Annotated in this window: 27 protein-coding genes and 1 pseudogene; 5 read left to right on the top strand and 23 right to left on the bottom strand. The window is 52.6% G+C overall.

Going from position 1 to position 57671, the window contains the following annotated elements; genetic code table 11:
- Window positions 1-18 precede the first annotated feature (18 nt).
- From trpB to IQ241_RS13375, 4 genes are all read right to left on the bottom strand, one after another.
- A complete protein-coding gene (trpB, locus tag IQ241_RS13390; RefSeq protein ID WP_322743653.1) occupies window positions 19-1266 on the bottom strand; it encodes a tryptophan synthase subunit beta in 1248 nt (415 codons plus the stop codon).
- 61 nt (window positions 1267-1327) lie between these two features.
- Window positions 1328-2134 (bottom strand): tryptophan synthase subunit alpha, encoded by an 807-nt coding sequence (gene trpA, locus IQ241_RS13385; RefSeq protein WP_193907938.1) that lies wholly within the window; start codon window positions 2132-2134, stop codon window positions 1328-1330.
- A gap of 49 nt (window positions 2135-2183) precedes the next feature.
- Window positions 2184-3089 (bottom strand): indole-3-glycerol phosphate synthase TrpC, encoded by a 906-nt coding sequence (trpC, locus tag IQ241_RS13380; protein ID WP_193907937.1) that lies wholly within the window; start codon window positions 3087-3089, stop codon window positions 2184-2186.
- Between the two features lie 91 nt (window positions 3090-3180).
- Window positions 3181-5397, bottom strand: a complete 2217-nt coding sequence (locus IQ241_RS13375; protein ID WP_193907936.1) for an anthranilate synthase — start codon at window positions 5395-5397, stop codon at window positions 3181-3183.
- Window positions 5398-5641: 244 nt separating this feature from the next.
- Here IQ241_RS13375 and IQ241_RS26560 point away from each other — a divergent pair, with 244 nt between their 5' ends.
- Window positions 5642-5971, top strand: a complete 330-nt coding sequence (locus tag IQ241_RS26560) for a winged helix-turn-helix transcriptional regulator (RefSeq protein ID WP_193907935.1) — start codon at window positions 5642-5644, stop codon at window positions 5969-5971.
- On the opposite strand, the gene IQ241_RS13365 is transcribed toward IQ241_RS26560, so the two are convergent.
- The 4 genes from IQ241_RS13365 to tnpA form a co-directional block, all read right to left on the bottom strand.
- Window positions 5957-7267, bottom strand: a complete 1311-nt coding sequence (locus IQ241_RS13365) for a ScyD/ScyE family protein (protein ID WP_193907934.1) — start codon at window positions 7265-7267, stop codon at window positions 5957-5959. The two genes, IQ241_RS26560 and IQ241_RS13365, sit on opposite strands and share 15 nt — an antisense overlap.
- A 132-nt stretch (window positions 7268-7399) precedes the next feature.
- A complete protein-coding gene (locus IQ241_RS13360) occupies window positions 7400-8110 on the bottom strand; it encodes a hypothetical protein (RefSeq protein ID WP_193907933.1) in 711 nt (236 codons plus the stop codon).
- Between the two features lie 102 nt (window positions 8111-8212).
- The gene (locus IQ241_RS13355; protein ID WP_193907932.1) at window positions 8213-9109 is read right to left on the bottom strand and encodes an SDR family oxidoreductase; all 897 of its coding nucleotides are present in this window, start codon (window positions 9107-9109) and stop codon (window positions 8213-8215) included.
- A 662-nt stretch (window positions 9110-9771) separates the two neighbouring features.
- Entirely contained in the window at window positions 9772-10194 is a 423-nt protein-coding gene (gene tnpA / locus IQ241_RS26555; protein WP_193907931.1) for an IS200/IS605 family transposase, read from the bottom strand.
- A gap of 23 nt (window positions 10195-10217) precedes the next feature.
- Here tnpA and IQ241_RS26550 point away from each other — a divergent pair.
- Window positions 10218-11485, top strand: a pseudogene (locus IQ241_RS26550) (RNA-guided endonuclease InsQ/TnpB family protein).
- Window positions 11486-11673: 188 nt separating this feature from the next.
- Here the strand turns inward: IQ241_RS26550 and IQ241_RS13340 are convergent.
- A complete protein-coding gene (locus IQ241_RS13340) occupies window positions 11674-11910 on the bottom strand; it encodes an ABC transporter permease subunit (RefSeq protein ID WP_322743651.1) in 237 nt (78 codons plus the stop codon).
- Between the two features lie 122 nt (window positions 11911-12032).
- On the opposite strand from IQ241_RS13340, the gene IQ241_RS13335 reads away from it, so the two are divergent.
- Together IQ241_RS13335 and IQ241_RS13330 are read left to right on the top strand one after the other, a co-directional pair.
- A complete protein-coding gene (locus IQ241_RS13335) occupies window positions 12033-14672 on the top strand; it encodes a DEAD/DEAH box helicase (protein WP_193907930.1) in 2640 nt (879 codons plus the stop codon).
- 54 nt (window positions 14673-14726) lie between these two features.
- Complete coding sequence (locus IQ241_RS13330) at window positions 14727-14915, top strand: VOC family protein (protein WP_228021676.1); 189 nt, start codon at window positions 14727-14729, stop codon at window positions 14913-14915.
- Between the two features lie 196 nt (window positions 14916-15111).
- On the opposite strand, the gene IQ241_RS13325 is transcribed toward IQ241_RS13330, so the two are convergent.
- Genes IQ241_RS13325 through IQ241_RS13315 form a run of 3 tightly spaced genes read right to left on the bottom strand, consistent with a single transcriptional unit; the run spans window position 15112 to window position 20404 of the window.
- The gene (locus tag IQ241_RS13325) at window positions 15112-16659 is read right to left on the bottom strand and encodes an HlyD family efflux transporter periplasmic adaptor subunit (RefSeq protein ID WP_193907929.1); all 1548 of its coding nucleotides are present in this window, start codon (window positions 16657-16659) and stop codon (window positions 15112-15114) included.
- A 29-nt stretch (window positions 16660-16688) separates the two neighbouring features.
- Window positions 16689-19652 (bottom strand): peptidase domain-containing ABC transporter, encoded by a 2964-nt coding sequence (locus IQ241_RS13320; protein ID WP_193907928.1) that lies wholly within the window; start codon window positions 19650-19652, stop codon window positions 16689-16691.
- Complete coding sequence (locus IQ241_RS13315; RefSeq protein WP_193907927.1) at window positions 19649-20404, bottom strand: peptidylprolyl isomerase; 756 nt, start codon at window positions 20402-20404, stop codon at window positions 19649-19651. The genes IQ241_RS13320 and IQ241_RS13315 overlap by 4 nt, the downstream gene beginning before the upstream one ends.
- Before the next feature lie 182 nt (window positions 20405-20586).
- Here IQ241_RS13315 and IQ241_RS13310 point away from each other — a divergent pair, with 182 nt between their 5' ends.
- On the top strand, window positions 20587-21234 hold the full coding sequence (locus tag IQ241_RS13310; RefSeq protein WP_193907926.1) for a Uma2 family endonuclease: 648 nt from the start codon (window positions 20587-20589) through the stop codon (window positions 21232-21234).
- A 275-nt stretch (window positions 21235-21509) separates the two neighbouring features.
- On the opposite strand, the gene IQ241_RS13305 is transcribed toward IQ241_RS13310, so the two are convergent.
- From IQ241_RS13305 to hpf, 11 genes are all read right to left on the bottom strand, one after another.
- Window positions 21510-21854: a hypothetical protein gene (locus IQ241_RS13305; RefSeq protein WP_193907925.1), complete on the bottom strand. Its 345-nt coding sequence runs from the start codon at window positions 21852-21854 to the stop codon at window positions 21510-21512.
- A gap of 8 nt (window positions 21855-21862) precedes the next feature.
- Window positions 21863-33934 carry a putative Ig domain-containing protein gene (locus IQ241_RS13300; RefSeq protein ID WP_193907924.1) on the bottom strand — a complete coding sequence of 4024 codons (12072 nt, stop codon included), beginning with the start codon at window positions 33932-33934 and terminating at the stop codon, window positions 21863-21865.
- A gap of 149 nt (window positions 33935-34083) precedes the next feature.
- Entirely contained in the window at window positions 34084-43635 is a 9552-nt protein-coding gene (locus tag IQ241_RS13295; RefSeq protein WP_193907922.1) for an Ig-like domain-containing protein, read from the bottom strand.
- A 168-nt stretch (window positions 43636-43803) separates the two neighbouring features.
- The gene (locus IQ241_RS13290) at window positions 43804-44502 is read right to left on the bottom strand and encodes a hypothetical protein (RefSeq protein ID WP_228021675.1); all 699 of its coding nucleotides are present in this window, start codon (window positions 44500-44502) and stop codon (window positions 43804-43806) included.
- A 744-nt stretch (window positions 44503-45246) separates the two neighbouring features.
- Window positions 45247-46821: a phytoene desaturase family protein gene (locus IQ241_RS13285; RefSeq protein WP_193907918.1), complete on the bottom strand. Its 1575-nt coding sequence runs from the start codon at window positions 46819-46821 to the stop codon at window positions 45247-45249.
- Window positions 46822-47108: 287 nt separating this feature from the next.
- Complete coding sequence (locus IQ241_RS13280; protein ID WP_193907916.1) at window positions 47109-49541, bottom strand: acyl-CoA dehydrogenase; 2433 nt, start codon at window positions 49539-49541, stop codon at window positions 47109-47111.
- Between the two features lie 41 nt (window positions 49542-49582).
- Window positions 49583-50764, bottom strand: coding sequence for an acetyl-CoA C-acyltransferase (locus IQ241_RS13275; protein ID WP_193907939.1), 1182 nt, complete (start codon window positions 50762-50764; stop codon window positions 49583-49585).
- Between the two features lie 27 nt (window positions 50765-50791).
- The gene (locus IQ241_RS13270; protein ID WP_193907914.1) at window positions 50792-53164 is read right to left on the bottom strand and encodes a 3-hydroxyacyl-CoA dehydrogenase/enoyl-CoA hydratase family protein; all 2373 of its coding nucleotides are present in this window, start codon (window positions 53162-53164) and stop codon (window positions 50792-50794) included.
- 26 nt (window positions 53165-53190) lie between these two features.
- On the bottom strand, window positions 53191-55098 hold the full coding sequence (locus IQ241_RS13265; protein ID WP_193907912.1) for an AMP-dependent synthetase/ligase: 1908 nt from the start codon (window positions 55096-55098) through the stop codon (window positions 53191-53193).
- Between the two features lie 1221 nt (window positions 55099-56319).
- Entirely contained in the window at window positions 56320-56610 is a 291-nt protein-coding gene (locus IQ241_RS13260) for a Nif11-like leader peptide family natural product precursor (RefSeq protein ID WP_193907910.1), read from the bottom strand.
- Window positions 56603-57205, bottom strand: coding sequence for a ribosome hibernation-promoting factor, HPF/YfiA family (gene hpf, locus IQ241_RS13255; RefSeq protein ID WP_193907908.1), 603 nt, complete (start codon window positions 57203-57205; stop codon window positions 56603-56605). The genes IQ241_RS13260 and hpf overlap by 8 nt, the downstream gene beginning before the upstream one ends.
- Window positions 57206-57671 lie beyond the last annotated feature (466 nt).

Genomic DNA, 57671 nt, shown 5'->3' with positions numbered 1-57671 from the left:
GAGTAATGGCGTGGCGAGTTACGAATCACCAAGACTGAGGGCTTTGGCGGCGGTTTGGACGTCTTTGTCGCCGCGGCCGGAGCAGTTGATGACGATGCGGGGGCTGCCTTCTAGCTGGGGACATAGACTGTCTAGATAGGCGATGGCATGGGCGGTTTCGAGGGCGGGGATGATGCCTTCTAGCTGTGAGAGCAGCTGGAATCCGCTTAGGGCCTGCTGGTCGGTGACGCTGTAGTATTCGGCCCGGCCGGTTTCTTTGAGGTAGCTGTGCTCGGGACCAACGCCTGGGTAGTCGAGCCCGGCGCTGATCGAGTGAGCCTCGACGATCTGGCCTTCCGAGTCTTGCAGTAGGTAGCTCATCGCGCCGTGGAGGACGCCGACGCGCCCCTTGGTCAGCGTGGCGGCGTGCCTGTCGGTGTCTACGCCTTCTCCAGCGGCCTCAACCCCAATAATTCGCACCGCAGGGTCTTGAATAAACTCATAGAACAGCCCGATCGCGTTGGAACCGCCGCCGACGCAGGCCAGCAGAATGTCCGGCAGGCCGCCCCACTTTTCCTCACACTGGATGCGGGTTTCCTGACCGATGACGGCGTGGAAGTCTCTAACCATCATTGGGTAGGGATGCGGCCCGGCGACAGAACCCAAAATATAGTGAGTCGTTTCAACGTGGGTTACCCAGTCCCGGATGGCTTCAGAGGTAGCGTCCTTGAGAGTGCCGGTTCCCACTTCGACCGGGCGCACTTCTGCCCCCATTAGCCGCATCCGAAATACGTTCAGCGCCTGCCGAGCCATATCGTGAATGCCCATATAAATGATGCACTCTAGCCCAAAGCGAGCGCAGGCTGTAGCGGTAGCAACACCGTGCTGCCCGGCTCCGGTTTCAGCGACAATCTTGCGTTTGCCCATGCGCTTTGCTAGCAGGGCCTGCGCCAATGCATTGTTGATTTTGTGAGCGCCGGTATGGTTCAAATCTTCGCGCTTTAGATAAATTTGGGGGCCAGAGCCATTTGGCTGCTGGTATTGGGCGGTCAGACGCTCGGCAAAATATAGTGGGCAGGGCCGTCCCACATAGTCCCGCAGTAGCTGCTTTAGCTCTCGATTGAAGGTCACATCAAGACGAGAGTCCTGAAAAGCTGCTTCAATCTCGGTTAGAGCGGGCATAAGAGTTTCAGGTACATACTTACCTCCAAAGGCCCCAAATCGACCAAAGGCATCAGGCTGTTCAGAAAATTGTAAGGGTGGCGCGGCTGCTTCTGAAGTACTCACGATTTTTAACTATCTCCACGAAGGTTTTGATAGGTACGATGGCGTTATTGAAAGAAATGAATTACCTCAAAGGTGAAACGGAGATGGAATATTTTAGACTGTGACAAAATTCTTCGATTGATTGAAGCCGCCTATCAGAGGGTTCTGCCAAACGCTTTACAAAGGCACTCCCGACAATAACGGCGTCTGCTCCCAGGGCTTTAACCTGACTGGCTTGCTCACAATGAGAAATCCCAAAGCCAACACCAATAGGCTTGGCTGTGTGTGATTTCAACCTTTCTATCAGTGAGACTACGCGCTCATCAACTTGCACCCGCGTGCCTGTCACGCCGGTCGTGCTGACCAAATAAACAAAGCCCTGCGAAGCCCCCGAGATGGCGCGCATCCGCTCGGCAGGGCTCGACGGAGCTACCAACAATATCACCTCTAAACCTCGCTCTGCTGCCGCTCTGAGCAACGCTCTTGATTCCTCAAAGGGTAGGTCAGGCACAACCAACCCTTTTATACCTGCTTGCTGAATTTGGTCCAAACAAACACTAACACCACGATTCAAAATAAGGTTGTAGTAAACAAATAAAATAAGTGGCGATCTCAACTTTTCTACGACAGAGGCGACCATCACGAGAACACGATCGAAAGAAGTCCCTTTGGTTAAGGCCCGTGTTGCAGCTGCGTGAATAACAGGACCATCAGCCAGAGGATCAGAATAGGGCACCCCTAATTCAAGTAAATCAGCCCCACTAGTATCGAGAACTTGCAGTGCTTGCGCCGTTGTTTCTAAGTCAGGATCACCTGCCATCACAAAAGGGATAAGCGCACACAGTTGCTGCTGGCGTAACGCTTTCAAACGGTCCGAGACTGAGGTCATAGCGCTTCTACTTAAAAACAACATTATTAAATCGAGAATTGTTCCACTGCTATTTCTTAGGAAATTCTAGTAGTATTTTGACAGCCTGCTCAAGATCGGGCTTTTTTAAAAGAGATTCACCGACTAAAACGCCTGACGCGCCCGCCTTAGAAACCATTGATAAAGCTGTCGGAGAGTCTAGACCTGACTCGCTAATCACAGGAATTTTTTGACGATCCAATTGTTCCCGACGTGCCGCTAGCAGCCGTTGGGTATTAGAGATATCAATCCTAAAGTCCTCTAAATTACGATTGTTAATGCCCACCATGTCCAATGGCAACCAATTCATTACTCTATCAAGCTCTGCTAAAGTATGCACTTCAACGAGAGATTGCATCCCTAAGCTGTGAATAAGACTCAACAGGCGTTGCCCCTTGTCTTCAGGCAGAATGGCCGCAATCAGAAGTACCGCATCTGCCCCCGCCACACGAGCTAGGTAAACCTGATAGGCATCAATAATAAATTCCTTACACAGCAATGGCAGTGCTACACGTCTTCGAACTTCCCACAAGTTGGCAAAGCTACCTTGAAAAAATGCTGAATCCGTCAAAACCGACAGACAAGTTGCACCACCTTGTTCGTAGGCTCTTGCAATTGTCACAGGATTGAAGTTTTCTCGAATCACGCCTTTACTAGGAGATGCTTTCTTAATCTCAGCTATTAAGCTTGGCCTAGAACTCGGAAAACCAGAATTAGACTTGTCGGATTTTAAACATAGCGCACGAGCAAAATCTTGACAGATTGGCATATCCTCAGCCCATTGAACAATCTCCTCGAAAGATTGCTGCCGCCTCATATGAACAACTTCCTGCTGTTTGTGTCGCACAATCCTAGTGAGAATGGAGTGAGAGTTCGTCGTAGGATAATTGCTCAAACGAGGTAATGATAAAGGAATCGGGAAAGGGGGGATTTTCATATCTTCTCAAGAATAGGTACATTCAAAGAGCTTCAATGCGACATAATGTGCAGTACAATTAAGGTTCTTCCGGTCATTTGGCTGTTTTCCCCTAGCCGACGGGAACGGGCCTCTCTGTCGGTGCCAACTTGGTGAATTTCTGTATGACGTTGTGTATGATAGACAAGCCGATCCCGTCCGCTAACGTCATGATCGATTCGGGATGAAATTGGACTGCCGCGATGGGCAACACTTTATGCTCAATAGCCATCACAACCCCTTCTTCTGAGATAGCGGTTACAACCAGCTCAGAGGGTGTTTTTTCTGGTTGGACGCATAATGAATGATATCGTCCTACAACAAATCTTTGAGGCAACCCTTCAAAAAGAAATGACTCGGCAGAAGTCACCGAGATCTCAGAGGCCTTACCATGCTGCGGAGTCGGCAACAGACTGAGCTCTCCACCAAACCTTTCTACTATACCCTGTAACCCCAAACAAACCCCAAATAGCGGAATATCTCGTTGAACACAGGTTTGAATAGCGTTGCTTAAGTTAAAATCGCTTGGTCTGCCGGGGCCGGGGGAAAGAACTACTAAATCTGGATTTTCTATTTCAAATACCGATTCTGGAAATCCATGACGAAGAGTGATAACTCGAGCCCCTGTCTGGCGAATGTAGTTTGCTAGTGTATGAACAAACGAGTCCTCATAATCTATTAATAGGACGACCTTTTTCCTTAGCTGAGGCCACTCTAGAACCTGCGATTTTGTCTGTGGCCTTAACCGATGATTTAATGGAGAGTTATTCTGCTGAGCCAAGTGCAGAGCTTGAAGCATCGCCGTTGCCTTGAGTTGTATTTCTTCTTCTTCAGCTTCAGGCTGCGAATCATACAGTAAGGTCGCACCCACGCGAATTTCGGCAATTGAATCTTTGAGACGTATGGTTCGGAGGACAAGCCCAGTATTCACACTTCCGTTAAAAGTGAAAGACCCAACGGCTCCTCCATACCATCGACGAGAACTGCTCTCATTTTCTTCAATAAACTGAACCGCTGCACGTTTAGGTGCGCCTGTTACTGTCACTGCCCAAGTATGTGTCAAGAATGCATCTACGCCATCAAATTCAGGACACAGAAAACCTTCAACATGATCCACCGTGTGAATCAGGTGGCTGTAAAGTTCAACCTGGCGTCGGCCTATTACCCGCACTGAACCTGGGTCACAAATGCGAGACTTATCGTTACGATCTACATCGGTACACATCGTAAGTTCAGCTTCATCCTTTTTAGAATTCAGCAATTCAAGTATCCGAGAAGCATCCTCAATGGCATTTTGACCGCGCCGAATAGTGCCACTAATCGGACAGGTTTCAACACGACGGCCATCAACCCGCACAAACATTTCTGGTGAAGCGCCAATCAGATACTCGCCCCCCAAATTAAACATAAAACTATAGGGGCTTGGATTAATCTCAAGGAGGGTTTCAAACAACTTAGAAGGTGGTTCATTGCAGCTCCTGAAAAAGCTTTGGCTGGGCACTACTTCAAATAAGTCTCCTTGGCGAAAATACCTGAGCGCCTTCTTTACTAATTCAGCATACTCGCCAGGCTGATGGTCGCACTGGCGTGTTAAGAACTGCCGCTCTCCGCGAAAGTCAGTGACTTCGCCGCAGCGTGCTACACCTTTGGTACTGCCAGTTTCAGTATCAAACTCATATTCCAACTCAAACGACTGCCGGGCGCTATTATCAATGACAAATAAATGATCAGGTAAATAGAGCACTATGTCACGCTGTTCATCGCCTTGGTCACGACGCTTGGAAACGGATTCAAATTGGAAGATGAGGTTGTATCCAAACGCTCCATAGAGACCAAGGTAGCTATCTTGGTCACTGTGAAAGGTATCTAAAACGGAACGAATTATCGAAAACACCGAAGGCTGACGACTACGATTCTCTTCTTGAAACATTTGCTTGCCAGGCAAAATCTTTCCTCTGATACACTGATTTTCACGTTTTAGGTCATCTATGCCTGAAATGCAGCATAGGATAAGGTCTAAATGGGACACTAACACCTGCCCCCGATCGTTCAATGCTCTGATTACAAAAGTATTATCCTTAGTAGTTATTTCTAAAGGCGGATCGACGAAGCCGATCGCCCAACGCTTGTAACGTCCTGGATACTCATAACTGCTTTGAAGTATTGCCCCTTTTTTTGAGTCAAGTTGTGGAAGTAGACCGCTGAAAGTTTCTGCTATGGATAGAGAGGTTACACGGCGACTCACCTGAACATTGCCGCGTGTAGTATAGGTATAAGACTCTTGAAGCATTGCATTTTCCTTATTTTTAAACGTTTCTCGTTTGGTACTTTTTCCCAAGCCAATCCGTAAAAGAGAAGATGAGATAAGCAATACATGTTGCTAGCTTGCGATGGCGATACTTACTATTAATTCGGCAGCCAGATAGGCGTCATTTCTATTAAGTTGGAATTTCAGGCAGTTGGGCGGTTATAAGCTGCTAAAATTGATCATGACTCAACTACTTGTGCGTTGACACCGAAAATGCAAGGAGTGTATGATCATGAAAACTGAGACTAAACCTCAGGAGACATGCCCAGTAAAAATTACGATTGATCTTATTTCTGGAAAATGGAAGCCCAACATTTTGTACTACTTGGGAGAGGACACTCAGAGATTTGGCCAGCTCCAACGAAAGATTCCGAGCATCAGCCGACGTGTCCTGACACTTCAACTTAAAGAACTTGAACGGGATTACTTGATCCAAAGGAAAGCTTATTTGTCACCTCTTAAAGTTGAATATTCTCTTACTCAGGAAGGCCGCAGCCTTATTCCGATATTAATATCGATGAAGCAGTGGGGGGAGGTTTATCTAGCTAGCCGCTGAGTTTACATTCTGTAATTTTAATTTTTGAGCCTGTGAGGTCATTGTTTTTTTCTTTAACAAGATATATCCAGCAGCGCCCACAGCTAAAATAGGCAATCCTGAAGCCCTCTCCGGAACGGAAGGTGCCTCCTCTACACGGACAATTTCGCCGCTCCCTATAGTGGTGCCGAAGTTCGAGACATAAATAGAGTCATCAGGTCCTATGGCCAAGCCAGTCGGCCCTACTAACCCTTCGCCAGCTTCAATTAGTGTGCGTAGGCTACCGTTCGCAGAGATTTTTCGGAGTGCGCCTGTAAAGTCTTGTTCAGATTCATCTGTGGGAATAGGGGCATCTGGATTGACGGCAAATTCTAAAACATACAGATCGCCATTGCTGTCAAAATCCAACCCGATAATTTGAGTAAATCCTCCAGCGAAAACCTCAGGATCACTTCCGGAAGCGAGTCTCAAGACGCGAGCGCTACCAGGCGGCGCGAAGTTGCCGGTTAGCTCTCCTATGTAAAAAGCACCATCAGGTCCTAAGGCTGCTGTCGTAGGCACGCGCTCGAAAGACTCACCATCAACAACTTCCGGAGGAAAAACTGCATTTAGAGTAACATTTCCATCTAGGCCTGCAGAATAGAAGTTGTTTCCTCCAGGATCTGAAACGTAAAAGGTATTATTATAAATCTCTAAATCAAATGGATTATTGAGAAACGCACCATCATCCGGATTGTCTAATTCCTCAAACTCTACTAAATCGACTGTAAAGTCTCCGCGCTCCCAGTACCCATCCTTGTTGATATCGAATGAAAGCAACTTTCCTAAGTCATTGCCACCTGCTGCAACAATCGCGTCTTTCTGATCAGTTGTTGTCGCATACCCGAATAGAGCGTAAGGATTTCCATTCTGGTCAAAATCAATATCATGAACCCCTGTCGCGGGAAGTGTCGCCCCTAAATTAGTCGGGGCCGTAGCGCCTACTGGAATCAATGCTAACGACGGCAAGTCAGTTATTACACGCTGTTGCATTCCATCTTTTACTTTCGTGACAGAGCCCGAAAGTCCAAAGGTTTGAATTGAATTTAGCTCCGGCGCTGGCACCGTCAGGCCATTTCCACCGATGCCTGCTTCAGCAACGTACAGTTCGCCTTCTGGACCAAACGTCATTCCTCTTGGATTGTTCAGCCCTGTAGCAATGGTTGTTAGGCTTGCAGCTTGAGCTACACCAGCAGAACAGAGCAGAGCTGAGAATACACTAATCAACAGTTTCAAAGAGTACTGACCAATAAAACACTGATTGCGAATCATCTTCATGATGGCGAAAATCCTATCTTAGACCAACACGTTATTTCAAACTTGGTGTCTGCATTATCAGACATAAGCAGCCGTTACCATTACCGGGCCGAATGTGAATCCTCATCCTTATTTCGAATTCCTGCAGAAACATTAGCTTATCGTTAATAGTGTGTTGAAGTGATCAAACATATTTGAAAAGTTTATGTAGACATGGTCAACAATTCTATGTACTACCTGCTTTTTATCGTCAGCCATCCACATATGGGCCAACAGCTCGTCCATCTCATTATCCAAAGAATCATGACTCTCTTCTGCTGCTAGATGTTTTTTTGAGAAGTATTTTAATTTATCAGAAGCTTCTAGCCGCTCTGAAAATCCAGAAATCTTGCTAAAGAAAACCTTTGCAGCAGACTCAATTGTTAATAAGATCGCGATACGCTCGTGATCGCTACGAGCCTCGAAGACCTTAGCAAGGATTTCATAGGTTGTGTCGCGGACCGGTGTATTTTTCTCACCATACAAGGAGCGAATCCCAGGCGCTTCGACGTTCATTACATCCAAATCATGCAAAAACCATTCCTCATGACCCGCATCTTCAGACTGATGCAATCTCAGTAGTTTTTTTAAGCTTCCATCCTGAATCCTTCTCACGTTGAGTTCTAAGAGATCTTGAAAAGACAATACCCAAAAGGCCATTTTCTGAGCCACTGGAGCTAGCTGACTCAAGCTATTCAAGGATTCTAGCTGTTTAAAGAATAAGTGCTCCATAAATATGTTTTCCTTTAATTCAAGATAGTTGTAAAGCGAATGCATTGTAACACTAGATGGAGCTAAAGTCCTGTCTGTACTGGCGTGACTCATAGATATTTCCTGTATTTTAGGTTGGTTTGATGAGAACAAAGAACCGCAGATGAATATGCAGGCATCGAAATTCGCGGCAAGTTGGAAATGGTATGATTTACTTCATTTAAAACAGTCTTGCTGATTAATCCATTCACTCATTGGTGTTAGCTGCACTGGTAACTTTTCTAGTACTGCGTTTAGACTCAGAGCTACTGGCGACTGCGGCTGACTCACAAACCATCCATATAAGGCCGCAATTTCTGTCCCAATGGGCTCACCGATACCAGCATTGATTTGTTCTTCAAACGTATCAAGAGGGATGGGATAGTAATCAATTTCTCGACGTAGTGCCTGAGAAAACCGCTCAGCAATATCCTTGCCCGTCAAAACTTCAGGCCCACCGATGTTAAATTCAGAGCCTGCTAGCTCAGTTTTTTTCAAAGCTTCCACCACATATGAGGCCAGATCTTCAACCCCAATCCAAGATGCGGGGAAATCAGCTGGAATGGGATAGGCAACAGTCGACTTTTCTTGAATGCTGGGTACAGACCAGGGAGCGGCTAAGTTTTCCATATAAAATGTCGGCCGTAGGATAATATAGGGTAGACTACTTCGTTTCAGATAATGTTCGATATCGTACTTGAGATCTATAGCTTTCACGCCTGTTTTTTCGCTAGGTACTATGACACTTGTATTCAGTACAAGCAAGCTGACACCAGCTTCTTTTGCTGCATCGATTGCATTAATGGCGTAGTCAACAACAGCTGGTGTAAAGTCTAGTGGCAGCTGTAAAAAGACTCGGTCAACGCCATCGTTAGCCGAAACCAAGCTTGAAGCCTCTCCAAGATCTCCACAAAAAATCTCGGCTCCGGCTCGTTGTAAAGCTTCAGCTTTTTCCGGGTTTCGGACTAGGAGCCTGATTGAAAAGTCCTCCTTTAGTAGAAGGCGACTGGCAACGGCTTGTCCTTGAAGACCTGTTGCACAGTAAACGAGGATACGTTTTTGCGTCTTATTCATCTTATTCATCTTATTTTGTTTGTAACTTCCTTTCTGAAAGCAGCTACATGCTGATCAGCAATAACTGCCTATACTTAAAACAATCTTAGAGCCATTGTATTGTGTGAAACATTCTCAGGTTAAGTGGCGTTAAAGATATATGTACGGCTCCTTGAACACCTGTAAAAAGCTACAGCATCTATAGTTATCTATCGGCAAGCTGCTACAACACTAGTGGGGCCGAGATTCATGGCTTACAACTCTTCACATGCAGCATTAAGGTGACGCCATTGAGACCCTTGTACGGACAAGATGGTTTGCATTTTGCGCCTGACCTGAGTTAGTGGTGATTTACTACAAGCCGATACTATTAGAGTCTTTAACTTTCTGCAAGTAGTAACAAAAATGTAACTTGCAGGAGCTGCTTTTCTGTCAGGTAATGTAATGTGTTCCTGGTGACATTGCTAGTTGCTCTGTTTCATGCGTTGGAAGCCTCTGTCTCTTTCCCGATTCGTATAGCTTTGTTGAATAGATTCGTCGAGCGGGCAGGTAAGATTCGGTAAGGTTGAGATAGCAGCCTAAGCAAGGGAGAGCATGAAAAGCCACCGCATCCTTAGCATCGTGAGCGGGAAATCCCCCTGACGCGAAGTGACTGGGGGATGAAAGCGAACACGGAGTTTATGCTACTCAGCCTCAACCCCTGCCTGGTTCTTGACGTACTCCATCACAATTGCCAAGGGCGCTCCGCCGCAGGAGATTATGGCTTTCTGCCTACCCCACAGGCTGCGGCCCTTCCCGTAAGTCTGCCTGAAATCGGACGGGAATTGAGCCATCACGGCCTTGGTTGAAGCAGACTTGAAGCTTTTGACGAGCTGAGAGATGTTGTTGTCTGGGTGCAAGCTGACCAGGAAATGAATATGGTCAGGCTCAACCCCCCATTCCATTAGTTCAGACCTGTTCTTAGTACAAATTCGCCGCACAGTTTCCGCGATGCACTCAGCTATTGGTTGTGTGAGGCATTTACGGCGATACCGTGTCACCAGGTAAATATGTAGGTGAATACTGTAAGCGACATGAGCTGCCTTATGTAGCGTTGTCCTAGTCATTGCAGGTGAGGTATACTTAGGACATGGTAACTAGACGCATCACCTTCCGGCTATACCCCACCAAGCAGCAGCAGCAAAAGCTGTTTGAGTGGCGGCGGCTGCATGGCTACCTCTACAATGCCTGCGTGGAGCATCGCATTACGAGCTACCGCAAATTCGGCCAGTCTGTCGGCTACATTGACCAGCAAAACCTGCTGCCAGCCTTCAAAGCGTGCTGGCCTGAGTACAAAGCGCTAGGCAGCCAAGCGCTACAGGCCACAGTGAAGCGAGTAGATTTTGCCTTTCAGCGATTTTTCAAGGGTCTAGGCGGCTATCCAAAGTTCAAGACAATTCGCCACTATTCGGGTTTCACTTACTCAGGGAAAGCGGGTTGGAAAGCGCTCACTGACGGGAAGCATGGTCAACTGCAAATTACGAATCTAGGCAAGATTCGGATGTGCGGCAAAGCCCGGAGGTGGGGCACCCCGACCCCCTGCACCATCGTCTATCGGGCCAGCGAAGGGAAATGGTATGCCTCTATCACGGTGGAGTGTGTGCCTGTCCGGCAGACTGGCCCTGGTGCGATTGGCATTGACCTGGGCTGCAAAGATGCCGTCACCTTCTCCGATGGCCGCAAGATAACCAAACCGACCTTTATTCAGGACGGGGATGTAGCCGTGAAGGCAGCCTCTAAAAAGCTTCGCCGCAAGCGCAGACCTGACCGTAAAGCAGGCATCAAAGCCTCGTGACGGTGGCGCAAAGCAAGTCGGGACGTGGCCCGGCTCAAGCGAAAGGTCGCCAATCAACGAGCCGATTGGTTGCACAAACTCACCAGCGACACAGTCAGCCGTAATAGCCTGGTCGCGGGTGAAAAGCTCAACGTCAAGGGAATGACAGCCCGAGCAAAAAAAAGGGGAACCGGAAGCGCCAAAAAGCTGGCTTGAACCGTTCTATCCTCTCGGTTGGCTTTGGCATGGTTGGCCCGATGCTGGCCTACAAGTCAGCCGAGGCGGGCGGATTCTATTTGGAGTCGCCCACCCAAGAGCTCAAACCGACTCAGCGCTGTGCAAAGTGCTGGGAGTTGACCCCCAAGACGTTGAAAGACCGAGTTCACATCTGCTCTAACCCAGCGTGCCAGCGCGTTGAGGACAGAGACGTAAATGCTGCCCAGGTCAACCTGCTCTGGGCACGGGGGCAGGAATCTTCCCTCGCAAGTGTGGAGCCCTCAAGCTCTACTTCCTGCGGAAGCATGAAGCACCTTGGGGCACTGAAGCACAGGAAACCGCCTGATGCGATAGCGACTGGCGCGTAGTTTATTCAAGTTTGGCGTCTTTGACTTCCATCAGCCGCAGCCGATGATTCAAGAGGGCTACGACACAGCAAAGGCTGCCATACCCCAAATTAAAGAAATTTTAGACGCCTAGAGGCTGGAATGCGATCGCGGTTGTAGATGGCGGCTCCCTACTGTAAACATTGCGCCCTGATCTAACCCTCATCTAATTAGGGGACGGTCCTGGCGTTGGCGCTGTACCTGCGGGCGGTGAATTGAACATGAGCCGGGGTTAGGTAAGCGCCGCCCAGCCGCGACAGGCAGCCGCTCAAGAACACCGCCGCGTGACGTACCAGCGCGACGGAAATTTCGGCACTGCCAGCCGCCTGGGGATATTCGCCGACGGCTCGCAGCGACAGCCCGAAGCGGGTTTTGAACAGCCCATAGGTCATCAGTGCAATCAGCACATAGCAGAGGGAAGAGAGGGATGGGGTAGGGGAGTGAGGGGCTTGAATGAGTCTATGCCGCCGTTTTTCGCTATCGCTGGCACAATGGAGGGGTAAAACTTGATTTTTCTCCCAGCCTATCTGTGCTAGCGCCTGAAAACCTATTTCCGTTTAAGCTTGATGACTTTCAGCTTGACGCGATCGCGGCTCTCAACCAGGGCGAGTCCGTCGTCGTCTGCGCACCAACCGGGTCAGGGAAGACGCTGATTGGGGAATATGCCATCCACCGGGCGCTGAGCTTGGGTAAGCGGGTATTTTACACGACGCCGCTGAAGGCATTGTCGAACCAGAAGCTGCGAGACTTTCGGGAGGCTTTTGGCGATCAGCAGGTGGGGCTGCTGACTGGCGATACGTCGGTCAACCGGGATGCGCCAATCGTGGTGATGACCACGGAAATTTTTCGGAATATGCTCTACGGCACCTCGATTGGCGAGGTGGGGACGTCGCTGCGCCAGGTGCAGGCGGTGGTGCTGGACGAATGCCACTATATGAACGACCGCCAGCGGGGTACGGTTTGGGAAGAGTCGGTAATCTACTGCCCACCGGAGATTCAGCTGGTGGGGCTGTCGGCGACGGTGGCCAACGGCGACCAGCTGACCGACTGGATTCACGAAGTCCACGGCCCGACGACGCTGATCTATTCTGACTTTCGGCCGGTGCCGCTGAATTTTCACTTCGCCACGGCCAAGGGTATCTTTCCGCTGCTGAATGAGCCGAAGACCGCCATTCACCCTCGGCTGAAGCAGCGCCGCAAGCCGCCCCGACGGCAGCGGGGCCAGAAGAAGCAGGTCGGGGCTCCCAGCCTGCCGACCATCGTCAGCAACTTGCAGCAGCTCGATATGCTGCCCGCCATCTACTTTATCTTTAGCCGTAAGGGATGCGATCGCGCTGTCAAAGATGTCGCCTCGCTAAAGCTGGTCAACCCGGCGGAGGTGGAGCTGCTGAAGCGGCGGATTGACAGCTTCCTCGACCGCAATCCCGAGGCGGTGCGGACGGGGCAGCTAGAGCCGCTCTATCGGGGAATTGCGGCCCACCATGCGGGCATTCTACCGGCCTGGAAGAGCCTGGTGGAGGAGCTGTTTCAGGCCGGACTGATTAAAGTTGTCTTTGCAACTGAAACCCTGGCGGCGGGGATTAATATGCCGGCTCGGACGACGGTAATCTCCAGCCTGTCGAAGCGTACCGACAGCGGCCACCGGCTGCTGCACGCCTCGGAGTTTCTGCAAATGTCGGGCCGGGCCGGGCGGCGCGGGATGGATCCGCAGGGGCATGTGGTGACGGTAGAGTCGCCCTTTGAAGGGGCGCACGAAGCGGCTCATCTGGCGATGGCTAGCCCCGACCCGCTGGTCAGCCAGTTTACGCCCAGCTACGGCATGGTGCTCAACCTGCTGCAAACCCATACGCTCGAAGACGCCCGGGTGCTAATTGAGAAAAGCTTTGGTCAGTACCTGGCGACGCTGCACCTGACGCCGCAGCGGCAGGCGATCCGCGACCTCAAGACCCAAATCGAGGTGACCCGGGACCAGCTGGCCTGGATCGATGAGGCTGCGATCTCGGCCTATGAAAAGCTGCGGGGGCGGCTCAAGGAAGCCAAACGGCTGCTTAAGACGCTCCAGCAGCAGGCCATAGACGCGATCTCCAATACTGACAGCATGGCGGTGTCCTTTGCCGTCACCGGCACGCTGTTCTCCCTGCGGCTGAAGCAGCAAGACGAGCTGCTGCCCGCCGTGCTGGTGAGTAAGGTGCCGAGCTCTGGCCAGTTTCCCTACCTGGTTTGTCTAGGGCAGGACAACCGCTGGTACGTCAGCGCGGTGGGTGAGGCGCTGATCAAGCATAGCGACCTGCCCCGTTTAGCGGCGGTGGACGATTTAGAGCCGCCCAAGGGGCTGGAGCCGAAGCTAGGTAAATCCAAGCCGGGCGACGAGCAGACGGCTGAAATCGCCGCTCAAATCCCCCAGATGCCGCCCCTAGAAGCGCTCGCACCGGAGCTGAAGGCGCAGCAGGCCGAGGTGGAAGCGGTAGCCGAGCAGCTGGCAGCTCATCCGGTCAGCCAGGTCGAGAATCCGAGAAAGCTGCTGAAGCAGCAGCGGCAGCTGGGCCAGATGGAAGCGGAAGTGCGCGATCGCACCCGAAAATATCAGGCGCTATCCCAGCGCTACTGGCAGGAGTTTGTCAGCCTAATGCGGGTGCTGGAGCATTTTGGCTGTTTAGAGAACAACGTGCCGACCGAGCTGGGGGAACTGGCCGCCGCAATTCGCGGCGATAATGAACTATGGCTGGGACTGGTGCTGGCTTCGGGCGAATTTGACGGGCTGGAACCGCAGCAGTTTGCCGCTGCGGTAGCCGCGATCGTCAGCGAGTCGAGCCGCCCCGATACCTGGGTGCGCTACCGCTCTTCGCCGCCGGTCGAAACTGCCCTAAACGGCATTCGCGGCCTGCGCCGTCAGATCTTTCAGCAGCAGCGCCGTCAGGAAGTGATGGTGCCGGTTTGGCTGGAGGAGCAGACGATTGCTCTGGTCGAACAGTGGGCGCTGGGTACGGACTGGACCGAGCTCTGCGACAACACCAGCCTGGACGAGGGCGACATCGTCAGGGTTCTCCGCCGCACCCTGGACGTGCTCTCCCAGACGGTCCACATCCCTCACCTCTCAGACGAGATCAAAACCAACGCTCGCCAGGCCGCTTTCCTAGTCAACCGCTTCCCAGTCAATGAAGACAAGTAGTTCTAGCCCGTTCTCAGTTCTGTTGCTAGGGAACTACGGTCAATAGGAATCCTCATGATTGCTGTTGCGAGCCTTGACCATATTGTTTTAACCGTTCGCGATCTGGATGCGACCATCCGCTTTTATACCGAGGCGCTAGGGTTGCAGCTGGTTACGTTTGGAGAAGACCGCCAGGCGCTGACCTTTGGCAGTCAAAATAAGTCCCTTGGGGAACAAACGTTGATGAATGCTCAGCATCGGTGATGTCGTCCCATCCAGCCAAGGCAACGCCCTCACCAGCGCGGATGGAGATACGAGAAAACCCGCTAGTCGTTGCGGCAATCAAACGTCGGACAAGTTGGGGAAGTTTGGCCTCAGCGTCTTTACACTCGGCCCGTTGGGTGAGATCAGTAGCTGTAACGAGGTTCATACTCATTCACCGCGATTTTAAAATAAGGTGCTACCGCACCTGCTGCAGCCGATCGCCCATTTTAGTGAACTGGCTGGTGAAGATGGTAATGGCTCTACGCTCTCTGACCTTGATGTTGACACTGACGGACATGCCCGACTGGAGCTGGATCTCTCGTCCTTTGACCCTGAGCGACTGCTGGTCTATTTCAATTTTAGCCGGGAAGGTATAGAGCGGCTGGATTTGGGTTGGCGGCAGCGCATCAGAGCCAATCCATACGAGCTTACCTTCAATATCGCCAAATTCGCTGAAAGGGAACGAGTCAATCCTAACGTCAACCGCCATTCCTGCTTCAACAAAGCCGATATCCTGATTGGTGATAGAAATTTTGGCCACCAGCGCCTCGTTGGGCACGATTTCCAGGACGGGTTCAGTGGTATTGACAACAAAACCTGGCGAGGTTGCCTTAAGCTCAAACACGGTACCGGCAGTCGTGGCCCGCAGGTCACCGTAGGTCAATGTCTGCTGGGCCTGGCTAATCTGGCTGTCGATTTCGGCCATTCGCTTGTTATTCTCAACGATTGCCTTGCTGAGCTGACTATCGATCTCGGCAACGCTCTGGTCATTTTGGGCCATCCGGGTGGAGAGATCTTTGCGGTCGGTCGCCCAGACGTTTTCGACCTTGGTATTAGCTTCAGTGATAGACAGCCGCAGGCGGGCTGCTTCTTCAATCAGCTGATTGACCTCAGACTGATTCATTTCGACTTCCTGCTGCTGCTTGAGATATTGAATCCGAGAGATCGCTCCGGCCTGGGCGAGCGGATCGACCTCGCGGAGAATGCTTTGATTTAACGCCAGGGTATTTCTGGCGCTGGCTAGCTTGGCCTGAGTTTGTGCTAGCTGCCGCTCTGCCTGGTCGGCTTCCAGGCGAGCCGCCGTCGCGCGAGTTTCAGATTCTGCCTGGCTAAACTGCAATCGCTCTGCTTGGAGGGGGCTTAGGGCCATCCCGGCAGTTGAACCCTTTAGCTGAGTCCGAAAGAGCTGATTTTCTGCGACCAGCTCAGCTCGGTTCTGAGTCAGCGTTAGAAACTGGGATGGGATCTCTACGGCGACTGCGGCGATCGCGTTCCCCTGCATCTGGGCCTGGTAAAACTGATTTTCCTGCGTGAGCGCTAGCCGAATCTGCTGGAGCGAAGCCAGCTGGGCCTGCGCTGTCGTGGGATCGATCTGGAGCAGCAGGTCTCCCGGTTCGACCTGCTGGCCTTCTTTGACAAAGACCTCTTTCACGACGCCGTTAACCGGGCTTTGGATTCGCTTGACCGTGCCCTGGGGCTCAAGCTTGCCCTGGGCTGGAATCGCTTCTTCAATCTGGGCAGTGCAGGCCCAGGTCAGGGCCGCGGTGACTGCCGCCATCAGAGACCAGAGGATGGTGCGTGACCAGAAAGGAGACTGCTGCATCATCAAAGGATGCTCAAATTTTTCAGCCTTGGGAGGCCGCTTAGGCTGGGCGGCGGGAGCGGCTTCTGGTTCTAGAGCGGCCTGAGGGACGTCGGCGGGCTTATGCCCATTGGCTTCGTAATGTCCACCGGTTAATGTCATGCGAGTTCCTTCCCTGGCTTCAACACAGCTTATTCTCCGCTGGCTTCCTGCTGCTGGTAGAGGCAGTAGTACAGCCCCTGCATCGCCATCAGCTCCTCGTGGGTGCCCTGCTCGGCGATGCTGCCTTTGTCCATCATCAAGATCCGGTCGGCATTGCGGATCGTGGCGAGGCGATGGGTGATAAAGAAGACGTTTCGGCCCCTGAAAGCGGCCATGAGATTAGTACAGACCTGCCGCTCGCTGAACAGGTCTAGAGCACTGGTGGCTTCATCTAGGATCAGTAAACGAGGATTTTGCAGGACGGTGCGGGCGATCGCGATTCGCTGCCGCTGGCCGCCGGATAGCGCTGCCCCCCGCTCTCCCACCCGGCTGTTATAGCCGTTAGGCAGGTCCATGATAAAGTCGTGGGCATAGGCAATTTTGGCCGCTTCGACGATTTCTTCAGGGGTCGCATCGGGGTTGGTTAGGGCAATGTTTTCCTGGACGGTCGTATCAAACAGCAGCGTGTCTTGCAGTACCGTACCGATCTGCCGTCGCAGGGAGTAAAGTTCGACTTTGTGAATGTCGTAGCCGTCAATCAGAATGCGGCCCGATTCCAGGTCGTAGAGCCGTGGCAGCAGCTTGGTCAAGGTACTCTTACCCGCGCCGCTCTGACCAACCACGCCGACAAACAGGCCCTTAGGAATTTCTAAATCAATCCCATCCAGCTGGCGGGGGCCATTGGGACTGAAGCGAAAGCAAACATTCTCATACCTGACGCTGCCCTGGATATCGGGCATGGGAATATTCTTGCGGTCGGCTTCCTCAGTCTCCTGGGGCGTGTCGAGAATATCGCTGAGCCGCTCTAGGGAGAGCGCCGTTTCCTGAAAGTTTTGCCAGAGCTGAATCAGCCGCAGCAGCGGGCTGGTGGTGTAGCTGGCAATGATCCGAAAGGCAATCAGCTGACCCAGGGTCAGCTTGCCCTGGAGGACGAGGTAGGCCCCCACCCATAGCAGCAGCAGGCTAGAGAGTTGGTTGAGGAAGCTGCTGAGGGAGCCCGCCGTCGTTGACGTAAGGACGGTTTTGAAACCGGCGCTGACGTAGCGGGCATAGCGGTCCTGCCACTGCCAGCGCGACTTGAGCTCGATGTTCTGGGCTTTGACCGTTTGAATGCCGGAGACGACTTCGACCAGGTAGGACTGGGTTTCGGCATTGCGCTCGGCCTTAATCCGGGCCTGCTGGCGGATGACGGGGGCAACGGTCAGCGTCAGCAGGGCGAACAGCGGCACGGTGGCCAGCGCCACGACGGTGAGCAGGACGCTGTACATCAGCATGACTGCGATGTAGATGACGGAGAAGACGGCATCCAGAACAACGGTCAGGGCGGTGCCGGTGAGGAACTGGCGAATGTTCTCCAGCTCGTTGACGCGGGTAGAGAGTTCCCCTACCGGGCGCTTCTCGAAGTAGCGCAGCGGCAGCCGCAGCAGGTGATCGATCACCTCACTGCCCAGGGCCATGTCGATCCGATTGGTGGTATCGACGAACAGCATCGTCCGCAGGCCAGTGATCAGCGCCTCAAAGACGCTCATTACAATCAGCAGCGTGCCCAGGAAATTGAGGGTGCTGGCGCTGTTCTGGACAATCACCTTGTCGATAATGGTCTGGGTCAGGAGGGGATTGGCCAGGGTCAGCAGCTGCACAAAAAAGGAGGCCAGCAGCACCTCAATCAGGACTTTGCGATGGCGAACGACCGAAGGCACAAACCAGCTGAGGCCAAATTTCTGTTTGGGCGTGTCTTTGGTCGGCTGGAGCAGCAGCACTTCACCCTCTTCACCCCAGCTGTCCACAAACGCGGCAGGCTTCATGCGCCGGATGCCCTGTTCCGGGATGGCCAGCACCAGCTCTTTTTCGCTGGCCTTGTACAGCAGCGCAAAGCTGCCCTGCCATTGCAGCATAATCGGGGTTTGCAGTCGGCTGACGGCTTCGACGGGCACGGTGGCCAGCTGGGAGGTCAGGCCCATCAGCTCGGCGATCGCGCCGCAAAACTGGAGGGACAGGCTGCCGTTACGCTGGTTTTGATTAATTAAGGCCCGGCGCAGGACGTCCCGCCGGAAGGGCATCTGCCAGTAGCGGCTGAGCATTTGAAAGCAGGCCAGGGCGGTATCGACCGGACCTCTGCCGTGGATATGGGGATACTTGGCCTTGCGGGTGGGAATGTCGTCTTCGTCGAGGGCCGGGGGGCGTTCCGGGGCGTAGGGAATGGCGTCGCTCGCGGCCAGCGATGGAGTATCGGCGATCGCGGTTTCATCGGAGCGGCTCTCGGGGTCAAAGGCGGTATGGCGAATCCCGACCAGTCGCGCGGAAGAACTTTCGATTGTGAGTACTGCTTCTGGGTCTGGGTCAAGGCGGCTGCCGACCAGGAAATTGGTCTTTCCGCCGCTGAGGAACCACAACAGGTTGGGGTCGAGCTGACTCAGCGGCTGTTTGCCCTGGGGCAGGGTAAGGATGGCGGCCTCGGGCAGGAGCTTAAACGCAATCTGGTGTAAGTCGATTTCGCCAATTGCTCGGCGCTCGACTTCGGCTCCGAGCAGCTCGTAGAGCTCGGTGATGTCGCAGCGCTGGTGAAAGGCTTCGGCAAAGTCGGGTTCCTGCTGGACCAGGGTGCGAAAGTCGCGGGCGGTGAGGGTGAGGCAGACGGATTCGACCGACGCGATCGCGGTTTCACAGGCGACGCCGCGAATCAGGCCGACCCAGCCCAGTACCGCGCCGGGCCGCAGCAGCTGCAAGTTTTCGGGTAGGCAGGACTGGGCCGAGTAGCCCAGCAGCCGGGCCTGGCCTTCGTAGAGGATGGAGACCTGGGCGGGCAGGGTTTCGCGCATGACGATGGCCTGCCCCATCCGGTAGCGCAGCAGATTGACTCGGCTCGCCAGCTGCCCAAGCCTTTCGGGAGAGAGCCGGTCGAAGGGCGGGGTAGTGGCAAGAAAGTCGTAGATGGGGGTCGTCGCCGTTGTCATACCGAGGCCACCGCGAGCGGGACAGGTGAGGCGGGTAGCGGTTGGGGCTGGCTCAGGCGCTCTTGCAGCCAGGTTTCAAAGAGTTCGTCGAGCAGCTTTTGCCGGGTGGGCTCGTCGAGCTGAGCGGGAATCAGTTTTTCCAACCGGATGATGACGTACCATTCCCCCAGGCGAGTGGGTGGGAATAGATAGCCTGGCTTATTTTTGGCCAGCTGTGCGGCCAGGGTGGGATGCGGCTGGGTCAGGGGCACGGGGCCGAGCCGACCTTCGGTTTCGCTTTCTGGCCCTTGGGAATATTGCTGAGCCAGCTCGGCAAAGGTGCCTTCGCCTGCCCTAATCCGAAAGTAGAGTTCCTGGATGATGCCGGGGTCGGTATTGCGAATCAGGGAGTAGACGACCTGGTCGAACTGCGCTTTACGGGTGAGGAAGTAGGCTTCCAGTTTGTTGCCCCAGCTCTGGTGCTTGAATTTCTCAATGCACAGGGGCCGGGTGACCAGGTCGGTTAGTGTCTCTGGCGTCATGCTGTGACGCATCAGCCAGTCCTGCCGGGTGGCGGCGTCAGTAATCTGGTTGTCTACATCAAAGACTTGCAGGGCCTGCTCGGTTTCGTCGGCGCTGCATTCGACTGCTGCGATCGCCTGGTCAATCAGCACTTCCCGGCAGAACTGCGGCAGCAGCTGGTAGCGAATCAGCAGCGGCAGCAGGTCTGTGGTGGTCAAGGTGCGATCGCCAACTTGCAGGACTGGAATCATGGTCGTGCGCAGGTGAAGGGACGTTAGCCATTGGGTTGCCCGGCTTTAGAGTTCCCCGTCAGCAGTAAGATGGCTATGCAATTTCACCTAACTTTTTTGTTGGATTGGGAAATTCGTAGATGAAAGTGCGGCTATAAATTTGAGTAGCTTAAACTGGGCATAGCTCCCCTCTGGAAAACGTCATGACCGCTACGCTCATCCAAAGCCCCGACCGCGTCGTCCTCCAGAACATCAGCTGGCAAACCTATCAGTCCTTGCTCAAAGACTTTAGCGCCGAGCCTGCGATACGGCTGACCTACGATCGCGGTAGCCTCGAAATCCGTATGCCCCTTGACCCCCATGAAAGCTATCGGAAACTACTCGGTCGCCTGATCGAAGCCGCAACTGAAGGACTCGATTTAGAGATCCGCAGCTTAGGCTCACGCACCTGTGACCGAGAAGACCTACAGAAAGGGCTAGAGCCAGACCAGTGCTACTACATCCAAAACGAGGCCCGGGTGCGAGACGTTGAACAAATTGACCTGGCCCTTTTCCCGCCGCCTGACCTGGCGGTAGAGGTAGACATCACCAGCAGCTCACTCGATCGATTTTCAATCTATACCGCTTTAGGAATTCCAGAAATTTGGCGCTATGATGGCCGCTCTCTGAGCATCTATGCTTTGTCCAAAGGCCACTACAGTGTTTGTGACCACAGCCTTGCACTACCGCTGCTCAGCGCGATCGTCATTACCGACGTTCGTGAACTGCGCTTCCCTAAACAAGAGGCGCAAACAGCCCTGAGCGAGAATAGCGTAATCAGGCAGTTTCGGCAATGGCTCAGAAGTCGGTAGGCTAACTGCTCTAAAAGTTTGGATAGAAGGCTGCGATCGCCATCAGCATCAGTAGCCCGCACGTCGTAGCGATAGGTCGTCCCCAGCATGGCGGTCTCTGGGGCGGTAGAGGTGATGACCGGCGCATGGTTCTGGCGGACGGTCAGAGTAAAGCCTTGGGCCGCGCCTACCCCTTTGGAGTCTACAGCGCCAACGACAACCTGATAGGCTCCTATAGTGGGCATGGCCCATTCGAGCTTGCCGGTTGTCTGGAGAGTAAACGTTTACCCCAATAATTATGGGCGAACCAGTTCTTCTATTCGTACAATTTCTCTCACTAAGAACTCTGCTCCTTCAGAAACTTTTTCAACTTTCATGAGAATTCTATTAACTATTCGATGGAATTCTTCTTGTCGCTGAGAATTGGTCAAGAAATCATCAAGCTCAATATCCTTGAGGCCGGGAGGCATTTCGCTCCACTCCTCCTTCCATGCTCTACAGGCGTCCTTAAGCCACTTACTCTCGTTATTTTCGAATTGTTGACTGCATATCTCTTCTTCTAGAATATCTAGGAATTTGCCAAGGGCAGAATCCTTTAAATGTCTAGATCTATTATTGAAAATTACTTCACTGCTTGACATACTTTCTCCTATCTAATGAATCGAACCTTCTGAGCATTCGGTAATTGCTGTACTGCTTGGTTAAGCTGAGTATATGCTTCGTTGGATAATCCTAATGTGTCTATCACAAATGTATCTGGAGCAGTGTTACCTTGGATCTTTCGCAAAACACTCGCAATTGCCTTCTGTTGGCGCTCAGGTGAGAGCGGCTGCAAGTCGTCCGTCAAATATGGCCCTTTAAGCTGAATTTTACCTAGGTTTCCGCCGTCGATAAAATCGACTCCTTCAATATCAGAAGGCGATAGTCTTCTACCTATGATATTTTCTATTCGGGTAGCTCCTAGCGCCTCGATAGGACTAAATTTTCCTCCTTGCTCAAGGTTTGTACCTAGAATTTTATATCTTAAAGCACCTGCTATGCGAGCGGCAGCTTCCTCCTTGGAACCGATTTCGCTAATAGCTGTGCCAATCTCTTTGCTCGTGCCCTTCGGAATCTGTCCTGTCCAGGCGCTAACATTCATATTGCCCCAGTTTTTGAGGCGTTGATTAACGTCTTGGGCAGCTCCTAAGAATGCCTTCGTGCCATTGGAACTCAGAGCAAAAGGAATCAGAGGCAATAGCGTAAACGCATCACTCCATCCCAGCTGCCCGTTTCGAGTGTTTGTACCTGTCTGCCAAGCTGCACTAAACGAGGAAGCTCCTTCATAAGCGGTCGCCAGCCACGCAGCGCGGCCCATGGTGAACGAGAGCTTGTCAGGTACAGCAGCACCCATCAACAGGGCAGTGCCCGCACCAGCGAGCTGACCCATATTCCATAGGAAACCCGAGTGATGCTGTGGAGCAACACCACCGATGTAGTTATTGCGGATGTAGGTAGTTGCTCCAAAGCTCACAAAGTGAGCAAAGCCAGCCACCCACTGGTCTAGCAAGCTGACTAGATCCTCCGCACTGCGGACGCTGCCGCCCGCGATCGCTCCTCCTAAGTATCCCGCTGAAGCACCTAAACTAGCTGTGATACTGAGCATTGCAGTAACTGACAAAGCTTCCTGTAATGAAAAGTAGCCAGTAGGGTCAGTAAAATTGACCGGATTAGCATGAGCATACTGATAGTCATGCTGACTCATCGGGTCGCCAAGCATACCAGAGAACGCATCTTTGGAGATGAAGCGTCCTAAGTCAGAGTCATAGTACCTTGCCCTCAGGTAGTCCAAGCCGGTCTGCGAATCCCGCTGCTCACCAGCAAACTGATAGGCGTTGTCAGCATTGCCATCATGCGCAATCAGACGACCATAGGCATCATAGACGTAGCGATCTATAACCTGCCCCGTATTATCTGTCAGCAGACGGGTTGAGCCCAATCCATCTTGATGATAGATGCGTTCAGTGCCTGCCTCGCGAGAACGGATTAGATCGAGCCCGTAGGTATAGTCAGTGATCACCTGACCATTTTCGTCATACGTCAGCAAGACCTGAGGCAAATTCCAGATCGAAGCGCTTAGATAGTTAGTTTTTTCTCCATTGGCGATGCTGGTAACCCGGTTACCAAAAGCATCATAGAGATAGCTAATCTGTGATACGTTGTCGCCATCGTTGATGGTGATGCCTATCAGGCGATTTTCACCATCATTAAGCCAAGTATAGGCAACGGACTCAGTACCATTCGAGCGACTCAACATAGATCCGTTGGCATCGTAAGCAAACTGCGTTACCTCGGAGCCCAGAGTCATTTGAGTCAGGCGATTGTTGGCATCATAAAGATAGCTTGTCAATCCATTGACTGAGTCATTCCGCGAGAGACGATTCCCGGCTAGGTCGTAACTGTAGCTAACGGTGCGGTTCCCCGCCACGGAATCTATGATGGCTTCTTCCGTTAAGCGATTTACCTCGTCGTAGACATAGCTGACCGTACGGCCTGAATGCTCAAAGACCTGGGTTCGGTTGCCAACCGCGTCTAACGTATAGCGATAGCTAGAGAGGAGATTGTCAGCTGCATCTTTTGTTTCTAGCTCTATAAGCCGATTGCGAGCATTATACTGGCGAGTTTCCGAAGTGCCATCTGCTTGACGAGTTTGGATCAGATTGCTAACGGCGTCATAGTCATAGTCAGCCAGTAAACGCCCTGCTTCTTGAACGGTATCCAAGCGATTGAGCGCATCATAGGTGTAAGTTATCTGGCCAGCCTCCGTTTTGAGCAAGGTCAGATTATTCAGTACGTCATAGCCATAGCCAACCGACTTACCATCTGGATTTGTGATCGCAGCGAGCCGATCTCGTTCGTCATAGTGATAGCTAGTAGTTCCACGACCATCGGTGACCTCTATAAGCTGGGAAGTAACAGGGTCATAAGTGTAAGAAACAGAGGCAACATTGGTATTGCTAAACGATTTTTGCGTTATACGACCGTACTGGTCATAGGTGTACAAGAGGGTATCGCCATTGAAGTCAGTATAGCTTGAAACCAAGCCAAACTTGTCATAGACCATTTGATCTTGCTGACCCATTGGCAAAGTTGTTGAAACTGTACGATTAAAGGCATCATATGCGTACCGAGTTACATTTTGATTGGGGTCTTCAATTTGTGTCAGTCGGCCTAGAATGTCGTATGTATAGTTAGTTAGAGCGCCATTGGCCTGACTGATGGTCGTGAGCTGATTAAGATTACTGTAGTCATACCGAGTAGTGTAACCATTCTCATCAGTAATGCTGATAAGACGATTAAAGCTGTCGTAGCCCTTTCCTATCCGGTCACCAGTGTGATACCTGGTCGCGACCTGACGATTATATTGGTCGTACTCGTAGTAAGTTGTATATCCTAACGCATTAGTGACTTTTACAAGATTTTGGCGAGTATCATATTCAAATACTGTGCGTTCACCTAACGCATCGATGACTGCTATTACCTGACCAAAGGCATCATATTTATACTGCGTTGTTTGATTCAACTGATTTGTTTCAGCGACAACGCGCCCTAGTTTGTCATAGGTGAATGTTGCTTTAGTCCCATCGAAGTAATGGGTTTCGGTCAGACGAGACTTATCGTCATAGACAAACTGAGTGGCGCGATCCCGCAAATCGGTGACAGAGGCTACTTGCCCGCCTACGGTATAAGCAAAATCTGTCTTATTGCCTAAGATATCGGTTTTCCTAATCAGACGACCAATGCTATCGTACTCATAAGTTTCACGATTACCGAAGACATCGGTTCTAGCTTTGATGCGTCCTGCAACAGTATATTCAGTTGTAATCCTCGGATTGTCATCGAAAGTATCAGGCGTTTCATCTGGCAATATTGTTTCAATGAGTCTTCCTAACACGTCATAGCTATATCGAGTTACTAACCCTGTTGCAGAAGTCTCTGAGATCAACCGTCCAGCTAAATCATATTCGTTGAACACCTTTGGATTGTCGTCGGGATTGTCAGGTGTATTATCTGGTAGAGTGATTCCAATGACTCTACCCGCATCATCATAGACAAAGGATGTCACATTGCCAAGAATGTCAATCGTGGAAACGACCTGACCCAGAGAATTGTAAACATTCGATTGAGTGTTGCCCTGAGCATTAGTGCTAGACAGGGTGCGACCTTCTGAATCATAAATAAAGCTAGTGCTGTGAACGTATGTCTCACCGTTGACAACAAATTCCGTAGTGGCTTTCTGCATCCTACCGTTACGGTCATAGGTCGAGGTTACTTCATTGCCGCGACTATCAACCATGCGATTGGGATTACCCAAAGCGTCATAGCCATAAACCATTATTTGACCATCTGGCCCGACTTGCTTAAGCAATCTGCCTCTAGAGTCATACTGGTAGGTTGTTAGCAAGCCATTGCTATCGGTGCTAGACAACAGATTGCCACGTTTGTCATACTCAAATGTAATAGACAATCCGGTAGGTGATGTTACTGATTGCAGCCGACCATACTGGCCATAAGACATGTATGTAATGTTGCCTGCGCTGTCTTTGATCGTAATTGTGTTGCCACTATTGTCGTAAGTATAGGTCGTAACAATGCCATCCGGGTCTGTTTCACTCAGCAAATTGTCGTCACGGTCGTAGGTTCTCTGAGTGATTCCTCCCAAAGCATCAACCTCAGTGACGACATTGCCGCGCTGGTCATACACATAGGTAGTCGGGTTGCCAAAGACATCCTTGACCGTCTGCTGTGAGTTGGCTGGATCATAGACTAGCTCAACCGCTTCGCCGTTGACATCCAGCAGCTTACGCAAGCGACCATTCTCGTCATACTCCGACTTCACCCCACTGCGACCCAGCGGGTCAATAATTTCCTTGAGATAATGCTGCCGCTCTGCGTCATAGACCAGCCGCGTCGTGTTGCCCAGCCGGTCGGTCACCGCTACCAGGTCACCCATCGCATCATAGCTGTAGCGAATCAGCTCACCCATCAGGTCTTTTACCGCGGTGATCCGGTTTTGACTATCGCGCTCAAAGGTCACCTTCTGTCCGGTAGAGCTAGTGATGCTCTCATCGGTATAGGTCAGCCGGTTGCCGTTGGCATCCGTCACCGTCAGCAGGTCCCCGGTTTGACCGTCAATCTCATAGACCGTGCCATCTTTAGTCGTCAGCACATAGATGCCGCCGTAAATCGGGTCAGCCGGATTGTAAGGATTGCCCACCAAACCAGCATACTGGTCCGTGCCGCCACGGGTGATGCGCACATCCTTCACCGTCAGCGTACTGGTCACCCCCTTGTCGGCTTCGAACGCCGGATGATACAGTGCCGCTTCTGGAGCCGCGCCAAAGAACTGGTTCAGCCGGTCGCCCGTGGGCTTAAAGGTAAAGCCCTGCCGCTGACCGCCCGGCAGCGTGATGTAGACCCGGGTGCCATCCTTGAAGCCCGGATAGATGCCGACGAGCTCTTGCTCTTCAGTGCGTCTGAGGCTCGTTCTAAGGTCGGTATCGCGGAACTCCATCCGCCAGCCGAAGCCAAAGTCATCAGTCGTGTATGCCGTCAGCGAGTCATAGGTGCGGGTCAGGCTGATAGGGATGCCCGCGACTGGAATACTCAAGTCGGTAAACGACAGCCGGAAGTTGCCCAGCTTCAGCTCACCGGCCACGCTCACCGTGTCTTCGACGAACACCACACTGCCGTTGGCCCCATAGAGCGTCAGCCGGGCCAGGTAGGTGTCATTCTCCAGCAAAGAAGGGTCAAAAGTTGCCGTTTCATCGGTAGCAATGTCGCCCTGCTTTTCCGTCAGGGTGCGCCACTGCCCGCCCGCTATCGGCGCGACCTCTAGCTTATAGCCGACCACGCCGGTGCCAGCCACGTTGAACTGCGTCGGGGCGGTGACGACTTCGGGCAGGTCAAAGGACAGGTCTGGGTCAAACGGTGCCGTTGGGTCAATTACCTGGATGGTCGTCGTCGCCTGGCTGCGGTTGCCTGCCGCGTCGATGGCAGCGGCTACTGCGGTCAGCTCACCGGCCTGCTCGACTCGCAGCGTGGCCCGGCCATTGGCATCGAGGACGACGGCCTGGCCGCCGACTACCAGCGTCAGGTTGGCCACCCGCACATTATCCGTGGCGCGGGCGACTAGGGTGACGGTTGAGCCCACATCCACCAGCGACTGGGTGGCAAACACCGTCACCGTGGGAGCTTGGGTATCCTGAGCAACGCTCAGTGTGAAGCTTTGCTGCTGGGTAGCGCCTTGCTCGTCGGTGACGGTAATCGTCACTGGGTAGGACTGACCGATGTCAGCGACAGTCGGCGTCCAGGCAATGCGGCCTAGCGCGTCGATGCTGAGGCCCTGGGCTAGGGAAGCCGGGTCGAGGCGGTAGAAGATGCGATCGCCATCGGCATCGGTAGCCCGCACGTCGTAGCGATAGGTCGTCCCCAGCATGGCGGTCTCTGGGGCGGTAGAGGTGATCACCGGCGCATGGTTTTGCCGCACGGTCAGGGTAAAGCCTTGGGCCGCTCCTACCCCTTTGGAGTCTACAGCGCCCACGACCACCTGATGTGCTCCTATAGTGGGCATGGCCCATTCGAGCTTGCCGGTTGCCGCGTCGATAGTCATTCCGGTGGGACCGTCCAGCAGCTGATAGGTCAGCATGTCCCCCGCATCGATATCGGTCGCCTGAACCTGGTAGACATAGCCCTGGGTTGGCATCGCCAAGAAAACGGGCGTCGAGGTAATCGTTGGCGCATGATTGATTGCTGCCGTCCCAACCTCAACGGTAAAGCGCTGGGTAGTCGTCCCGCCCTGGCTGTCGGTGGCCAGCACTTCGACCAGCTGAGCGCCAAGCTGAGTGGATTTTGGCGTCCATCGGATTATGCCGTCTGAGCCAATCGTCATGCCCTCGGGTCGGCGGCCCAAACTGAAAGCGATCGGGTCGTTTTCTGGGTCGGTTGCGACTACGGTGTAGCTGTAAGCCTGCCCCTGAGCAGCCCGAGTGATCGGCGTCGAAAGAATGGCCGGGGGCGTATTCGTGCCCGTCACCTTGAGCGTGAACTCCTGAGCAGATTCTAAGCCAGCGGCATCGGTGATCTTCACCAAGACCTGATGGGTGCCAATCTGACCCGGCTGAGGCTGCCAGCGCAGCGCACCTGTTTCGGCGTCGATCACCATGCCAGAGGGAGCTTTCTCTAGACTCCAGAACACGCGATCGCCATCCGGGTCGCTACCGACCAGGTCATAGACATAGGTCTGCTCCAGATTCGTCACCAGGTTCGGGGCCGAGGTAATCGTCGGGGCATAGTTGACCGACTGATGGGCTACCGTCAGCGGGAAGGATTGGGTGGTGGCCAGTTTGCCATCGCTGACTTTGATAGTGACGGGATGGGTGCCAGACTGGGCCGCAGTCGGCGTCCAGCTGATTACACCGTCCTGGAGGGTCATTCCAGCAGGGGCGGTTTCCAGTGAATAGGAAACGCGATCGCCCTCAGCGTCAGAGGTTGAAACCTGGTAAAAGAAGGTATTGCCGAGCTGGACCGTGGTGCGCGGTGTAGAAGTAATCGTTGGGGCTTGATTCGCGGCTGCTGGATTCACCGTCAGAGCGAGTTTCTGAAGCGACTCACCACCCTTGCCGTCGATCACCTTAATTGTGGCTTCTTGGGTTCCTACTGCGGTAGGAGTCCACCGGAGCAGCCCAGTCGTCGCATCAATGGTCATTCCGTTGGGAGCACCGGTGAGCAGCGAGTAGGTCAGCGTATCACCGTCGGCATCGATTGCCTTAGCCTGATACTGGAAGAGGTTTCCGACTTGGGGTTTAACCGTAGCGGGCAGCGCTGACGTAAACAAAGGCGCAGTGTTTTTAGGTAGGACTTCCCCTGTGAAAGTCTGTAAGGCGAAGCCGCCCTGATCATCTTTTACCCGTAAGATGACGTTAAATTTTCCAACTTGGTTGGCTTTGGGAATCCAAGTTAGTTCACCGGTTTTTTGATCAATGACCATTCCCTCTGGTCCAAGGGGAAGGTCGTAAGTCAAAGGATTCGCATCTGGGTCGTGAGCTACTGCACGATAAAGAAAATGTTCACCGAGTTTCAGAGCCGGGGAGGGAGCGATACTATGAAAAGCCGGATCTTGATTAGGAGGTTCAGCAACCTTGTTCAGACCAAACCAATGAGTAAATGCTTCTCCACCAGCAACAGTTACGGTGTCTACGAAGCTATAAGAACTTGGGGAAGTCTGTGTGTAACCGCTAGGAATGACTTGCCGAATAGTATAGGTGCCAGGTAGTAGATCGTCAAAGCTAAATTGATAGCGACTATCACCAAAGTTAGTTTCCTCTGTAGATTTAGTTATCTGAAACGGTTCATCAACGTCTAAGACACCATTTTCGTTCAGATCCAAGTAAACTGTTACATTTTCCATCAATGGTTCGAGAATGTATCGAGTATCAAAACCACTGAAGATATTTTCAATACTATTTGGGCTACTAATGTATAGAGCGTTAGGTTCGACCAAACGCATTGTATCCATACCATTTTGGGCAAAACCAAATGCTTGTATATTAACGCCGTCAGCCTTAATGTCTGCTACTAATCGAGTGTCAACACTGATGAAGCCATCAGACATAAAGATGATATTGGCATCTCTATCTGTTACTTGCTGAAGTACCCATGCTGTTTCTAAACCACTAGTATCAGAGCCACCGCCCCCAGGTTGCCGATTAAGGACTTCTAGAATATCTCGAATACCATTATTGTTATTGTCGGCCAATGGAGTCGTAGACACCTGAATGCCAGGCATAGAGGGATCCATATCATACAAACTTTGCCCAGAAGTAATTACTCCTATTTGGGATGTATCACCAAAGCCGCGTGCAATCAGGAAATCGCTCAGAGCAATGATAGACCCTAATTCTTGATCTAGTGGCGATAATGCCTGATCAAAAACGGTGTTCAAATCGACAGTAGTCCAATCCACATAACGACCGCCCATACTGCCAGATACATCAATAACAAAGAAAACATCTGGATTATCACCCTTGATGAGTTTGGAATCAGGAATTCCATTGCCATTTAAATCGTTGAAAACAACCCCTTGGATTTTGCCTAAACTACTAAAGACATCTACACTGAAGGACTGAACGGCCTTTCCACCGCGCCGGTCAGATGCCTCTACTTTGAAGTTGACTGTGCTACCTGGATTAACTGTGTTTTCTGGGTACCAGAGAATTTCTCCGGACTCGTTATCAATCAAAGCACCGAGGGGAGATTCCAATAATCGGTAACTCAAGTTATCCGCATCAGGATCGATGCTCTTGAGCTGGTAGCGATAGACTTTATCCGCTAAGCTAAACCTAGGTTCCGGGATACTGGTAATAATTGGATTACCATTGTCCGGATCGGCCCAAAGTTTTACATTGAAGTTTTGAACTGAGCTCGCTCTCCTGGAGTCCTTGACCGAAAGCTGTACGGGTATTAAACCAAGCGAATCCGTATCATTGGCAGCTGTCTCACCTGTGCCGGGGATAATCACATCTCGAACGGCAGCTGTATGCTTAAGTACCCTATAGCTGTAGTCAACCTTGCCTAGAGTATTACCACCTTCAATTTTGAGATAGTATTCTCCTGTGGTTGGAATAGCGAACTCAAAGTCTGACTGAAGCGCTGTATCAAAGAGTAAATTGTTGCTAGGTCCAAAAAGCTTCCAGCGAAAGTTACTATTCGGTGCAGTCGTGGTGAGATGATCGAAAAACAGCCGCTCACCAGCCTGCGCTTGCAGTTTATAGAAATGATTTTCCTGTCCGTTCTTCAATGAGCCAGAAACAGGAAGACCATAGCGAATTTCAGGAAGGTTTGAGATGTTTAACAGCTGAAATGAGTAGTTCTGGCTAGCTGTGTCATAGTTTTCAACTACGAGATAGTATAGCCCGCTTTGAGACAGCGTTAGAGGTTTGCTATCGCCATACCAATACAAACTGTTAGAAAATAGTTGGCTACCATTCGGATCGTAAACTGTTGCCTTAACATTTTGTCCCACTAACGCGTTCAGGGCAAATTTTTCACCAATTGCTCCCTCAAAAATGTAAACTTTTGACTGGCGAGAGCTTAAGTTTTCTGTGTTGATTTCGCCGATTCTCAAGGCGTTAGGATTCGGTGAGGCAATATCCCTGGGTAATTCCAACAGATTAAACTGGTAATTTCCAATAGTATTGCTATATGTGCCATATGTTTGTAGCGTATAGGTGCCTGACTGCTCTAAAAGGATAGGTCCTCGGTTATTTCTTGCATCCTCATTATTAAATACAAATGTTCCATCTGGGTTTAAGAGGCGAGTCCGCAGGTACCAAGTTGAACTGTTAGTGTGGCTATCCAAGTATATCAATGTGCCAGCAGTCGCTGAAAAGCTGTAGTCGTTGACCTGACCAGCAGATAAGCTACCGCTCTGGATAGTATTCAACCCAGTATTGGTAATCTGCTCTGCTTGAAGGTCTGTTACTTTGAAGCTGTAACTTATCGGTGCACTACTATTGCCTAAAATGGCCAAGGTATACAGACCGTCAGCTCCGATAGTGGCAGCAAAGTCTGGGCTACTAGCTGTAGGAGCTTTCGCAATTCCGCCGCTCGGGTTGTAGAGGACCCAGTTGGCACCGTTCCAGCTAGCGGCCTCCAGGGCAAATTTGAGGCGCTGCCCAGTCTTTCCAGTAAATTGGTACAGCTTGGCCTGATTTCCTGGATTGAGGCTGCCCGCGATCGCAGTATCCAGGGTTAGGGCAGGGGACAAGGCGCGATCGCTTAGGATAAAGCTATATTCGCCAGTTGTCGCTTTCTCTCCATCAATTAAAAGGCGGTATGTTCCTGTCTCCGTTAGGTTGAAGCCTCCCCAATCACCGTTCGTATTTTTGTCAAGAACTACAGCACCACCGGGGCCAATCAGCCGCGCCTTCAGATTTGAATTGCCTTTTAGGGCATCAAAGTATAGCTGCTGACCGACGATGCCATCAAAGGTATAGATGTCCTGTTCACCAGCATTACTGATGTTGCCGGTGACGAGAGTGCCTATTGTCAGAGAGGTAGAGAGGGTTTCCGGTGTAACTAACTTGAATTTGAAATTGACATTGACTGCCCCTTTGCCCTGCATGACCAGCAAGTATTCGCCCGTTGCTGGCAAGGTAAACTCATAATCGTCAGCGTAGGAATAGTTGTAATTATCCTGCACATAGCCGTTGGAAATGTGCTGCCCGCCTGGGCCGTACAGAATCCAGCTGTTTGGGTATTGACCACTACCCGTGTCTAGGTATATAGACTGCCCAGCTACACCGGTAAAGCGGTAAAGCTCGCTTCCAATTCCGTCCTGCTCAAAGGTTCCTTTGACCTCGGTATTGAATGAGACGACCGTAGCCGCGGCTTTATCTAGCAAACGGAACTTGTAGTCGCCGGTGCGATCGCCAACTCCATCGATGACAACCCGGTAGGTTCCATTCATCGAAAGAAGCAATCCATCGCTAGGACCCCGATCATAGCGACTGTCGAGGTTGAAAACTTCGCGTCCAATGGGGTCATAAAGCTTAGCTCTGAAGTAGGTTGCGCTTAGAGCGTCAAAGAATAGCTGCTGACCGATAGCACCACTAAAGGTATAGGTATCATTCTCTCCTGGCTCAGTTAGAGTGCCGCTGATAACTTGATTGAGAGGCAGTGCCTGAGTCACAAACTCAGGCGTAACCAGCGTGAACTGATAGTCTGAAGGAGTATAACCCTTGCCCTGCATGACTAGCAGGTACTCTCCATCCGCAGGCAGCACAAACTCTTGGTCATCGTAAATTTGATCGCTCGAAACCTTTAGTCCACCTGGGCCAAACAAGTACCACTCGTTGGAACTGCCCATTTGCTGGTTGACGTACATGTATTGTCCAGTACTGCCTGTGAAGCGATAAAGATCGCTTTGGCGGCTATCTGTGAACTTTCCTGTAACCTCTTGATCTAGGTTGATTAACGTGGCTGCGGCTTTGTCTAGTAACCGAAAACTGTAGTCACCCGTGCGATCGCCATCTCCGTCAATAACGAGCCGATAGGTACCGCTCTCAGACAGTACAAAAGTCCGATCTAGTCGCCAGTCGCTCTGGATTGCGGAACTATAGACCTGCTGGTTGGTCGGACTGTACAATCTGACTGTAAAGCCTGGGCTATTGCTGTTGAGCGCATCGAAGAACAGTTGCTGACCGATAGCACCATTAAAGGTGTAGGTATCATTCTCACCTGGCTCAGTCAGAGTACCGCTAATCGTTTGGTTGAGCGACAGATTCTGAGTGCTAAATTCAGGCGTGACCAAAGTAAACTTGTAGTTCAGATTGCTACTGCCATTGCCCCGCATTACCAACCAGTATTCACCATCTGCAGGCAGGGCAAACTCTTGGTCATTATAGATGTATTCAGACGAAACTCTTAGTCCTCCAGGGCCAAACAAGTACCACTGGTTAGGAGAACCGCCGACCTGCTGATTGACATACACATACTGTCCTGTGCTGCCTGTAAAGCGATAAAGATCGCTTTGCCGACTGTCTGGAAAACGCCCTATTACCTCTTGATCTAAGGTAATCAATGCTGCTGCTGCTTTGTCCAATAGTCGAAATTTGTACTCACCGACGCGATCGTCATTTCCATCAATGACAAGCCGATAAGTGCCGCTTTCAGCCAGCATAAAGGTTCGGTCTAATCTCCAGTCATCCTGAATAGCAGAGCTATAGACCTGCTGATTGGTCGGACTGTATACTCTGACGGTGAAGCCAGGGTAAGCGCAAGAAAATCGTATCCAAAGTATGCATTGGCTTTTGGGCGCTGCAGACGTGGCTAGAAGCCCCAGTTTTTCGTACTCGCCTTTCTCAATAGCTTTACCCTGTTGACATAGGCGCGGCCATTTTTCTCAATAAGGCAGTCTTTATTGATTCTTGCGCTTACCCTGACGGTGAAGCCAGGGCTACTGCTATTCAGCGCATCAAAGAAGAGTTGCTGTCCTACAGTGCCGCTAAAGGTGTAGATGTCATTCTCGCCTGGCTTAGACAGAGTACCGTTAACGGTTTGGTTAAGAGGTAGCGCTTGAGTCACAAATTCAGGCGTGACTAAAGTGAACTTGTAGTCTTGATTACTGCTACCATTGCCCCGCATCACCAGCAGGTATTCTCCATCTGCTGGTAAGGTAAATTCTTTGTCATTGTAGATATATGTACTTAGAACCTTTAAGCCACCAGGTCCGAACAGATACCACTCGTTTGGATAGTTGCCTGCCTGCTGATTGACATAAAGGTACTGTCCGGCATTGCCCATGAAGCGGTAGAGGTCGCTTTGGCGACTATTTGCGAAACGACCTATGACCTCTTGGTCTAGGGCGATCAGCTGTGCTTCAGCTTTGTTCAGCAGTCGGAAGCTATAGTTACCTATCGCATCTCCATCCCCATCGATGATAAGCCGATAGTTACCACTCTCAGCTAGAGTAAAGGTATGGCCTAGATGAAAATCATTCTGAATGGCAGAGCTATAGACCTGTTGATTGGTCGGACTGTATACTCTGACGGTGAAGCCAGGGCTATTGCTATTCAGCGCATCAAAGAACAGCTGTTGGCCTACAGCACCCGTGAAGGTATAGATGTCATTCTCGCCTGGCTCCGAAAGCGTACCGCTGACGGTTTGGTTGAGGGGCAGCTCCTGAGTCACAAACTCAGGCGTGACCAAAGTGAACTTGTAGTCTAGATTACTGCTACCGTTGCCCCGCATCACCAGCAGATATTCTCCGTCAGCCGACAACGTAAACTCCTGATCAGTGTAGATATAGTTGGAATTGTAATAGGTGTTGTTTGAAAGTTTTAGCCCTCCAGGGCCAAACAGATACCACTGGTTAGGAGAACCGCCCGCCTGCTGATTAACATACATATACTGTCCAGCATTAGCTGCAAATCGGTAAAGATCGCTTTGGCGACTATTCGTAAAGCGCCCCGTCACCTCTTGATCTAAAGTAATCGACTGTACTTGAGCCTTGTCAAACAGTCGAAAACTGACGCTGCTAGCTGCGGATTGACTTCCTGAAAACAGCAGATAAAAAGTCCCTGCCTCATCCAGAGTTAATGTCTGATAGAGATTCTGGTCGTCTTGAGCGCTACTGTTGAATAGTTCACGTCCGCTAGGTGTTACCAGGCGAACTGAAACGTTCGGATAATTACTGTTTAATGCATCGTAATACAGCTGTTGTCCGAATGTACCCGTAAATTTATAAGCTGTAGTTGCGGTTATCGGACTGAGTGTGACGTTAGTAACGGTATTCAGTACCAAATCCTTTGCTGTTCCCAGATCAATTACCCGATACTGGTAGCTGCCATTTCCTGTCAATTGCAAGGTATAAGCGCCTGACTGTCTTAGAAGAATGGAACCCGAGTCTCTATACGCATTAATATTAAAAATCTGATCTCCTTTTGGATCTGATAGACGAGCATACACTCCAGAAGAAGTGCCCTGACCATCAAAATAAATGAGCGTTCCGGCTGCTGCTGTAAATGACTTGCTCGTGGGTGTGCTGGCACTAACACCACTATGGATAATGCCTAAGCCGGTATTTTCAACACTGAGAGAGGGTAGTGTGTTGACTTGAATGCTATAGCTGACGGCATTATTGCTAGAATTTCGTACTGCAAGAAAATGAGTCCCGACACTGATCAGCTCAACTTCAAAGTCGTTACTAAGAGGCGCGGAGCCCAGAACAAAATTTCCGGGTCCATATATCACCCAGTCTGCTCCTGGTACGGCTGATAAGCTATCAAACTGAAGGCGCTGTCCAGGTGTACCCTTAAGTTGGTAAAAACGAACCGCTTGAGGGAGTAGGTCATCGTTTGTAGGCGTATCGAGCGCTAAGTCAGATGCTGCTGCAAGGTCTGCCATTCGGAAACTGTAACTGCCTGTATTTTCCCCAACTCCATCGACGACCAAGCGATAGGTACCACTTTCTGTGAGAGTAAATGGCACCGAATCGCCGGAACTCAAATAGCGGTTAAGCTGTACAACCCCGCTAGGACTATAAAGGAATAGGCTTTGTGCATAGCTGCCGCTGTAGGTTAAAACGTCCAGAAACAGCTGTTGTCCGACATTACCTATAAAAGTATAGATATCCTGCTCGCCCTTTTCACCAATGGCACCGCTAACGGTGTTACCCAGAGTTAATTCCACCGTGTTTACCGTAGGCGTAATGACCTGAAACTGGTAGTCAATCGCCTCGCTTCGATTGCCCTGTAGGACTAGAGTATACGTGTCTAACTGAGATAGGGTAACCTCAAAATCGCTGTTGAGGCTTGTGCCATCCACTCTTTGATTGCCAGAGTTGTAGAGTGTCCATGACCCAGATGAGTTCATCATGGAGTCGAAGAACAGCCGCTGCCTGGCATTGCCTTCAAAGGTGTACAGGTGTGTCTCTTGCCCGGGGCTAAGTTGACCGCTTTGGCTAACGTCTAAGCTGATTGGTGTAGCTTGTCCAACATCCAGCAGATTAAAGCTATAGCTGCCCGTACTCTCCCCTGCTCCATCGATTACTAAGCGATAGATGCCAGCTTCTGTGAGAGTGAATGGTGCCGCATCGCCAGAGGATAAGGAGCGATCAAGATATATGACTCCACTAGGGCTGTAGAGGTAGAGTTTTTGTACGTGGTTGCCACTGTATGCGAGAACATCTAGGAATAGCCGTTGTCCAATGCTTCCTGTAAAAGTGTAGACATCTTGCTCACCTTTCTCAGCAATAGTGCCGCTAATAGAATTGCCCAGGATTAAGTCCGCTGTCGTTGTCTCCGGCGTAATGATCTGAAACTGGTAGTCAATTGGGGAATTCCTATTTCCTTGCAGGACTAGAGTATAAGTGTCTGTTTGAGAAAGGATAACTTCAAAATCGCTATTGAGATTCGTGCCCTCCACCTGCTGATTACCAGAGTTGTAGAGCGCCCATGACCCAGATGAGTTCATCATGGAGTCGAAGTATAGCCGTTGCCCTGCGTTACCTGTGAAGGTATACAAATGTGTCTCCTGTCCAGGACTGAGCTGGCCGCTTTGGCTAACGTCTAATTCTACAGGTGTAGCTTGTTCAACATCTAATAAGCTAAAGCTGTAGCTTCCTGTATTCTCTCCTGCTCCATCAACTACTAGGCGATAGGTTCCATCTTCTTTAAGCGTGAATGGATTTGTATCACCAGAGCCAAGCGAGCGACTAAGATATACGACACCACTAGGGCTATAGAGGTAAAGATTCTGTGAATAACTGCTGCTATAGGTTAGAACATCCAGATACAGCCGTTGCCCAACACTGCCTGTGAAAGTATAGATGTCCTGTTCGCCCTTTTCACTAATCGTGCCGCTAACAGTACTGCCGAGAGTTAATTCCGTCGTTGATATTTCGGGTGTGATGATTTGAAACTGGTAATTAATCGCCTTGTTTTGATCGCCTTGCAGGACGAGAGTGTAAGTACCCGATTGAGATAGGTTAACCTCAAAGTCGCTCCTGAGGCTTGTGCCATCAACTCTTTGATTACCAGAGTCGTAGAGCGTCCATGACCCAGATGAGTTCATCATGGAGTCGAAGAACAGGATTTGCCCCGTGTTACCTGTGAAGGTATAGAGATGTGTCTCCTGCCCAGGGCTAAGTTGACCGCTTTGGCTGACGTCTAAGCTGATTGGTGTAGCTTGTCCAACATCTAGCAGATTAAAGCTGTAACTGCCCGTATCTTCTCCGCTAGCATCAATCACTAGGCGATAGGTACCCGCTTCTGTAAGCGTGAATGGCCCTTCATCACCATAAGTTAGGTAGCGGTTAAGATAAGTGACGCCGCTAGGACTGTACAGGTAGAGCCTTTGTGAGTAGTAGCTGCCACTGTATGTGAGAACATCCAGGAACAGCCGCTGCCCAATGCTCCCTGTGAAGGTATAAATGTCCTGCTCGCCCTTTTCGCCGATGGTGCCGCTGACCACGTTACCTAACGTAATCGGTGTAGTAATCAAGTCCGGCGTGACGATGCTGAATGCATAATCAGCCGTACTGCTAAACCCAGAACGTCCTCGCAAAGTCAGGACATACTCACCATTAGAAGGTAAATTGACCTCCATGTCGCTGAAGTAATAGCTGGATTGCACCACCTGATTGTTAGCATCGTACAAAACCCAGTCAAAGTCACCGCTTTTACTCAGCTGATCGAAGAAGAGTTTTTGACCTCGATTGCCTGTGAAGCGAAAGACATCATCTTCAGAGCCAGGACTGAGTTGTCCTTTGACAACTACATCAAAGGGAACAACCGGGACTAGGCTGAGGTTGATCACGCTAAAGCCATAGCTGCCAACCTTATCCCCTACGGTGCGCACGACCGTTCGATAGGTGCCATCTTCAGTCAGCGTAATAAGCTTATTTTGATCCCATGCAAAGTTTGCGGCATCAATGACTTTGATGCCGCTAGGGCTGTATACATTCATGCGCCAGTCATAGTGACTTCCCGAATATTGCAACGGGTCGAAGTAAAGGCGCTGTCCAATGGCACCGCTGAAGGTAAACTCGTCTATCTCACCCGGTACATTGATTCGCCCTAAGACGGTATCTCCTAGAATTAGGGCAGGCGGTGGCGTCCAATACACCAATCCAGTGCTAGGGTCTACGGTCATGCCGTCCGGGCCACTGATCAGATCGTAGGTGAGGGGATTATCCTGATCGGGGTCTACTGCATCGGCATCATAGGCGTAGCGCTGGCCAATGAAAGCATCTACCGCAGGCGTGGACGTGAAGATAGGTGGGCGGTTAGGCAGCTCCTCTGTGACCGAGAGGGTAAAGCTTTGCTTTGTAATGCCACCTCGGTTATCGCTTACTTGAATGAGTACCGCATGACTGCCGCGATCGCTAGTCGCCGTATCCCAGCTAATTACCCCAGACTGAGCATCAATCGCCATGCCCTGAGGCGCGCTCAGCAGCTGGTAGGTGAGCACATCTCCGTTGGGGTCAGTTGCATTGACATCGTAGAGATAAGGCTGTCCACCTAGAACTTCCCGAACTGGCAGCGTTTGAATAGTTGGCCCTTGGTTCAGCTGCGCTAGCACCACCAGGTCGTAGGTAAATTGAACCTGATTGGGGTTGTAGAAGATCAGAGCACGAGTACTGGTCAGTTCAGCTGGGTCTAACTTCCCGTCTGCGACTAGAGCACTGAAATTGTAATAGGGCAGCCTCGTCGGGGTGAAGCCATCGGGGTCACGCACTAGAACAGAAGGGTCACTAATATTGCTAATGGCAACCAGCAGCGGCGCATCGACACTGTAGGTGCCGCTATTGGTGACAGCCACATCCGCGTAAAGCAGCTTGGTCTGAGCGTTAAACGTGGTACGACGATAGTCCGCTTGGATGCTAGAAGAAATATCCTCTAGAACCGAGAGTTTGTCAGGCGTAATTGGAGCGGGAATTCTCGCAGTGCCCGGAACTGTGCCAGTCTGTGGCTGCATCCCCAAAGGAGCATCCGATAGCGTGATATCTCGAACTCGAACGCTGGTCGTAATATCGCCATCGTCATTGACCAGCCTAAAGACCAGCGTAGCTGCCGTATGGGTGGGAATACCGGTAAGGTTGAGCGTGACCGTTCGAGACTGAGTCGAATAGGTTGCGCCCACCGCCAGTGCCGTCGGTTCCCCTTCTGTCAGGTTAAAGAAAGCATCTCGGCCTTGGGCAATGGTATGGACTAGCGACCGGCCCCCGGCATCGACCAGCGCCACCTCAAACGCATCGTTGATCGCGCTCAGGTCGGTGAGGTCAAACGTGGGGTCGAAGGTAAAGCTAAGAATCGAGGGTCGATCTACTTTAAAGGTGACCGCCTGGGTCGGGCTAAAGTTTGCGCCCTCGCGGAGGATGACATCCACGCCCAGCAAGTAAGTCTGGGTCGCTTGCAGGCCGCCTGCATCGGTCGCCGTCAGCTGGATCGGATAGAGTCCCGACTGAGCCGTCGTCGGAGATCCATTTAGGGTCGCAGTGCCATCGCCGTTGTCTACCAAGGTCAGCCAGCTGGGCAGGTCCTTGGCCGCAATGGTGCGCTGATTTCTCTCTGGATCAACCGTTGAGATCGCGTACCGATAAGGCGTCCCTACCTCAGCATTGAGCACCGGTGAGCTAGTGAAGCGGGGCGCTTCATTCACATCCGTCAGGTCAATTGTGAGCGTCTTGTCAAAGAACAGGCCGGGGCTGCCGCTGTCAGTGGTTCGCACTTGAATGCTGTAGCTGGGGCTGCTTTCAAAATCGAGCACCGCTCCGGGCGCAATCCGTACCTGATGACCCACCAGCTGGAACCGCCCGCCTGCATTATCCAACAAAGTGTAGGTATGGGTATCAGCAGCATCCGGGTCTAGCGTCGTGAGCTGTCCAATCACGGTACCCGAGAGACTGTTCTCAGCCACCCAATTCTGACTCAGAAAAATATCAGTTGGGGCCCGATTCGTCGCCAGGCGAGTAATTGACAGCGGCGAGGTGCTGCGATTACCGGCGACATCTATCGCTTCCACCGTAAACCTGTTCTCCCCGAGTACCAGGGCTACATTCGAGAAAGAGAACTGGCCGCTGCTGTCGGCGGTTACCGTCGCCCCGGTTTCCAGCAGCTGCACCGTTGCGCCAGCCTCCGTCAGTCCGCTCAAGCTGACCGTCGCAGTCGTCGTATGGCTGTCGCCCACCGGAGCTGAGTCGAACGCCGGGTCAAGGGCAATACTTAATGCCAGCGTCGTATCGAGGACAAAGGAAAGCTCAAACAGCTGCGAGACATTGCCGTACTGGTCCCTAGCCTCAAGCTGGAGACTGTACTGTCCGTCCGTCAGCGCGCCGCCATAGATCTGCTCTAGGCGATCGCGGTTAAACGTGAAGCTGCCATCCGCCTGCCGGTCTGTGAGCACATCCGTAGCGGAGCCGAGGCCCGCAAACCGAGCCTGAAATTCTACCACCTGACTGGCGTCAGCTAATGTACCAGAAACGGTGGGGTCAGACGTAACGCGATCGCGGTTGGTACCATCAGGCGCGGTATCATTGGCCAGCTCGGCGGCGATCACAGGACCCGTGGTATCGAGATCAACCGTTACCTGGAACTGAAGCGTAGCCGTATTGCCCGCTATATCTGTCGCCATCACCGTCAGCGTGTGCGATCCATTGCCGATGCCGGTGAAGTCGATGGCCTGGTCGAAGCTGCCGTTTGCTGAGACCGCCAGGTCAATTTCGGCTCGGTCGTTAAAGTGATAGCGCAGCGCAACGATAGCGGAACCGGTGCCATCGGTAACGCCGGTAAGGCGGGCATTGGCTCTGAGAGGAGCTTGGTCAATCGGTGGGGTGAGGCTAACTTGCGGCAGAACGCTATCCACTGTGATCTGGAAGGTTGTGGAAGTGTTGGTGTTTCCAGCAATATCCGTTGCGATCGCGCTCAGGGTATGGACCCCGTTATCGAGCTGCGGTGTCGTGAATTGCCAGGTGCCGTCAGCGGCTACAGTGGTTTGCCCAATCGACTGGTTGCCATTGAAGATCTCTAGACTAGCGCCAGCTTCTGCGGTACCGCGAATCGTCGGCCCGACGACATTTGTAATCCGGTCTTGGTTGCTTTGTCCGCTGTCGCTGGTCGGCTGTAGGGTTAAGATTGGAGCAGCGGTGCGGGTATCTAGGGTAAAAACAATATCGACATTGGTAACGTTGTTATACTGATCTCTTGCTAGCAGGTGCAGTGAATGCGGACCATCCGTGAGCGAACTGCCATAAATCTGGTTCAGCTCCGTGCGGCTGAGGTTAAACGTTCCGTTTGCCTGCAAGCTCGACAGAATATTGCGATAGCTGCCTGAAGGCATACTGTCGAATCTAGCCTTGAATTCAATAATTTGATTTCCGCTGGTCGATGAACCATTCGCTGGGATCGTACCGCTGGCCCCAATCTGGATGCCGGGATTAGTAACCGAAATCGCACCCGCAATGGTTGGGTCGTAGGTAATGCGGTCTGTATTCGTCGTGTTGCCAGGAGCGGTATCGCGGGTCAATCCAGCGGTGATGGCTGGCGGAGTGGGACGGAAAGAGATGGTCGCATCGGCAATAACTGTTGCTCGACCGTTAAACAGGACATTCCCCTTTGCCCCGATTGCGCCATAGAGGGTGGAGCTACCGTTGTAGGTAAAGTCCTTGGCGCTCAGAAAGATTCCTCGGGTGTTTGACGAGCCGTTGTAGGTGATGTTTCCCTGAGAAATAACGGCCAGGTTGCTGCCGCTATCCGTCGTGGATGTTGAACCGTTAAAAGTAATGCCGCCTGTCTCATTCGCCAGCAGCGTTGAGCCACCAAACTTGGCTCCCCCATTCATATTGATCGCACCGGCAGCCAAAACCGATAGATCGGTAGAGCGAACCTTCGCCAAGTTCACATTTCCGTTGTTCGTGACCAGCACCGTATTGTTGAGGGTCTGGCCGCTACCGTTGAAATTGATATCCCCATTGGCAACGGTGATAATGGTATGGCTCAGGTTAACGCCAGATGGAATCGTCAACCCGCCGTTGGTAACCTGTACTACGGTCGGATTCGCTGCGGTCCCTGGCGTTGGAAATTTCTTAGCCCAGTCATTGGCATTGTTAATCGGGTTCTGCTGAGCGTTGAAGAAAACGGTTGGTGTTCCCAATGGAATGCGCCGGGTCAGCTCATGTTGTCTAATATCGGCATAGGCCGTGACTGAAACTACCTGCTTGGGCACCACACTGGGTGGAATCAGTCCAGCATAGTGGTTTCCAGAGGCATTACTGACGCGGTAGTCTGGCGCAACGGCAACGGCCTCTTTAACTAACTGGGGTTTGCCTTTGGCATCCAGAATTGGATTTCCATTAGCGTCCCGCTGTATGGGTAGAGTCGGATTCCCGTTAATGGTGAACCCGGCACCTCCATATATCAAGGCATCGTCTTTCAGATTCCTGGGATCGCCATCAAAGTCGCTGCTGCCATTAACAGTGACCGTCCCTTCTGCCATTACCGCAAAGGCGGGCAGGGTAACCGGAATAGCGGCTGGCGGAGCGGCTTGAATGGCGTTAGCTAGTGGGGTTAAGCCTGGATTTCCAGTAACTGGGTCTACGTCAGCTGCGGAGGTTTTGACGGTAGACCCATCTGGAATGCTGCCAAACACGGTTGGGGACGAGTTCAGCGGCGTTGCTGGTTTGGTTGGCAGGGGTTGGAGACTGAGGTCATCCGTTCCAGCCTTGGCAATTGGGTCAAGACTCGACTTCTTCACCTTGCCGGAGCGAGTAGATACTTCTATACCCAATGACGCGACTTCATTGAGCAGAGATGCATCCTGTAGCAGCGGCTGAGCGAATACATTTTTGCTGTTGATGTTCAGCAAGTCTTCAGGCTTACCCATTGCCAATCCTTTCCGATATCGAGGTGAAGTGGTTGGAAAAAATTAAGGCAGATCAACAAGAGTCGAACGTTATGCGTTCAACTTCTGGGTTAATCTGCTAGTCAATGAACAGTTGGAAACTCAGCCTATCGGCTCACTGGCGTTTAGGCTGGTGCGCGAAATGATTGATTAAGCAAAAGCGGGGAGTAAGACAGTTTCCCCAAGACCAGATAAAAAATTCTGGTTGATAATATCCTGGTAGGTTTCTAGATCCGTCTGCCACTGGTCTAGATTATTGCACAGGCTTTCCACCAGCTCTTGAGGACTGCTACCCTCTGGGCGATGGATAAAATTACCAACAAAAAGGATAACTGGAGTAACGGTTTCGTCCTCATTTCGCATTCCAGCTTCGCTGATTGTAAGATTCAGCACATTGCGCTCTAGTGTGTAGCTGAAGTTGATCGTGCTCCGGGCTGGCGATTGCCCTACGTTTTGCCAAGGACCTGGAGCTAGCAGCGTTTCGTTTAAGTACTTCTTAACAGCTTCCGGTTGACCACCAAAAGTGACATGGCCAGTTGGATTGAGCCCAACGGCTTCGTACTCTAGATTGGGCAAGCTCTGGACATACTTGCGGGCCAGCCTAGCTATTTCAACCTGAGCCAAGTCTTTGCCTTCGATGACTTCCGTAAAGATCACTCGATTGGGCTGCGCCGTGATCGTAATGCCATTCTGGAACGTATGCTGAACCAGCTGTGGGGTATAGATGGGATTACGGGCCAGTTCCCAATCCATTGGCACGATGCCAGTGTATTTGAGAAACTCGAGGTTGACGACAGCGGGACTATGATTGTTGGCTGCAACAACGATAGCCAGCTCCTGCAGAGCCACAGATTGATGCATGATGGGTTTTTCCCTACTGAATTTTAGGTCTCACTCAGCTGCTGTGCTAGAATCTCGTGCTTGCTAATGCTAGGTTCGCTAAAGAGGAAGCACATAAAGGCACCATTGCTGCAAAGCTGTTTGCAGCTTTCTCAGTTATAGGAATACTGACTGCCAGTTCGTCAGAGAAGGTTTACGGATTTAATGTGCTCAGTACCCGTGAACCTTCAGTTTAAGCGTCGTAGATGTACTGTCAGCATACCGATAACTGCGAAAATGACAGCCCACTGGCGACGATCAGGTATCGACGGCTGGGATTCAAGCACCTGGCCCTGATGATCGAAGCGAGCAACCAGCCGACCATCAGCCCTGGCGATTACTGAGAAAATCTGAGACTGGCTGAGACTGGCTGAGTTTGCTCAGGGTATAGAGACAGCCAGCCGCGACCTCCTTGCAAGTTTGTTTGACGTAAAATAGAGTCATAGCAAGCGAGTGGAGGCTAAGGCCATGGCCAAGCGGAAGCAGCGAGACATCGCAGGCGATAAGACCATCTGCCTGCCGATAGTGGATGATATCGACTCTACCTGGCGGTGACTACACAGCCTGAGCCCCAACGCTAGCAAGGTCAAAGTTGCCTGAGCGATGAAAAAACCCTCAGGATGCAGAATATGAGAGCAGTAACCGCCCCGGATTAAGTTAATCTGGGGCGGTTACTGCTAAGCCAAAACAGCTCAGATCAGCGAGGTCCGGCGGTCATCGAAAGGTGCCTGCCAGAGCCGGGCTAGCTGCTCTGGACGGAGCCACGGCCTGTCCCGTCATCAGCTCCGTCACGTCCATGCCATTGCGAATCACGTCGGGCACGCTGGGATATCCGGCACTGGCGCCGACTAAAAACAAATTGGATAGATCTGTGCGATAGCCCAGACGGTTCAGGCCCACCTGCTGGGGTACCAGCTTCTCTCCATAGATATTGCCCTGGGGCTGACCTAAGTAATATTCGCTGGTGGTGGGCGTACCGGAAACCTTCATCCGGGCATAGGCATCCACGTCGGGGATCAGGTCGCGCACGCTCTCCATTACCGACTGATACACCTGCCGCTTCTTCGCTTTGTAGGCGCTGGGATCGCTCTCCTGGAGCTGCTTAAAGGGTTCGTAGGCGCAAACGGTGGCAATCTCCAAGACATGGTGTCCAGCAGGCGCCATGCCGGGCTGGTCAGATTTCATCGTCGGGCAAGAGAGAAAGATCCAGGGGTGAGTCAGGTCGCCGTCGAACTGTCGCTGATAGGCTTCATTTAGGTCGCCGTTGGGATAGTACCAGATATTCCAGCTGCCAATACCGTAACGCTGCGGGTCGAACCGGCTGTCTAGGCCAAGGTAGATGTTGAAGGCGCTAGCAGAGTATTCGTAATCCGTTAGCCGGTGGTACTCATGAGCGCTCAGGGCGCCGGGGTTATGCATCAGCTGGACAGTGAGCTTAGGGTCTAGATCGCTGATGAATGCCTTATCGGCGTAGTAAACGGTGCCGTTAGCCAAAACCGAATGCACCGCGTGATTTTGCACTTTGATGTGCTCGACCGGAGTCTCGTAGCGCACCACGCCCCCACCTGCAACAATCGCTTCAACAATGCTGTCTACCAGGTGCTTGAAGTGATGTTTCGGATAGTAGGCGCCTTCGGAATAGTCCCAGACCAAGGAGGTATGGATCAGCAGCGCAATCTGGTTGGGCGGCAGGGCATAGTCGCCGCTCTGGCCTGCGACCACCGCCTGTAGCTTGGGTGACAGCCCAGCCTGATCATAGAGGTCTTGCAGGGTCTGGTTGCGGCTTTGGAACAGGTTCCAGTACTTGGGCAGCTTCAGCCAGTCCAGCCAGTGCTGATCATACCAGCGCACCGCTTGACCCAGGGAGCGAATCTCCTGGTGCAGCAGCTTGATGCGATCGCAATAATAGTCAATCGCCTTCGACTCTTCCGGAAAGGTATCCAGCAGCCGCGATCGCAGATATTCCCACCCGAGCGGAATCCTAAAGTCAGCCTCTGGTGTAATCACCCGGTCGATGCAGTCTGGGTCGAGGGAATTGAAGGGAACCTCGCGCCCAATATAGTTGAGAAACTGGTCGATAGTTTGGTTGTGCCCACATTGGGAGATGTAATGGACGTCGGCGCAGAAGCGATAGTCGCCGTAGTCAAAGGTGTGGCAGCAGCCCCCTGGCAGGTAGTGTTTTTCTAAAACGGCGACTCGGTTTCCCTGGCGGGTCAGGCAGGCGGCGGCAGATAGCCCCCCCAGCCCAGCGCCTAAAATGACATAGTCAAAATGTTCTACATGTTCCATCTCTGTCTCCCAGGCCATACTTCATGCCAAAAACAGCTGTGCCCTGATTCGCGCCTGCGACCCACGGCAGGCGCGAACTCAGACCTTTGGCTTTAAGCCTATTGAACAAATCTGAGGAATTTATGAGAGCGTCAGCTGTTGCCAAGGCGCGGCAGCAAAAACAGTGGCTTAGGAAATAAGGTGGCTCCCCAGCGTTGTCATAATCAAAAGCGCGGTGGCTGACTGCCCCAGCTGAGTGACGTCAAGCTGAATAAGCGATGTTTAATTCAGCCATCACTTTTGCGCCATTACTTTTGCATAGTCAAGCTGGAAGGGTGACCTATGTTCTGGTACGCTTCTAGCGTAAATGAATCGACCTGAATAGCGTCCGTGCGAGCGACTTCTGCGGCATAGGCGATATCGGAATCGGGGCCGCTGATTAGGCCCGCCCGCAGACCCGCTTCGATCAGGGCAGCTGTCGGCTGATGCGCCAGGTCGGCGGACAGCTGCCCCGACTTAACCTCCGCTTTAAGCTGCTTCAGAATAGGGATGGCCTGCTGGGTCAGCCGATAGGCATTTTCTAACCGACCGAGCGCCTGTTCTGGATCTTGGGGGAGGTAAATCCCCGCTGTCAGATGCTCTCGGGTATCGGCCTGCTGCATCAGCTGAGCTACTCGCTGGCTGAGCCGATCGGCAGGAGGACCGCCCAGAGAATTTAGCCGCAGCCCCGCCCGCAGCAGATTACCCAGAATAGGCATGGGAAGATTGCTCAGGAGGCCGTCAAAGCTCTGCTGAATCTGCGCGATCGCGGTTTCCAGTCCCCACTGCACAAACGGCCAATCTTCCACCGGCTGACCCTCTTGTTCAAACCGCCTTAGCGTAGCGCTGCCCAAGTACAGCCAGGACAGCACATCCGCAAAGCGACCCGTGATATTCTCATGGCGCTTCAGGCTGCCGCCGTAGGCCAGCAGGGCATAGTCCGTCAGGCAGGCAAACCCGGCCGAGGCCCAGGCCAGTTTCTGGGCATAGCGGGCAGGTTTACCGGAGAGCGGGACTCGGGCTAAATGACCACGGGTGAGGCTTAAAATTAGCGATCGCGCCCCGTTGCGCAGGCTGAAGCCCAGATGCGCCCACACCGCCCGGTCAAAGCCAGCGAAATCGCCCTGGTTCAAAGCGGTAATCTCGTCATACACATAGGGATGACAGCGAATCGCCCCCTGACCGAAGATAATCAGCGCCCGGGTGAGAATGTTGGCCCCTTCCACGGTGATCGGGATTGGCGTCGCTGTGTAGATGTTGGCCAGCAGATTGCGCGGCCCTCGGCTGATACCGGCGCCGCCGAGAATGTCCATGCCGTCGATGATAATTTTGCGAGAGAGTTCGGTGAACTGATATTTTGCGATCGCGGATACCACCGCCGGCTGTTCGCCTTGATCCACCGCGCCGCAGGTATAGAGCCGGGCCGCCTCCATGACATAGGTGAGCCCGCCAATCCGAGCCAGCGGTTCTTCCACCCCTTCAAACCGACCAATGGGCAGGCCAAACTGGTGGCGAATGGTGCTGTAGGCACCGGTCACCCGAGTCGTCAGCTTAGCAACGCCGGTGCAGGTCGCTGGGAAGCTAATCCCCCGGCCCGCTGCCAGGGTTTGCATCAGCATTTTCCAGCCTTCGCCTGCCTGGTCTGCGCCGCCAATAATCTGGCCGATCGGCAGCACCACATCTCGCCCCTCCATCGGAGAGTTATAAAAGGGAACGCCCATCGGGTCGTGGCGTCGCCCAACGATGACGCCCGGCGTGTTTGTCGGCACCAGCGCGCAGGTAATGCCGACCGCTTTGCCTTTACCCAACAAATTATCGGGATCGTACAGCCGGAAGGCGAGGCCAATCAGGGTAGAAATGGCCCCAAGGGTGGTATAGCGTTTCTTCCAGTTGAGCCGCAGGTAGAGCTCGCCTGCTTGTTCAAAAACCGTGCCCGACGAGGTGAGGCTAGCCGCATCTGAGCCTGCCTGCGGTTCGGTCAGGGCAAAGCAGGGAATCTCTTCGCCGCTGGCTAGCCGGGGCAAATAGTAATTCTTTTGAGCGGGCGTGCCGTAGTGCAGCAGAAGTTTTGCGGGTCCCAGTGAATTGGTGACGCCGACGGTGGCCGTATGGGTAAAGGAGCGCGAGGCCAGCTTGGTCATCACCGCGCTGTAGGCGGTGTTAGAAAAGCCTAAGCCGCCATACTCACGGGGAATCATCATGCCAAAAAAGCCCGCTTCTTTGAGATCGGCCCAGACCTCAGGCGGCAGGTCTTTGCGTTGGGAGATCTCCCAGTCGGTAGCCATATGACACACTCGCTCTACCGGGCCATCGAGAAAAGCCTGCTGTTCGGGCGTCAGCGTCGGATAGGGTGCCGAGAGAATGCGCTGAAAGTGAGGCCGACCGGAGAAAAATTCGCCTTCAACCCAGACGTTACCGGCTTCGATGGCGGCTTTTTCAGTATCGGAGATTTTGGGGAGGAGCTGTTGCGCCTGGATCAGATGGAATAGGCGATCGCTAATCACCCAGCGCCGCAGTCGAGGAATGTTGAGCACGAGCGCGATCGCAGCAGCGATAGTCCATAGCCAGATTGGGCTCTGTAGAATAGCTAAGATAGCTGCCAGATAAAGTGTCCAGCCCCAGAGGGGAATCCCGACGTAGGTGAGGATGAGGGCGACAAGAAGCGCCGACGTCAGGAGAAGAGCATAGATTAGAACGCTCATGGCAAACCTCCAACAGAACTCTCAAGGAAATGGAATTGACGCTACAGCTTTAGATTCTCAAACACACCTGCCGCTCCCATGCCGCCGCCGACGCACAGGGTGACCAGGCCATAGCGAATCTGGCGACGTCTCATCTCGTGCAGCAGCGTGGCGGTGAGTCTCGCCCCCGTACAGCCGAGGGGATGGCCGAGGGCAATAGCGCCGCCGTTGACGTTTAAGATCTGCTCATCTAAACCGAGCTTACGAATCACCGCCAGAGCCTGTGACGCAAAGGCTTCATTCAGCTCAATCAGACCGATATCGGCCAGCGACAGCCCGACTTGTTTGAGGACTTTCGGCACTGCCTCCACCGGGCCGATACCCATAATTTCGGGCGGTACCCCGGCGACTGCAAAACCCAGCATTCTGGCCATAGGCTGAAGATTGAGCGATCGCAAAGTCTCCTCATTCACTAGCAGCGTTGCCGCGGCCCCATCAGACCTTTGGGAAGAGTTACCCGCCGTCACCGTCCCCTTGAGCCGGAAGACCGGCTTCAGAGCCGCCAGCGCCACCAGGCTGGTGTCGGCTCGCGGCCCCTGATCGACCTGGAATAGCGTTTCTGTGGTTTCAGCCTGGCCTTCGACATAGCGAGTTGCTTTAATCGGCACCGGTACGATCTCTGCGGCAAATCGACTCTGCTCGATCGCCTGCAGGGCTCGCTGGTGCGATCGCAGCGCAAAGGCATCCTGATCGTCCCGAGCAATGCCGAACTGACTCGCCACATTTTCGGCGGTCAGGCCCATGGTGCAGTAAACCCGAGGAGACTGTCCCATCAGGGCGGGGTTGGGCAGCAGGTTATGACCGCCCATGGGAATCAGGCTCATCGACTCAGCTCCACCTGCCACCATCACGGCGGCTTGGCCCAGGGTAATCGCCTGGTGGGCGATCGCGATCGCCTGCAAGCCCGAAGCGCACAGCCGATTAATCGTCGCCCCCGCCACCGAGTCGGGCAGACCGGCGCGCTGAGCGATCATTCGGCCCAGGTTGTAGCCCTGCTCGGCTTCGGGCAGGGCGCAGCCCACCACTACGTCTTCAATCTGGTCGGCAGAGAGGGCAGGGACTCGTCCTAAGGCTCCCTTCAGCGCGATCGCGCCCAGGTCATCGGGACGCTGGGTATGAAGCGCACCGTCGGGCGCTTTGCCAATCGCGGTTCGAACTGAGCTGACAATGTAGGCTTGCATGATTTCTCTCCTAACTTTAAATTTTCAAATTTAATTACGTAGGGGCTTCTTATACTTCAGCAGATGAGCCATCCGCGCCTGGGTCTTGGGATTTTCCAACAGCGGCACAAAATTCTCTCGCTCTAGCTGCAAGAGATAGTCCGCCGACACCCGTGCCGGTGCCGTCAGCTCACCCCCGGTCATCACGTAGGCTAGGCGGCTGGCCAGGAAACGGTCATACTCGGAGGCAAAGCCGCCCTGCTGGAGGACATAGGCCATATGCTCCAGCGTCGCCCGCCCCGGCTGGCCCAGCACCCAGATATCATGGCGTTCGGGCCAGGGTCGATAGCCTTGACGGGCCAGCCGCAGCACTTCTTCTTTAGCGACATACAGCCGCTGATCGCCGTTCATCACCATCCGGGCCGTCGGCAGCAGATAGCCCAGCTGCTGAGCCTCCTCAGCGCTGGTGGAAACTTTGCCCAGGGCAATGGTTTGGAAAGTCTGGTTAATAAAGGGCTGGATATGGCTGGGGGCGTTGCTGGCGGCCCGATCGGCGGACCGCTCTACCATCCGCATAATCCCGCCCGCCCCTGGAATCAGGCCCACGCCTAGCTCCACCAGGCCAATATAACTTTCCGCCGCAGCCACCACCTGCGGGCAGGCCATCACCAGCTCGCAGCCGCCGCCCAAGGCCCGACCTCGCACCGCCGCGACGACGGGCTTATGGAAATGGTGAATCCGCTGGAGCAGGGATTGAAAGTGGCTGATCAGGTGCGCGATCGCGTCCCAATCGGCAGTCTGGGCCATCTGTCCCATTTCGACCAAGTTAGCGCCGCCGCAGAAGTGGTCGCCGTCATTGCCGATCACCAGACCGTGAGAAGCATCAGTTTCCAGCCGGTTCAGGATCTCCTCTAACCCTTGCATGACTTCATTACTGAGCGTATTTCCCTTAGAGCGAAACTCGAATAGAGTGACTCCCTCACCCATATCCAACCAGGCAGATTCAGCATTTTGCCAGAGGATGCGACTGGGCGAGGTTTGCAAAGCAGCCACCGAGAGTTCTTTAGCAGGCTTCTGGACGGCATGGGAGCCAGCGGGACCAACAACGGTCTGAGCCGTGAGCAGACCGTCTGAGCTGCCTTCCTGATAGAAGCTACCGGCTTGGGCCGCCACTTTTTCGACCCAGGCGGGTACAGGCAGCTGCTGAGCCTGCAAGTCGTTGAGCACCCTCTGTACGCCCAGCACATCCCAGATTTCAAACGGCCCCAGCTGCCAGCCAAATCCCCAGCGCATGGCCTGGTCGATGTCCAGGGGACGATCGGCAATCTCGGGCAGGCGGCAGGCGCTGTAGCTCAGCATGGCCCAGGTGATCTGACGGAACAAGTCGCCCGCCCGCCCCGGCAGCTGGTAAAGGCTGCGCAGCCGGTCAGCCAGAGGCTGCTGCGTAATCTCGGTCAACCCCTCCAGCCGGAGGGGTTTAGCCGGTTCGTAGGCCAGCGACTCCGGGTTCACCGAGAGAATTTCGCCCTTCACCTTTTGGTAAAATCCGCGACCGACCTTGGCACCCACTGCGCCCGTCTCGACCAGCTTTGACAGCAGGGGCGGCACAGCCAACCGGTCCCGCTGCTCGTCTTCTGGAACAGCCTGATGGAGATGCTTAGCGACCGCCTGGAGCGTGTCGAGCCCCACCAGGTCAGCCGTGCGGAAGGTCGCCGACTTGGGCCTGCCGACCAGCGTTCCGGTAATCGTATCAATTTCTTCAATGCTGTATCCCTGGGTGAGGGCCTGCATTCCTGAAAAGGTCACAAACAGGCCAATCCGATTAGCAATAAAGTTAGGCGTATCCTTGGCAACGACCACGCCCTTCCCCAGATATTCGCGGCCAAACCAGGCCATCCGCTCCAGTCCGGTGCTCTCGGTATCCGCTGTGGGAATCAGCTCCAACAGTTTGAGATAGCGGGGTGGATTGAAAAAGTGAGTGCCCAAAAACCGCTGCCGAAAATGTTCTGTACAGCCCGCCGCGATTTGCTGAATGGGCAGCCCGCTGGTATTCGACGAAATCACCGCGTCTGCCTTCACCACCCCCTCTAATCGGGCCATTAGCTGCCGCTTAATCTCTAAATTTTCAGTCACTGCTTCGATCACCCAGTCCACCTCGCCCAGCCGATAAAAATGGTCTTCAAAGTTCCCCAGCTGGATTCGATGAATTTCCCGATCTGAGAAGAAGATCGGCGGAGAGAGTTTCCTCGCCTTAGCAAAGGCCTTCGCCACCAGCGCATTTCTATCCCCTTGTCCAGCCCTATCTACCCCAGCAGGCAGGTCTAACAGATGCACGCGCAGCCCGGCATTAGCTAAGTGGGCGGCGATCTGGCTGCCCATCACGCCTGCCCCTAAAACAGCAGCGGTTCGAAACGGCTTAAACATAGTTTGGCCCTCCAGAGAGAACAACGTTAGTTTGATAGTCGGGCTGGAAACCGCGTCCGGATTTTAGGCCACCAGGACACCAGCGGCCAATCGGGTGGTTCTGGCACCGTAGGCATCCTTGCAGACTCTGGCAGCGCTTTACGAGGGGTCAGCTGATAGAGCCGATCGATTTCTGCCGCAAAAGCCAGATAAAGCGCCTCGCGGTTCAGCTGACCGGGCGATCGCAATCGCCCATTCTCAACCGTGAGCTCGGCATTGATCAGCTGGAAGCGCTTCACGGTTGACCAAAGCGGCAGTGACGCATTGACCTGGTCTACCAGCGACTGGTACTGCGCCACAATCTGCGGCTGGCTGAGCAGCGACTCCGGCGGCATCGATAGGCCCATCAGCTGTGCCTGCGTCATCAGAACGGTCATATTGGGAAAGATCAGCAGCCCGCAGAATTTACGACCCGGCCCAACGACCAGGGCCTGCTGGACTAGCGGAGACTGACGCAGAGCTAGCTCAATCGGTCTGGGAGCGATATATTCTCCAATCGAGAGTTTGAACAGCTCCTTTTTATAGCCGGTCAGCGTGAGTAGGCCATCGGCCGAAAATTCGCCGCGATCGCCCGTATGCAGCCATCCGTTCGGCTCTAGCACCCGTTGGGTCTCTACGGGGGCACGATAGTAGCCCTGCATGACGTAGGGCGATTTCACCATGACCTCGCCGTCGGCCGCGATCGCCATTTCTACCCCCGGCATCGGGACGCCGACGGTGCCAGCCCGGCTCCACTGTCGGCGGGTAAAGCTCAGGGTCGAGCTGGCTTCAGTGAGCCCGTAGCCCTGGCAAAGCTTCAGCCCCGCCCCAGAGAGCAGCGTCATGACCTCAGCGGGTAAAGCCGCTCCGCCTGAGATAAAGCACTTAATCCTACCGCCAAACAGGTTTCTCAGCGGACCAAAAACCGTCCGTTGGGCCAGCCAGAGCTCGGCCCTATATCGGCGGGACTGGGTATACGCCAACGGATAGCGACTGGCCAGATCCCAGGCCCAGGACAATGCCCGCTGCTGAAGCTGGCGGAAAGGTCTTTTGAGGCGTTGAGGAGCAACCTGCCATCCTTCGTATACCTTTTCTAGCAGCCGGGGTACGGTAAAAAAGACGGTGGGCTTCAGCTCGCGCAGATGCTTCATCACCAGCCGCGGGTTGGAGAAGTAGATGGTCTGCCCGTAGCTGAGGCTGCCATAGATAAACCCCCGCGCAAAGATATGGTGCAGGGGTAGGAACGAAAGGGCGACTTCACCCGGTCCCTGACGGAGACAGGGCAGGGTACTAAAAGCTGATATCACACTCCCGGCAAGATTCTCATGGGTCAGCATTGCGCCTAGAAGCCGACCGCTAGCGTGGGGCGTGTAAACAATCGTGGCCAAATCTTGCGGATGCAGAGCCGCTCTCAGGGCCTGAACCGCTGCAGCCGACCATTTTGCTCGCTGTCTGAGGGCCTCTAAAGTGACCATTTCAACGGTGTTAGGCAAAGCCCACTGGAGTCTGTCCCACCGATGCTTGGATAGGTCTTTGGGAACCTCGGGCACTACAATCAGCCGCAGCGCGCTCAGGTCAGGAAGCTTGGGCAGCAGCGGCTCAACCTGTTTCAGCTCAGAGACAAATAGCACGCTGGCGGCTGTCTCTTTCAACATATACTCACGACTTTCCAGGGGCTGCTCTGGCAGCATCGGCACCGTCACCAGCTGGGCTAGCAGGCAGCCAATATCTGCCATCACAAACGGGACGCTGCTGGCCATCAGGAGACCGACGCGATCGCCTTTCTGAATCGCCGCGTAGTGGTGCAGCCCTAGGGCAATTTCTTCAGCGGCCTGCCTGAGTTCTACTAAGGTCCAGCTTTGCCAACCGCCGGCGCTGTAATGATTGAGCGTGGCCGTAGACCGCTGATTTTTCAAAAATCTCCCGAAAGCGGAAACCCAGCTGGGGACGGCAGTAGACGGAATGCTTAGCTCGCAGCCTTCATCCAGTAGCGAGGGCAGCGTGCGTCCTAGCTGTACGCCTACTGCCTGTATACCGCAGTCCGGTTTCCAACAGGTCCTGATACCCGCCTCATTCGGAGGGAACCTATGAACGTTAGCTGGGTCAGGCGAGAACATTGCATGTGTCTAAGAGAGGACTCTCTTTCCTCCAAAAAATGCTTCAGCGGAACGCTAAATCCATGAAGCAACTGATGCGCCGAAAGTTTAGAATCTGTTTGCAGTGAGGCTCTGTCGAGATTGATTCTTGAGACTGATGACAGAGATGGTTCGCAGAATCTTATTTTCCGCGCTTTTTGTAGTGATAGAAACAGTATAACTTTCCGCTCAACTTCCCGACGATGAAAAGTTACAAAGAAACATACCGTAGGGCATGAAATAACGTTTTACCTGAGGTGCCAAATAGGTCAATCCATGCCGTAACCAAACTGATCTGCGCGTTCAATTCGACTCATCTACTAGATCGTTTTTTGGTAGTAGAATGTTAGTAACCTCTGGGAAATGAACCTGCATACAGCTGTCACAAATGCTGTCACACATACTGTGGGTAAACGATGCGTCTGCATGTTGCGCTATAAATTTTTCGACGGTAGACCAATAACCCTGCCAATAACCCTGATCGTTGCACGGAACAGGGGGTCCTCGGTAGCTTACCGTCGCCATCACAGTTTCAGAGAACCCTGATTACTGGACAGCGGCGACCGTGGGAGCATGTCAGGTTTGCCATACTCTGTATAACCCTCATCCCCCAGCCCCTTCTCCCCGGGGAGAAGGGGAGCCGGAAATGGCCAGAAACCTGAGTAAGACTCAAAGTCCTTCTCCCCGTTTTGGGAGAAGGATTTAGGGTGAGGGCTCAAAGGTGACATGCTCCCGGCCACCGTTGTGGTAATAGCAGAATGCCGACTCTTTTTGGAGCTGCTCCGTTTCGAGCTATCATCACTTTTTCTCCCACAGAATGATTTGGACCAAAATGCGATTTGGTTACGAAGGTGGGAATTGCTGCGAGGCGTCTAAGCCAATACTCCTGCTACAGCAGAAAGAACAATCCCCAGTTCTAACGCTACTCCTCACGTTAGAGCAGGAATCTGAGAAAGTTGTGAAGATACCCTCTCTTAGAACCAGCAGAAGCGGACTGTCAGCTTATCTATCTGGATTAGGGTCGCCGCTAAACGGCTGTACGCCGCTGACTGGGTAGTCATCATGGTCAGGGCTAAACAGCTCGATCACCGCTTCCGCCAGGACTCCAAAAAATCCAGGCTGCTGCTTCAGGTCTGCTAGCGCCTCGTCCACATGCTGGGAAGAAAACTCGTAGCCAGCCTGGTTACCTACTCCAACCACTTCCTCGGGGGTTGAGGTGGTCTCTAGCTGATTCTTAAGGTTCTGATCTTGCGCGGCCTTAGCCAAAAAATTGAACACGTTTTTCTTAGACATCGTTAGCATCTCCAATAGGCTTTCTGTAGTCCAAACGGGGCTGAAGGATTCCATATCCGCCGTGATTGCGCTCGTAAATGACGTTAATTTCGCCGGTTTCTGAGTTGTGAAACATGTAAAAATCGTGACCCACCAGCTGCAAGTTATCTAACGCTTCTTCAACCGTCATGGGCGGCATAGCGAAAAACTTGTTGCGAACGACTTTAGGGGGAAGTTCAGGTTCGCGATCGCGAATCATATCAGCAGATAACGGGGCCTGCTCGAACGCATTACCTGGCGCTGCTTTAGCAGGCCGCTGCTGTAGCTTGTCCTTATACTTCTGCAGCTGCCGGGCCAGCTTATCAGCGACTAGATCAATACTGGCATAGAGACTTTCATGCTTCTCTTCTGCCCGAATGGTCGCACCCTCTGCATAAACGGTCACCTCGGCAATCTGCTGAGGCTGCCCGCGCAACTTTCGAGGCACCGATAGATTGACGTCAACATTCTTGACCCGATGAGCAAAGTGATCGATGACCCTGCCAACTTTCTGATGCACATAGTCATGAATAGCATCTGTGACTTCGATGTTTTTCCCTTGGATAACCAGCCTCATCTCAGCATTGCCTCCTTAGGGTATATAACAGGCTTTGAATTTTAAGTCCAGGAATCCATTTCGCTCAGTCAGCATTTGTTTTTGGCAACAGCGCCCGGAAAAACAATCTTGGAGCGAAATCGAAAATCGCTTAACAAAATCCTGACCTAAGCCTACATTTTGGGATTCTTTGTAATCTTTCTTTGTATTGACCTTTGCAGTCTTTTTTAGCTTTTTTAAAGTCCTTTAACCTGAATCTTTATAACTTCAGATTAAGCGATTCCAGGATAAGATTTGCGTTTTTTAACAAAAATAGACATCGAATGCTATGAGCTTACCGTTGCTAAAACAATAGAAAAATTGTAACTACTCAGGCTGAAACACCGGAAGAATAGGGCTACCCGTAAAAGCACTTTTCAAGGCATCAAGTACAGCAATCCCCTGCTTTCTTAATGTCGAGATGTAGCCCCGAATGCGGCAGAACTGT

The organism is Vasconcelosia minhoensis LEGE 07310 (genome assembly GCF_015207255.1).
Classification (GTDB): domain Bacteria; phylum Cyanobacteriota; class Cyanobacteriia; order Phormidesmidales; family Phormidesmidaceae; genus Vasconcelosia; species Vasconcelosia minhoensis.
Note: the sequence above shows the minus strand (reverse complement) of the source record. Positions and strands in the feature narration are given on the sequence as shown.

Excerpts from the sequence above, each read along its gene's own strand:
- trpA (WP_193907938.1), bottom strand. The coding sequence starts at position 2,134 with ATGACCTCAGTCTCGGACCGTTTGAAAGCGTTACGCCAGCAGCAACTG.
- IQ241_RS13310 (WP_193907926.1), top strand. The coding sequence starts at position 20,587 with ATGACCGCTACGCTCATCCAAAGCCCCGACCGCGTCGTCCTCCAGAAC.
- IQ241_RS13300 (WP_193907924.1), bottom strand. The coding sequence starts at position 33,934 with ATGCTGGCTGAAAGCGGCACTTATCGGCTTGTCATTGATGGAAATGAC.
- hpf (WP_193907908.1), bottom strand. The coding sequence starts at position 57,205 with ATGAGGCTGGTTATCCAAGGGAAAAACATCGAAGTCACAGATGCTATT.
- IQ241_RS13270 (WP_193907914.1), bottom strand. The coding sequence starts at position 53,164 with ATGTTTAAGCCGTTTCGAACCGCTGCTGTTTTAGGGGCAGGCGTGATG.
- tnpA (WP_193907931.1), bottom strand. The coding sequence starts at position 10,194 with ATGACTAGGACAACGCTACATAAGGCAGCTCATGTCGCTTACAGTATT.
- IQ241_RS13320 (WP_193907928.1), bottom strand. The coding sequence starts at position 19,652 with ATGACAACGGCGACGACCCCCATCTACGACTTTCTTGCCACTACCCCG.
- IQ241_RS13325 (WP_193907929.1), bottom strand. The coding sequence starts at position 16,659 with ATGACATTAACCGGTGGACATTACGAAGCCAATGGGCATAAGCCCGCC.
- IQ241_RS13280 (WP_193907916.1), bottom strand. The coding sequence starts at position 49,541 with ATGAGCGTTCTAATCTATGCTCTTCTCCTGACGTCGGCGCTTCTTGTC.
- IQ241_RS13355 (WP_193907932.1), bottom strand. The coding sequence starts at position 9,109 with ATGAATAAGACGCAAAAACGTATCCTCGTTTACTGTGCAACAGGTCTT.
- IQ241_RS13285 (WP_193907918.1), bottom strand. The coding sequence starts at position 46,821 with ATGGAACATGTAGAACATTTTGACTATGTCATTTTAGGCGCTGGGCTG.
- IQ241_RS13260 (WP_193907910.1), bottom strand. The coding sequence starts at position 56,610 with ATGTCTAAGAAAAACGTGTTCAATTTTTTGGCTAAGGCCGCGCAAGAT.
- IQ241_RS13365 (WP_193907934.1), bottom strand. The coding sequence starts at position 7,267 with ATGAAGATGATTCGCAATCAGTGTTTTATTGGTCAGTACTCTTTGAAA.
- IQ241_RS13330 (WP_228021676.1), top strand. The coding sequence starts at position 14,727 with ATGATTGCTGTTGCGAGCCTTGACCATATTGTTTTAACCGTTCGCGAT.
- IQ241_RS26560 (WP_193907935.1), top strand. The coding sequence starts at position 5,642 with ATGATCATGAAAACTGAGACTAAACCTCAGGAGACATGCCCAGTAAAA.
- IQ241_RS13315 (WP_193907927.1), bottom strand. The coding sequence starts at position 20,404 with ATGATTCCAGTCCTGCAAGTTGGCGATCGCACCTTGACCACCACAGAC.
- IQ241_RS13305 (WP_193907925.1), bottom strand. The coding sequence starts at position 21,854 with ATGTCAAGCAGTGAAGTAATTTTCAATAATAGATCTAGACATTTAAAG.
- IQ241_RS13295 (WP_193907922.1), bottom strand. The coding sequence starts at position 43,635 with ATGGGTAAGCCTGAAGACTTGCTGAACATCAACAGCAAAAATGTATTC.
- IQ241_RS13375 (WP_193907936.1), bottom strand. The coding sequence starts at position 5,397 with ATGCTTCAAGAGTCTTATACCTATACTACACGCGGCAATGTTCAGGTG.
- trpC (WP_193907937.1), bottom strand. The coding sequence starts at position 3,089 with ATGAAAATCCCCCCTTTCCCGATTCCTTTATCATTACCTCGTTTGAGC.
- IQ241_RS13360 (WP_193907933.1), bottom strand. The coding sequence starts at position 8,110 with ATGAGTCACGCCAGTACAGACAGGACTTTAGCTCCATCTAGTGTTACA.